Raw genomic sequence first — 55,678 nt, forward strand, 5'->3', positions numbered from 1 at the left:
TGGATTTCTTTTTCCTGTTCTCTGATACGTTTTCTAAGTTCGATTAGTTCCTCATTCAGTGATAAAGCATCATCAGGTGTATGAACTGCTGATGCAACATGTAAACGTCCTTCTTTAAATGCTTTTATCCAACAATAGATAGTACCGTCTGGAACACCTAATTCTTTCGCTGCTTTATGTCCACCTATTTCCTGTGCGAGTTTTACTGCCTGTGCTTTGTACTCCATGTCATATGTTCTTTGTTTTTTTGCCATATTGTCCTCCTGTTTTCTGATTGATTATCATTATATCAAAAACCTTGAGGATAGGGTGTCAAATTTTATTGTACAATACCATTCTTTAAGTTTGTGCATGATGATGTGGTATATTGCAAGTATTATGAAGTGATTTATATTCTCTTTCACACGGGAATGAGAATATCAGAATTTTATGGTCTTATCATGAAGGATGTTGACTTAACAAACAATGTCATCAATATAGACCATCAGCTTCAAAGGACTTCTGATATGAAATATATCATGGGTCATTCTGATATAGAAGTAACACTTAATGTTTATACTCACATCGGATTGGATGATGCAACGGAAGAACTAAGGAAACTGGAAGAAATGGAAAATGCCCGTAGGGAATTGGAAAAGGGGCAGGCGAAACCAGTAAGCCAGAAAATGTTTAAAGCAATTTAGAAGGAGGATATATGGCTGCAAGTAATATTTTGATATATAAATTTATTCTTCGTACGGATTTATCATGTGTTCAAATAATAGATAAATTAGAACAACAGATTTTGGATGAAACGCGGTTTGTAATAGATGATTATAGCGACACGGAAATATCTGGAACATATATATACTCGTCTATATATAAGAGCGTTGAGTATGATTTTGATACAAATTCTTTTCAAAATATAACAAGGAAAAAATATGTTACAACAGAGTTTCATATTAATTTAGAAAAGAATTATATGGATGTATGGGGCTCAAGTCAAAATGCAAGCAAGATTATAACTGCTTTATCAATTGCAATAGATAATAAGGCAATTATTGAACCATTAGAGTTGGATTTTTTGAAAATTATTGAGTACCTAAAAGAAACAGATAATGTGATTGTCGGAAAGACTACGGCTACACAAGTGGCATTTAATGATGGTATATTAGCTGATTGTACATTTGATCTTTCGAATTACGATAATCCTTTTGAAATCATTGAAAGGTACAAAAAGAACATTGATAAGATTTCAATAAAGTGGAAATGTGAAGATGTATATATTGGTATGCTTATATTTATTTCAGGTACAATTAGGATATATAGATTGAGACATTCTATTAACAATAAACAGTTAAACATGATTTATCGTATGCTGGAATGTTCGGGAAGGAGATAATAGTTATGGGTGAAAATGCGCAAAAAATTGGGAAAAAATTAGAATCAGTAGGTTTTGAACTGCTAAGCATGTTTAATTGGAAAAAGAAAATGGGAGACAAAGAAATAAAGTGTACAAGAAGTACCCATAAGAACTCGAAAGGGACTTCAAAAAGAACGCATGGTGTGGATTTATATATGGAGTATAAAGATCCATATTTAGGTGGTGTTCAAGGTGTATTTATTGAGTGTAAAAATAGAGAATGGGCAAGTATATCAAAATCAGAGATACAAAATTGGGTGAATGAAGAGATTAATCTAATTGATTGTGCAAGAAATAACTCTGAGTTGCAAGAATTTTATGCTGATGGGGCTGATAAGAATTGTGCTCTTCTTATTATTAACTGTAATGATGGAAAATATGATCATAAAAAATTTGAGCAGTATTTGTCAGAGTTGGAAATACCAAATAAAAAAATACCATATAAAATATTTATAGCAGGTAACAAAACATTGGAGAAATGGGATGCAATTGATCGCATGATAAAAACTGATTATTTAAATGGTATTAATGTATTGTATCCAAGTATTAATAACTCACAACCTATTTCAGAAAATTATTGGAGCTTGAATCATTTATTTGCTAAATATATATTCTGCGAAACAACAGAAAAGGAAGAACTTCGAAATGGTGATACACATACAAATAAAATATTGGTTGTATTTTGTCTTGATTGTATTACGTCAGAAAGTATTCAATATTTATGGAGTATGTGCAGGACATTTCAATATGAAAATAGATATGATGCATATGATTTCTGTTTTTGGGTAGAGAACCAAGATGATTGCAATTATATAAGAGAGAATTTTATTAATATAATCAGCAATTATGATAATGGTAGAGTTGATGAGAAAATAATAAAAGCTATAAAAACAAAGTTTCTATTAAACAGAAAAATAGGCGTGGTTGAAAATAGATAGGGGTGTTAAAATGGTAACCAATTATGTTGATAATAAAGAACTTAAAAGAGTTATAGAAGATGGAAAACTTAAAACCTTTCGAATTCGACAAATATTAAAAAAACAAGGGATAATTTTAACTTCTACAAATGCTGAGCAGATTGCAGAGCAGGTTTATCCTGTTTTATGGGGAACTGGTGATATAGAAAAGATGAGCCAATCGATTGAAGATGGTGGAAATTATTTAAAATCATCTGTGTTTGTGTTAACAAATTCAGATGTTAATAATATCATGGATGATACGGAGGATTTCTTTTCAAATTTTTCATTCCGAGAATCTAAATATAGTTTGATGGCAATAGTAAGAGATGGTGATAACATTTTAGTGAAATTGCGTTACGCATTATCAAGACCAGGAAGAAATGCGTTTATATCTACTCAGTATAAGGAAACAGAGATAAAGATTAATAAGATGTCAAAATGTGAAGTGTTAGTTGATGTTAGACAAGCATCTAGTAGTGAGATGAAGGATTTTAATAGGGTTTTGGAATCTCAAATTAAAAAATATTCTTCATTTTCTGCAAAACATATATCTTTACAGGTTTTGACTAATGAAAATCGCGTGGCTTTTTTTGATGAGTTTGTAAAAAAGAAATTTGCAGGATGGCGATTTGAAACTGTTACAAAAATAGAATTAAAGAAATATGAAGGTACCGATGATGAAGAAACAAGAGAATTGGATGGTGAGGAAGAAGGAACATTAAAAAATCTCCAAGGAATTACAAGTGCTATTCTTAATGGTACAAGCATTAGAAATAATTCTTTTGTTCAAGAATGTTTGGATAATAATTTTTATGTTTCAACAATGGGATATAAGTTTGAATCTATTGCAGATTTGCGTGCAGTTGTTGTTGAAATAAACTTTAAGTATGACGATTTGAAAATAGATATCTGCAAAACATATGAATATGATTCTGATGTGGAAGATTTAAGACTGCATCCGTCAGAATATTCGGTTCAGGAAGCTATTCTTTCAATGTTTCAGAAAGGGGCATATGAAAAGTATAGCGAAATTTTAGAACGTCAAAAAAAGGAAGCACTTGAAATAAAACTTTCATAATTACGGTAGTATGATCTACGAAGTTTTATTACGATTGATGTCTGTGTATTGTATAATTTTGCTACAATTTGCATTTTTACATACATATTCATTGAAAGCTGTAAATGCCCTGGAGATTTTGTAAAATCTAGCAAAACTAAGCTGTATTTATCAAATTATGAAGGAGAAATTTTATGATAAAGGTGTTATTCATCTGCCATGGCATGGTATTAACCAATGGATAGAAATCCTTTGTTTTCAAGCATTTGACGGAATAAAAAAATGAATTTACAACTAGTTTACAACTTTTAAAATTGCTACGATACGAATTATAAAAATGAACAATAAGTACACTTAACCTTAAGTGGCCTTGGCTATAAATAAACGAACCCGTCCTAGGGTGTCAAAAGCAGGAAAATGATTCTGTAGATTGACACTATGGGGCGGGTTTGTTATTTAAACTCGAATGAGAATAATAAAATTATAATGATAGGGTATTGACAAAAACCTATCATCGGTGTACTATAATGATAGAATAAATTAAAAATACTATCACATAAATTGGAGGATAAAATTTGACAGCAACTTATGATGACATTAAGAAGTATCTAGAAGAAGTAAAAGCTGCAATTAATGCTGGAAAATATAGAGTTGAGATGAATGATAAGAGACAGGATAATCAAGATTTGTTTATGGACTATGTAATTACTGAGGAACATAGAAAACAGATTCTACTGGGGCTTACACGAATGGATTTTTCAGAGATTCGTCCCAACGATCATAAAGGATTTGAACATGAGATGCTATATGTGTTTGGAAAGAATGTAAATTTATTACGTAGATTTGGTTCTGGAGTGGAACAGGTTTCGCTATATATTAAATTTAATAAGTTGGAATCAAGATATGTTATAGTAATTTCATTTCACAAGCAGAAATATCCGCTAAAATATTATTTTAAATAGAAAAGAAAACAAATCGAAACGCAAAATTAGGAGGAAAACAAAATGGCAAAGGAGAAACTGTACGATTTTTGTACGCATTGCAGGGATGACAGAGCATACACACTGCGGAAAAAGATTGTGAAAAAAGAAATAAAAAATAAAACTTATGATTTCGAAATAATGGTTGCTATATGTGAAGAATGTGGAGAGGAAATGGATATTCCTGGTCTCTTGGATTTAAACATGAAAGCTATTGACGAACAGTATAGACGTGCTGAGGGATTAGTTAGCATAGAAGATATCAATAGAATAATGGAAATTTATAATATTGGAAAGGCGCCGTTGTCAACGGCGTTAGGATTTGGAGAGATCACAATTACACGATATCTTTCAGGACAAATCCCTTCAAAAGAATATTCTGATGTAATTAAAAGGGTTTTATCTACACCAAATTATATGATTAAGTTATTAAATGATAATGCTGAAAAGATTGGAGAAACAGCTTATAAAAAGGCAATTAAAGCAGCTGAAGAGATTGCGGGAATGTTTTGTATGTCAGACGAAATGTTATTAACAATTTCTTACATTTTTGAACAGATGCAGGAAGTTACACCATTGGCACTACAGAAAATTTTATACTTTATTCAGGGTATATATATGGTAATGTTTGATAAGCCACTGTATAAAGAAGATTGTATGGCTTGGGTGCATGGGCCTGTATATGGAGAAGTATATGATTTATTTAAAGATTTCAAATTTAACCCAATTGAAGATAACAGGTTTGCAATATTAAAGGAACGATTTGCAGAATTAGATAATCAGGAAAAGATGGTAATTGATTTAGTAATCAATACATTTGGGAAATATAGTGGAAAGGTTCTTGAGAATATTACACATAATGAGGACCCTTGGAAGGATGCACGAAGCGATTATGAACCATTACAACCATCTAGAGAAATAATCAGTAAAGAAGAGATAAAGAAATATTTTAGTAATGTAGCTAATTCTTATGGAATTGATTCGGAAGAAAAATTAAATAATTACATTCAAAGTTATTTGTAAGGTATGTAAGAGAGAAATCCCTAAACATAGAAAAAGCCAGAGTTTTTGCTCTAGCTATTCCCTTGTCAAAGTGAACCCTTGACTTTTTATTCGCAAAATAATCATAACAGGGGGGTACCATTTTTTGCAAGGAGATTATGCAAAGGAGGTACACGAAATGGCTGTACATCATGGCGGAAAAGTCGGTAAAGCTGGAAAGACACTTGCTAGTAAATCTTCTAGCAAAAGTTCAAAAAGCAAAGCCGGAACCACATTAGCAAACCATAAAGCTAAATGTCATTGATAATGACAAAGACCTGGGCAAGTCTATAAAATGCCTATTTTTAATAGATTATGGTGGAGGTTAATATGTGTACTGGTCAACATTTTGGGTAACAAGTCGGACGGATAAATTAGCTAAACCTTAATTCCATTGGTGTTAAATTGTTATTATGAGTATGTGGTCTGACGTAGTTATACCAGTTAATATATTGCTTAGTCATCTTGTCTAACTAACATTTCAACGCTATCAAATGTAAACCTATAATAAAAACAATTTTTAAATGTATTATAATATGCATCTACTACTTCCTTTTTGAAATCTTCATTGTACTTTGCTGACATAATTGGTCCTCCTAGATAATATTATTTATAACATATTATCTGTCCAAGGTGTTACCAATTTAGTATACTAGTACAATGAGCCGAGTTTATAATTTGCGAAGGATGATGATGTATTCGTCCCTCTTAATTCATTCATCGGATTACTCAATTTAGTCATTGGCAGCAAAAATGACTAAATTAAATCTCTTGACACTAAATTGAAAAAAAGAGTAAGATTAAAGGAGCTTAATTAAGTCGTGAGAGATGAAAATGACTAAATTAAAATGATTATGAGGTAATTGGATGAGAGACTACAATTATAAGGAAAAATGGCAGAAACTGCTAATACCTGACATTGTCCAGAAGCTTACTCTTATTAATGAATTTAAGGGTGAGCAGCGCTTGTTTATCGAAGCACACAAGGATGAATTGAACGAGTTAGTAGAGATTGCCAAGATTCAAAGTACAGAGGCTTCAAACCGAATCGAGGGAATCTTTACTGCGGATGACAGACTTAAAAATCTGGTGCAGGAAAAGACAACTCCAAGAAATAGGGATGAATCTGAGATTGCCGGGTATCGTGATGTATTAAATATAATTCATGAGAGTTATGAGTACATACCGATTAATGCAAATTACTTTCTACAATTGCATCGAGATTTATATAAGTTTATTGGTGATGTCGATGGCGGTGTGTTTAAGACCGGTGACAACATTATCCGTGAGCGAGATGAAAAGGGCAATGAAAAGATAAGATTCAAACCGGTTCCGGCATGGGAAACACCGGAGTCTTTAGATGCACTATGCGTGGCATATAAAGAAGCAAAGAATGAGGCTGATCCATTAATACTTATGAGTATGTTTATTTTGGATTTCCTGTGTATTTATCCATTCAATGATGGCAATGGAAGAATGAGCAGATTGCTGACGCTTTTGCTTCTGTATCAGTCTGATTATATTGTTGGAAAGTATATCAGTATAGAGAAGATTATAGAAGAGTCTAAAGAAACGTACTATGAAGTTCTTCAGGATAGTTCGATAAACTGGCATGAAAATGAGAATGATTATAAGCCGTTTGTTAACTATATGCTTGGAGTTATAGTAAATGCTTATAAAGAGTTTGAGTCCAGAGTAGAGCTTGTTACAAATCCGAATCTGTCAAAGTCAGATCGAATTCGTGAGATTATAAAAAATCACATCGGAACGATTACAAAGTCAGAACTTTTGGAAATGAATCCTGATATAAGTGATACAACGGTTCAGAGAACACTGGCAGAACTTCTAAAGAATAATGAAATTAAGAAAATCGGCGGGGGCCGTTATACGAAATACACATGGAATGTGGAGGATTAATAAATGATTACAGGTGAATTAAAAAATAAAATCGATGGACTTTGGGATGTGTTTGCAGCAGGTGGATTGGTTAACCCACTGGAAGTAATCGAACAGATTACATATCTTATGTTTATCAGAGATTTGGATGATGTAGATAATAAGCGTGAAAAGGAAAGTGCCATGCTTGGGCTTCCTTATCACAGTATCTTTGAAGGTGAAGTGAAGATTGGAGATCGTTCTATTGAAGGAACACAGTTGAAGTGGTCTGTATTTCATGATTTCCCAGCTGGAAAAATGTATACTGTTATGCAGGAATGGGTTTTTCCATTTATTAAGAATCTTCATAGCGATAAGAATAGTGCATATTCCAAATATATGGATGATGCTATTTTCAAACTTCCAACACCGCTTCTCTTATCAAAGGTAGTAGATTCTTTGGATGAGATTTATGAAATTATGAACTCGACACAGTCATCTGATGTACGTGGTGATGTGTATGAGTATTTGCTTAATAAGATTGCATCAGCTGGAAGAAATGGTCAGTTTAGAACACCTCGTCACATTATCCGCATGATGGTTGAGATGGTAGATCCAAAGGCAGATGATGTAATCTGTGATCCGGCTTGCGGTACTTCGGGATTCCTTGTTTCAGCTGCAGAATATTTAAAGGAAACAAAGAAAGAAGAAATCTTCTTCGATAAAGATAAAAAAGAACATTATATGAACTCTATGTTCAATGGCTTTGATATGGATCGAACTATGCTTCGTATTGGTGCTATGAACATGATGACACATGGAATTGATAATCCGTTTATCGAGTATCGTGATAGCTTGTCAGATCAGAATGCAGATCATGATAAGTATTCATTGATTCTTGCAAATCCACCTTTTAAAGGAAGTTTAGATGCAGATGCTGTTTCAGGAGATTTGCGTAAGGTATGTAAGACAAAAAAGACAGAGCTTTTATTCTTGGCTCTCTTCCTTCGTATGTTAAAAGTTGGTGGAAGATGTGCATGTATCGTCCCAGATGGTGTCCTTTTTGGGTCATCTAAAGCGCATAAGGATATTAGAAAGCAGATAGTTGAAGAGAACCGATTAGAGGCCGTGATTTCTATGCCTTCCGGAGTGTTCAAACCATATGCCGGTGTATCTACTGCAATTCTCATCTTTACAAAGACAGGGCATGGCGGAACTGATAATGTCTGGTTCTATGATATGACTGCTGATGGTTACAGTTTGGATGATAAACGTACACCGATTAGCGAAAATGATATTCCAGATATCATTGAACGTTTCAAAAATCTGGATAAAGAGGCTGATAGAGAGCGTACGGATAAGTCATTTATGGTACCAAAAGAGGATATCGCAGACAATGATTATGATTTATCTATCAACAAATATAAAGAAGTGGTGTACGAAAAGGTAGAGTATCCACCAACATCTGAAATCATGGCTAATATTCGTGAGATTGAGATGGAAATTGGCAAAGAAATGGATGAGTTGGAGAAACTGCTGAATATCTAAAATGGGGGAATGTACATGGCCGATAAGATTCAATTATACGAGGATCAACCTATTCGAACAGCATGGGTTGAGGATGAAGAAGAATGGTATTTTTCGATTGTGGATGTGATTGGTGTTTTAACTGAGAGCAAAGATCCAGCAGCGTATTGGCGTAAGTTAAAACAAAGGATGAAAAATGAAGGAAATGAAACCGTGACAAATTGTCACGGTTTGAAAATGACAGCACAGGATGGAAAGAAAAGGCTTACTGATGTAGCTAATACAGAGCAGCTGTTACGTTTGATTCAGTCAATTCCTTCAAAGAAAGCGGAACCTTTTAAAATGTGGTTAGCACAGGTAGGACGCGAACGAATTGAGGAAACAATTGATCCAGAATTAACGATTGATAGAGCTTTGGAAACATATGCAAAACTAGGTTATGATGCAGATTGGATCAATCAGAGATTACAAACGATTCGAGCACGAAAAGAATTGACAGATCAGTGGAAATCTCATGGCGTTGAGCAAGGAAAAGAGTTTGCGATTCTTACAGATGAGGTCACAAGAGCGTGGTCCGGTATGTCGACGAGACAGTATAAGAATCTGAAAGGTCTAAAAAAAGAGAACTTGCGGGATAACATGAGTACGCTGGAGTTGGCGTTAAATATGTTAGCTGAGGCAACAACTACAGAGCTCACAAAAGCTTCGAATCCAATTGGTTTAAGCGAGAATCGGAAGGTGGCGCAAGAAGGTGGAACGATTGCCGGCAATGCCAGAAAAGAGATTGAAGAACGAACAGGTCAGCCGGTGATTACTTCTCAGAATGCAAAACAACTTCAGAATCTAGTGACAGGATTAATTGAAGGTGTAGTGGTTGAAGAGAACGATAAAGAATGAAAGGATAATCTCATCAAATTGAGATTTGTAGGGATGATAGATGGAAGCTTTTAATGATATATTTGAGGACTGCACAAGCCTTGGAACAAAGATTCCGAAAGACAATTATTTGTCTGAAGGGAAATATATTGTAGTGGATCAAGGACAGAACATTATTGCTGGGTATACGAATGAGGAAGATGGACTTTATGAAGATGTTCCTGCAATAGTATTTGGTGACCATACAAGAATTATAAAATATGTTGATGAACCGTTTTTCTTAGGAGCAGATGGTGTAAAGCTTTTGAAATCCAAGAAGAAGGATGCAAATTACAAATATTTGTATTATGCATTAAAAAACGCTCGAATACCTGATACTGGATACAATCGTCATTTTAAGTGGTTAAAGGAAGTAAATATCGAGTATCCAGAGCCGGATAAACAACAAAAAATAGTAGAAGTGCTCGATAAGATTTCAAGAGTAATTGAAGAACGAAAACTAGAACTACAGCAATTAGACGAACTCATCAAAGCCCGATTTGTCGAGCTCTTTTATGATAAAGGATATCCGGTATTAGGATGGAATGATGTCTTTAACACTACAACGGGCAAGCTTGATTCTAATGCAATGGTAGAAGGTGGGGAATATCCCTTTTTTACATGTGCAAAAGATATATTTAGGATTGATAAATATGCTTTTGATCAAGAAGCCCTTCTTTTGGCAGGAAATAATGCGGCTGGAAAATATGATGTTAAGTATTATAAAGGGAAGTTTAATGCATATCAGAGAACTTATGTATTAGGACTAAAGCAAGACTGGTCATATAGACTGTTTCAATATCAGTTGGAGGATAAACTCGTTTATCTTCAACAACAATCATTGGGGGGATTGACAAAGTATTTAACTATGAAAATCCTTGGCGATTTGTCATTTATTATTCCACCAATGGAAAAGCAAACTGAGTTTGAAAGCTTTGTCAAACAAGTCGACAAATCAAAAGTTGCAGTGCAGAAAGCTTTGGATGAGGCTCAATTATTATTTGATAGTTTGATGCAAGATTATTTTGGATAAATAAAGTGGTTGCAGGGATGCTGGTAAAGAAAGGATTACCAGTATGGAAGAAAAGATTGTAACTATTTTAAACGAGATGTCGGAGTATCTTTCAATTGCACAAATGAAGAAGCTTCAGGAAGTTATGTTGGATGTTTTTTCAGGAAAAATTGAAAAGCGAAAACAAATTTCAAATCAAGAATACTTGCGATTGTTCTTGGCAGCGAAAACAATTGAAGGTTGTTCGAAGCGAACAATTCAATATTATCGAGTAACGATTGAAAAAATGCTAACGGTTATGAATCAGCCAATTCGTAAGATTAGCACGGATGATATGAGAAGTTACTTGTCACAATATCAAGAATGGAATGGTTGTAGCAAGGTGACGGTTGATAATGTTCGTCGAAATATATCCAGTTTCTTTTCGTGGCTTGAAGAAGAAAATTATATTCTAAAAAGTCCAATGCGCCGAATTCATAAGATTAAAACTAATCAACAGGTGAAAGAAATAATTACGGATGAGGATATAGAGAGGCTTCGTGATAGTTGTAGCTGTAAGAGGGATCTTGCGATGATTGATTTGCTTTATTCTACTGGTATTCGTGTTGGAGAACTTGTGAATCTGAATATTTCTGATGTGGATTTTGAAGCCAGAGAGTGTGTTGTTTTTGGAAAGGGTGGAAAAGAGCGGAAGGTGTATTTTGATGCTAAAGCAAAGTTGCATTTGCAAGCATATCTATCTAGTCGTGTAGATGATAATGAGGCACTATTTGTAACGTTAGATGCTCCACATGATAGGTTGAAAATAAGCGGCGTAGAAATAAGAATCCGTTCCTTGGGGCGAAGTAATAATATGACGAGGATTCATCCACATAAGTTTAGACGTACAATGGCTACGAGAGCTATTGACAAAGGTATGCCGATTGAGCAGGTACAAAAGATTTTAGGACACTCACAAATAGATACAACGATGCAATATGCGATGGTAAATCAAAGTAATGTAAAGTTGTCGCATAGAAAATATATATCATAGTTTAGGAGAACTTTAGATGAAAAGAGTACAATGTCCAAATAGTGATGAATACTTAACTCGTGTTTTCACAGATGGTTTTCCAAATCCACATAGCATAAAGAAATAATAATACATCCTATAAATTGAGATTTGTAGGGATGATAGATGGAATATAAAGCGTTAAAGGATATAGCAAAAATTACGATGGGACAGTCTCCAGATTCATCTAGCTATAACGAAGAAAAAGAAGGATTGCCATTCTTTCAAGGTAATGCTGATTTTGGTGAGTTATATCCAAATGAAAGAGTCTGGTGCAATGAACCTAAAAAAGTAGCAGAACCGGGAGATATTTTAATTTCTGTAAGAGCACCTATCGGTGCGTTGAATTATGCTAAAGATAAATGTTGCATAGGACGAGGCTTAGCAGCAATAACTATAAAAGATGAGGCTGAGCGAAATTATGTATTTCATTTGTTAAAAGCCAGAAATAATGACCTAAATCAGAAGGGAACAGGAAGTACTTTTAAAGCTATTGGGAAAAATGTTTTAGAAGAGTTAGCCGTACCACAGATAAGCCGCGATGAACAACAAAAGTGTATGGATATGATGGATTTGTTAGAGTCCATTATAAGAGAAAGAAAGTCTCAGCTAGACAAGTTGGATGAGCTCATCAAAGCCCGATTTGTCGAGATGTTTGGTGACCCTATGTTAAATCCTAAAAATTTTGTTGTTAAAACAATAGACCAAGTAGCAGTGTTAAATAAAGGAATTACATATTCACCTAAAGATGTTGCAGATAATGGAATGATTGTTCTTAGGTCAAGTAATATTAAAGGAAACGTATTTGATTTAGAGGATTTGGTAAAAATAACGAAAAAAGTATCTTCTGATAAATATGTACAAGAGAATGATATTTTAATGTGCAATCGTAATGGTAGTGCAAGATTAGTAGGAAAAGTAGCAATGATACCAAAGCTAAAAGAAAATATGACATTTGGAACGTTTATGACAATTGTACGAAGTGATATTTACGAATATTTATTTGCTTTTTTTCAAACAAAAGCTTTTAGAGAGCAAATTAAATTTCAAACAGCAGTGGCAATTAATCAGATATCTTTACCGTTATTGGCTTCTGTTAAAGTACCAATACCTCCAAATGAGCTAATAGATGAGTTTGCAGATTTTGTTAAACAAGTCGACAAATCAAAAGTTGTCGCTTTAAAAGCAGCATAAATGGAGAGAGCATGGGTATTGTAGAAAAGGCTCCAAAGAAGATGAGCGAAGATATTCTGAAGATAAAGATTATCGCTGGCAAAAGGATATGAAAAGATTAAAAGCTTTTGCCAGAAAAAAGTTGAAAGAAGAATTGGTCGACGAACTGGCTGAATGTTGGTTAGAGCTGGAAGTATATCGTCGTAGAGATACATAGAACTCTAAAGGGGTGGTTATATGATAACAAATTTTGATTATTTAAAAAAAGAGCCAAAATTTAAGAGATTTGCTGATGTAGCGATTTCTGCAGAGAGAATTATTCTGATGGATCCGGAAGCAAGTATTATTAATAGCCGTCGTGCTATGGAGTTTGCTTTGAAATGGATGTATTCCGTTGACAAGGAACTTGAGATGCCATATCAGGATAATCTGCAGAGTTTAATGAACGCAGAAGAATATCGTCAGATTATTGGACCGGATTTGTGGAAGAGAATGGATTTTATCCGTAGATGCGGCAATAATGTGGCTCATAGCGGTAAGAAGCTGGGGCGAGACGAAGCGATGCTTTGTTTAGAGAATCTCTTTATTTATTTGGATTATATTGCATATTGTTATTCAGATTTATATGAAGAGCATGCTTTTGATCCAAATCTTATTACAGAAAGAGTAAAGAGAGTAAAGGAAAATCGTGAGCAGGCGGAAGCTACAAAAGCTGAACTTGAGAAGGAAATTGAAAGTTCTGCACAAAAGGATATTGATTTACAGAAGCTTCGTGATGAGAATGAGTCTCTTAAAGAGGCTTTATCCGCGCGTCGTGCAGAGAAGCAGCAGACTTATGTGCCAAAGCCTCTTGATTTATCAGAGTATAAGACCAGAAAAATCTATATAGACTCCATGCTGATTGATGCAGGGTGGACGGAAGGTAAGGATTGGATCAATGAGGTAGAACTACCTGGTATGCCAAATAAATCCGAAGTTGGTTTTGCGGATTATGTTCTTTATGACGATGCTCATAAGCCGCTTGCTGTTATTGAAGCGAAAAGAACCTGCGTGGATGTAGCGAAGGGGCGTCAGCAGGCAAAACTATATGCAGATATTTTAGAAAAAGAGTACGGCAGAAGACCGGTAGTTTTTCTTACAAATGGTTTTGAAACTCGTATTGTAGATAATCAGTATCCAGAGAGAAAAGTAGCTGAAATATATTCAAAACGTGATTTGGAGAAGCTATATAATCTCCAGTCTATGAGAACGAGCTTGAATCATATCTCTGTGGATAAAAACATAGCAGGTCGTTACTATCAGGAAGGTGCAATAAAGGCCGTTTGTGATGCTTTTGATAAGAAGAATCGTAGAAAAGCATTGTTGGTGATGGCTACCGGTTCAGGAAAGACCAGAACGGTTATTGCATTATGTAAAGTTCTCTTGGATGCTGGATGGGTAAAGAATATTCTTTTCTTGGCGGATCGAAATTCTTTGGTTACTCAGGCAAAGAGAAGTTTTGTAAATTTACTACCTGATTTGTCGTGCACGAATTTATGTGAGGAAAAGGATAATTATAATTCTCATTGTGTATTTTCTACTTATCAGACGATGATGGGATGTATTGATTCGGTAAAAGATGAGGCTGGCAAGCTTTTTACGAGTGGACATTTTGACCTTGTCATTTGCGATGAAGCACATAGATCCATCTACAACAAGTACAAGGATATTTTTACATATTTTGATGCGCCACTAGTTGGATTAACTGCGACACCAAAGGATGAAATCAATAAGAATACGTATTCTGTTTTTGAGTTGGAAAATGGTGTGCCTACATATGGATATGATTTAGCCCAGGCTGTAAAAGATGGATATTTAGTAGATTACATGTCTGTCGAAACAAAGTTGAAATTCATTGAGCAGGGGATTAGTTACGCAGAGCTTACGGAAGCAGAGAAGGAAATCTACGAAGATACATTTGAAGATGAAAATGGAGAACTTCCGGAAAAGATAAATTCTTCTGCCTTAAATACCTGGCTGTTTAATGAGGATACCATTCGTCAGGTGCTTCATATCGTAATGAGAGATGCGTTGAAGATTAATTATGGAGAAAAGATTGGTAAGACAATTATTTTTGCCAAGAACCATGCGCATGCAGAAAAGATTTTGGAAGTGTTTAATAAAGAATATCCAAATCTTGCCAGTGGAGCAAACGGTCAGGCTTTTGCTAAGGTCATTGATAATTATATGACCTATGCTCAGAGTGCAATAGACGAGTTTTCTGATGCGAAGAAGATGCCTCAGATTGCGATATCGGTAGATATGTTGGATACAGGTATTGATGTACCGGAAGTATTGAATCTTGTATTTTTCAAGAAAGTAATGAGTAAAGCAAAGTTTTGGCAGATGATTGGTCGTGGTACAAGACTTTGCCCGGGACTTGTAGATGGAGAAGATAAGAATAAGTTCTATATCTTTGATTTTTGCGGGAATTTCGAATTCTTCCGAATGGGAGAAGGACGTCCAACAGCTAATATGATTGCTTTACAAGGAGCAGTATTTAATTTGGAATTCCAGATTGCGTATAAGCTTCAGGATATTAATTATCAGGTGGAACGACTGATTACGTATCGTAATCAGCTGGTTCAAATGATGACGGGTAAAGTGAAAGAATTAAATCGCGAAAACTTTGCGGTTCGTCAGCATATTAAGTATGTGGATTTATATTCCTCTGAGAGTAATTATCAGACGCTTACATATGAGGATACATTATTGGTTCGAGAAGAATTGGCTCCGTTGATTTTGCCGGATAGTGATGAGGCTTCAGCGGTTCGTTTTGATGCATTGATGTATGGATTAGAATTAGCACAGCTTGCGGGGAAAAAGTATGGCCGGTTGAAATCTGATTTGTTTGATAAGGTTGGCGGAATAGCAACTGTTGCAAATATTCCGGAGATTCAGGCCCAGAAAGAGCTGATAGATAAAATCCTTAATACCGATTATGTAGAACGTGCAGGAATCGAAGATTTTGAACATATAAGAGATAGTCTGCGTAATCTGATGAAGTATTTACCTCATCGAAAGGTTCGTTATGACACAGATTTTTCGGATGATATATTGGATACACAGTGGAATGAATCTGAACTTGAAAATGATGAGTTGAAGAATTATAAGGCGAAAGCAGAATATTATATTCGTCAGCACCAGGATAATATTGTTATTGCGAAGTTGCGTACAAATCAGCCTCTTACACATTTGGACGTTGAATCTTTGGAAGAGATTCTTTGGAAAGAAGTGGGTACGAAAGAGGACTATGAGCAGGAGTACGGACAGAAACCTCTGGGTGAATTTGTTCGTAGCATAGTAGGTCTTGATATGAATGCAGCAAAGGAAGCTTTTTCTGAATTTCTCGACAATACAAACCTGGATAGCAGACAGATATATTTCGTAAACCAGATAGTAGAATACATTGTACATAATGGCATGATGACAGACCTTTCTGTGCTCCAGGAATCACCGTTTACAGATCAGGGAAGTGTAGTTGATATATTTACTGATTTAACGGTTTGGAGCACTATTAGAAAAGTAATAGAGAAGATAAACGCAAATGCGGTAGCGTAAAGAGTTAAGGGGGAAAGAATGAATATTGAACCAGGACGAATAATTGATGATTTTTTTGAAAAGAAAAAGTGCCAATATGCAATACCTGTGTTATACGAGGAGGAGTACATATGCAATTACCATATTCCGAAGAACTGAATATTGAATATCTTGGTCGTCTTTTTGATAATACCAGTGAATGCTATAAGTTCTTTTGGTTTAAGGCAATTGTTGCAAAGGTTACTGAAGGAAAACAAGAGATATCCTATGAGGAACTTGTGGATGAAATGATCGCAGATGCTTGGTATATGGTCACAGAATATCATCTTAATCTTGGACCGAAGGATACCTTGGAAGCTGTTGTAAATCTGATTAAACAGAAATATTCTGAGTTAAAATCATGTGAGAAAAAGACAGCTATTTTAGATCTGCTAAAAAACACTCAAGACAGAGAGATAAATAGCAAGAAGCGAACGCTTACTTATAATGTTCCATATCGCTTGCAATCACCATTTATGCCATCTATGAAGGGAAAAGAATGGAATGTGTCAGAAAGCAATTTGATTGCAAAGATAAATCAAGAGCAAAGACTAATGTATTATTTTACAGCTTTGAATGGTTTATCAACATCAATTATTGTAAACGACGATTGGGCTAGTTACATAAATAAGAATCAGGAAATTATCAGAGGTTGGTTAGAATACAATATGATTTTATATATTCAGAAGAGAAATCCAAGTGTTCCAGGGATAGCAGACAAACTGTATCCACCTCAGGAGCGTAAGCTTGAAAAGGTTAAGAAATATTGGAAGCTTATTATTGAGTTGCAACCTGTTCGTGAGATATATGGAAATGAGATTTTGACAAAAAAAGATATTTCTATCGATCACTTTGTTCCATGGTCTTATGTGGCACATGATGAGATGTGGAATCTCAATCCTACGACAAAGAGTATCAATAGTTCAAAAAGCAATAATCTTCCAGATTGGGAGATTTACTTTGAGCGATTAGCAAAGCAGGAATATCAATCTTATCAATTGATGTGGAAGTATGATCAGGTTCATAAGGAATTTGAAAAGTGTGCAAAGGAACATATTAATAGCGATGATATTAAATATCGCGTATACCGTAAGGGTCTAGAATATAACGAATTTGCTGGGCAACTGGCATCGATTATTTTGCCGGTATACCAATCAGCTCAAAACTGTGGATTTGGTAGCTGGCAGTATCAGAAGGAGGAGTAAATGAAGGTTTATAACAAATTGGTAAGAGATAAAATTCCAGAAATCATTGAAGCAGATGGGAAATATTGCAAAACAAGAATTCTTTCAGGAGAAGAATATATAGCAGCCCTTGAAGCAAAGCTTAACGAAGAGGTTGCAGAGTATCAGAAAGATAAGAATCTAGAAGAAATAGCAGATGTGTTTGAGGTATTACAAGCTATTTGCATAGCACGTGGATATTCATTAGAAGAATTGGAAGCACTTAGGGCAAAGAAAGCCAGTGAAAGAGGTGGATTTGCAGATAAAATATTCTTAGAATACGTGGAGTAAACTATGGAAAATTTTAAGGAATTCCAGGAGTTTTAAAAAGAAAATGACATAGACTACGAATTGTATGGATGTGAGGTTGATGGAAAAAAAACAAAATAGAAAACAAAACATCAAAAAATCAGGTCCTACTCTGCGCTTAAAGGTCAGCAAAGAGAGGACCTGATTACTTAATGCATATTAAAACTATATAGTGTATATTAAGATTTATAAAATCCAAACAAAAATCATAATAACAATCCTACTACAGTTTAAAAACATTAACAGATTCGTTTATTGTATCGGCACCTGAAGAAACGATAACAGCACTGTCTTTAACTTTCATACTTGACTCTGATACATTTTGTGCACTAACTGCAAGTTTTTCAAGAGTAGAAGTAACTTCTTGCGAACTTGCTGCCTGTTCTTCTGAAATTGAAGCTAAGTTCGTTGCAATGTCATTAATGTCGCTCATTGAAGTAATCATATCTTTTACAATAAGACCTGTTCCTTCAAGATTATTGAAAATCTTTTCAAAAGTTTTTTCAGCAGTTTCTACGGATTCAGTACTCTTTTTAATAGCTGAAACGTTTTCTGTAGATTTTTGAGATAAAGATGAAATCTGGTTTGCAATGTCTCCAATAATTGTTGCAATTTCAGTTGTGGCGTTAGCACTATCATTTGCAAGTTTACCTATTTCGTCAGCTACAACAGCAAATCCTTTTCCAGCCTCACCAGCACGAGCAGCTTCGATAGATGCATTAAGTGATAAAAGATTAGTCTGGCTGGCAATAGAATTAATCATTTCAATAATATTGTTTATCTGTTTTGCAGATTCATCTACATGTTCAACAGCACTATTAACATCAGACATAGATTTTGAAATTTCATCCATACTGTCTGTAACCAGTCTCATGTCATTTTGACCTTCACTTGCTATTGAAACAAGATCATCCATAACCTGATTAGTTTCAGTTCCTTGTTCAGTCAGGGTATTAATTTTTGATGCAAGTAAAATAGCATCACTTGAAAGGTTAGATACAGCTTGAGACATACCCTCCATTGTGATTTTTATGTTATTCATAGAATCCGATTGTTCACTGGCTTCGCTGTACATAATAGTAGACTCATCACGGCTGTTTTCGGCTTCGGCTGAAAGTTGGTTAGTGACGTCTTTCATAGTACTTAAAGTTGAATGCATATGTGAAATGAATTTTCGCATGTTGTGATTCATTACCCCTATTTCATCGTTGCTATGGTCAGGAATGTCTAGTGCAAAGTTTTTATTTGTTATTTCAATAATAATATCTGTAAGGTTTTTAACTGGTTTAGTAACTATAGTTTTCATTAATGCTATTATGACCACAACAATGACAATAACCATAATAATTGCAATAATCCCACAAACGACCATAAAGTGATTAAGTTCAGCAATTACATCTGCTTCATTTACATATGAAATCAAAGTCCAGTTAGTTTCTGGAACTTTAGCATAATATACGTAGTATGTTCTTCCTTTTCCTTGTAGTTTCTGAACTTCAGAAGGATTTTTCTTGTGGGTTTCATATATATGTGTTAAAAGTAAGTCATCAGAGTGTTCTGTAACTTTGGTGCCATTATATTTTTTATTTGAATAAGAAATAATCATGTCATCGTTCAAAAGTAAAGTAGAACCCGATCCCATAGGTTTTAGCTTTAACGTTTTTTCTGTAATAGAAGCAAGCGACATGTCTGATGCAGCTACACCTTTTCGGCCATCTTTTAATTCTATTTTTCGTGCAATTGGAACAACTAAGCTGTTTGTAACCGAATCAAGGTAAGGGCTACCTAGCGCAAACGTTTTATTTTTTAAACCATCTTGATACCAAGGTCTGTCTGCAAGTACATAATCAGGACCAGGTTTCCAACCAGATAAATCAAGAAAATCTCCGTTATCTAATCCAAGGTAAATACCATTTGTAGCGTCACTACTAAAAGTTTTAGAATTTTCAAGAAAAGCAAACAAATCATCATCATCTTTGAATGTACGGTTCTCTAAGGCAATGGTAAATGCATCAGATTTTCCAATAAATTTTGAAATATCCGAACCAAACGCATTAGAATTAGCCAAAGTTTCTTGCTTTAATGAATTTTCGGCGGAGTCGAGAATAATAGTACGAGCATTATAAATTAGAATAAAAATAATTATAGCTATAGAAAAAATAATTAGTGGGACAATGCATCGTATTAATTTACCACTAATAGTTTTATGCTTCTCGTTAAGAGAAGGGGTGTTTTTTGATTTGTTAGTTTTCAAGAAAAATACCTCCTTTATATGTAAATAGTCAGATTAACTGTTATGTGCATAAGGTTACACTATATTTATCGAATATTAATAAAACAGATTACAACAGTTTAATAAAAAAAATAAAAAACAGTTATTTTAACTAAAATATAAAGGAGATATAAAAAAATATAAATTTTTTAAAATATAAATTAAACAGCCAACTTAAGAGAAGGAGTAACTATTTGCTCTATAAAGTATCTATGAAGATAGTTTTTATCAGAAAGTTCTGGGTGAAAAGCCATAGCTATCTGATTATTGTATTGTACAGCAACCGGATTGCCATCATTTTCGATTAAAACTTCAACATCGTTATCAATTTTGCTTATGTAAGGCGCGCGAATAAAAATAAGTGGAAGTTCTCCAACATTTTTAAATTTTTTATTAATAACAAAGCTTCCAAGTTGGCGTCCATACGCATTTCGCTTTATTTTTACGGGAAGTGTGTCTAAATATGGTGAAGATTCACCTTCAATTACATGACTTAAAAGGATTAAGCCAGCACATGTAGCAAAAACAGGAAGACCGTTATTTATCTTATCTCTAAGAGGTTCTAGCATATCATATTCTTTTAATAAAAGGCCTTGGACGGTACTTTCTCCGCCAGGAAGAATAATGCCATCTATGTTTTCAAGATCTTCTTTTTGTTTTACTTCTATGCAATCAACGCCAAGAGATTCAATCATTTTTTCATGTTCAATAAAAGCACCTTGAAGTGCAAGTACACCTATTACCATAAATTACTGTCCCCTTTTTTCCATAATAATTTCGATTTCTTCAGCATTAATTCCAACCATTGCTTCACCTAGATTTTCTGAAAGTTTAGCAATTAATTTAGCATCAGTGTAATTTGTAACTGCTGAAACGATTGCACTTGCGCGTTTGTAAGGATCGCCGGATTTAAAAATACCAGATCCAACGAATACACCTTCAGCACCGAGTTGCATCATAAGAGCGGCATCAGCAGGAGTTGCAACACCACCAGCTGCAAAATTAACAACTGGTAATTTACCGTGTTTGTGAACGTATAGAACCAAATCATAAGGAACTTTTAATTCTTTAGCAACTTCAAAAAGTTCATCTTCTGCCATAGAATGGATTTTTCTGATATCAGCATTGATTTTTCTCATGTGTCTGACAGCCTGTACTACGTCACCAGTTCCAGGCTCACCTTTTGTTCTGATCATTGCAGCTCCTTCATTAATTCGACGAAGAGCTTCACCTAAATCTCTGGCACCACATACAAAAGGTACTTTGAATTTTGTTTTATCGATATGATAGATGTCATCAGCAGGTGTTAAAACTTCTGATTCATCGATGTAGTCAATTTCAATGGCTTCAAGAATTTGAGCTTCTACAAAGTGGCCAATTCGACATTTTGCCATAACAGGTATACTTACTGCATCCTGAATTTCCTTAATCATTTTAGGGTCGCTCATTCTTGAAACACCACCGGCAGCACGGATATCCGCTGGAATTCTTTCAAGAGCCATAACTGCACAGGCACCTGCTTTTTGAGCAATTCGAGCCTGTTCAGGAGTTGTAACATCCATAATAACTCCGCCTTTTAACATTTGTGCTAAACCTTTATTTAATTCATATCTTGATTCTTTCATTTTAATTACCTTCAATTGCACTTAATCTATTTTTCAGTTTGATGTCGAAAAAATTTATAGAAAAATAATTTCGTAAAAAGTTAAGTACAGTATATTCCTTTCTTATTAATTTCATTCATTATTTTTTTTACGTTGTTTTGAACTTGAAAAAATAATATAATATATCTGGATATAATAAAATATCCAAAAAGAAAATAAAAAAAAGTCCAGATTACATAATAAAAGAAGGAATAAAGAGGAGAATATGATTACATACGATTTTGAAAAAGCAAAGGGACCAATTTATTTATATGTTTATGAATGTCTGAAAAAAGACATTATTGAAGGAAAATTACAAGAAAATGAGAAACTTCCATCTAAAAGAACTTTTGCCAGAAACAATGGAATTAGTACCATTACGATTCAAAATGCATATGACCAATTGATAAGTGAAGGATATATATATACAATTCCTAAAAAAGGATATTATGTAGCACATATTGAGCATATTTCTAATGAACCCAAGGATATAGATGTTCAGTATAAGATTAAAACGATACCTAAATCTCGATATAATATAGACCTTTCAGATAATAGTATCAATTCAGACAATTTCCCGTTTTCAGTTTGGACAAGACTTTCTCGTGAAGTTATGTCAAATAAAAAAGATGAGCTTATGACTATTTCACCGGTGAATGGAGTTTATGAGTTGCGAGAGGCGATAGCCAAGTATCTTCAGTCATTTAGAGGGATGCTTGTTGATCCTAATCAAATTGTTGTAGGAGCGGGAACAGAGTTTTTGTATGGAATAATTATGGAACTTTTAGGGAAAAAAAAGATATTCGCAATCGAAAATCCGGGTTATAAAAAGTTGGAAATGATTTACAGACAAAAGGATATCTGTTGCCGTTATGTTCAGATAGATGATGAGGGAATGACTATAGAAAGTCTAAAAAAATCAAAGGCGGATGTTGCTCATATGTGTCCGAATCATCACTTTCCAACAGGCATAACAATGCCGGCGAGTCGTAGATATGAAATATTGGCATGGGCAAATGAAAAAGAAAAAAGATATATAATAGAAGACGATTATGACAGTGAGTTTCGTACGAAAGGTCGACCATTACCAACACTTTTTTCAATTGATGGATGTGAAAAAGTAATTTATATGAATACTTTTTCCAAATCACTATCACCTACAATAAGAATAAGTTACATGGTTTTGCCTATTCATTTAGCAAATATTTTTTATGAGAAAATGTTTTTTTATTCATGTACAGTATCTAATTTTGAACAGTATACATTAGCTGAATTTATAAAAAGAGGATATTTTGAAAAACATATTAATAGGATGAGACTATATTATGCCCGTCAAAGAAAAACAATGATTGATATTATCTGCAATTCCAGTTTGCACGATAGATGTATGGTCAAAGAAAATGATTCAGGATTACATTTTTTGCTACGTTTAGACACAAATATGGAAGATAGTGTTCTAAAAGAGGAACTGGCAAAACATAGTATAAAAATCCGTTCACTATCGGATTATTATTTTACCGAGGATGAAAAAAAGGAGCATTTATTCATTATTAACTACTCAAATATTGAAAAGAGTAAAATAAAAAAAGCACTAGAGGTAATTAATGATATAATATAAAAAAGAGAAAGATTTCGAAGAATTAAAAAATGGAGGGATAATATGGAATTTTCTAAAGTAGTAAAAGATCGTTATTCATGTAAAAAATATTCTGAAAAGAAGGTGGAAAAAGAAAAAGTAATAGCTATACTTGAGGCTGGACGTCTTGCTCCAACAGCTAAGAATCTTCAGGAACAAAAGATTTATGTACTTGAAAAACCGGAGTCACTTGCAAAGATTGATAAAGTGACACCATGTCGTTATGGCGCTCCAACATGTCTTGTCGTAGCCTTTAATAAAGATGATGTGTATACTTATCCAGGTACAGAAAGAACATCAGGAATTGAAGATGCAACAATTGTTGCTACGCATATGATTTTAGCTGCTGCAAACGAGGGTGTAGACAGCTGTTGGGTCAACAATTTTAATCCGATTGAGTTAGCAAAAGAACTAGATCTTCCAGCTAATGAAGAAATTCTTATGATAATGGATCTAGGTTATGCAGAAGAGGAATTTAAGCCATTACCTAACCATATGTCAAGAAAACCGTTGGACGAAACAGTTACATATATGTAAGTTAAAAGGGGGGGAATATTATGTTAGTTTTATGTTATCCAAGATGTACAACTTGTAAGAAAGCCTTGAAATGGCTTGATGAAAAAAACATAGAGTATACAACAAGACATATAGTAGAAGAAAACCCAGACTATGATGAACTAAAAAACTGGTACGAAAAAAGCGGATTACCACTAAAACGTTTTTTTAATACAAGTGGTAATGCATACAAAGAGATGCAATTAAAAGATAAGTTAAAAACAATGACTGAAGAAGAGCAACTAAAACTTCTAGCAACAAATGGGATGTTGGTCAAAAGACCATTGTTAATAGAAGATGATAAGGTTTTAGTAGGATTTAAAGAAGCTGAATGGGAAAAATTAATATAATAACTCCGCTAAGAACTAAGACATAATTTTTTAAAAAACTTAAATAAATTATACAAAAAAGTATCGTAAATGTTTATCAACTGGCAATTTGAACAATTTGAACCAGTTGATTTTGAACACATTTACGATACTTTTATTTCTTTTTAATGCTAAAATGTGAAATACATTTCATACAATTCACTCAAAAATCCATTAATTTTCGTCTAAATGAGAAGTATTATAATTTAAATGAAACTAGTTTCATTTGTTCTATAATTTCTGTTTATAAAACATTAATATTCCCCGATAAATCGTGTGCAAACGGTTTCATAAATATGCACAAAAAAAATGTTTTAATATTGGAACATATGTCAATTTACACCAAACGTAAACATGATATAATAAATGTATCAATTGAAAACGGTTTCACACGAGAAAACGTGAAATTAGGAAATAAAAAATAAATTATTATGAAGAGCAGGGAGGCTAGGAAGATGGATTATAAGAAATGTGCCAGTGAGATTTTACAAGCAGTTGGCGGAAGAACAAACCTAGTAAGTGCAGCACATTGTGCTACAAGATTAAGACTTGTTACTGTAGATAACAGTAATGTAAATGTTAAAGAATTAGAAAACATCGATGGCGTAAAGGGTGTTTTCGAAAGTAACGGACAGTTACAGATTATCATCGGAACAGGAACAGTTAACAAAGTATATGACGAGTTCCTCGCAGTGAGCGGAATGTCAGCAGCGACTAAAGATGATGTTAAAGCAGCAGCAGCAGCTAAACAGCCAATCATCAAGAGATTAATTAAAACATTAGGTGACGTATTCGTTCCAATTTTACCAGCAATCGTAGCATCAGGTCTTATGATGGGACTTGTAGAAGCATTAGGTAAGATTCCAGGACTTGGATTTGCAGGAACAGATTGGTATCAATTCCTTGATATGGTTGCAAATACAGCATTTGCTTACTTACCAGTTATCATCGCAGTTTCAGCAGCCAGAGTATTTGGCGGTAACATTTTCCTTGGTGCTGTAATGGGATTATTAATGATTCACTCTAACCTTACAAATGGTTGGGCAGCAGCAGATGGATATAAAGTTTGGTATTTACTTGGCCACTGGGGCAAAATCGGTAAGTACACATTTGGACAGATTAACCAGTTAGGTTATCAGGGACACGTTATACCAGTAGTTATTTCGGTATGGATTATGTGTCAGATCGAAAAGAAATTACACAAAATTGTACCAGAAATGTTAGATTTATTCTTGGTACCACTTGTTACAACACTTTCAACAGCATTAATTACTTTTATGTTTATTGGACCAGTATTCTCAACAGCAGAGACATACTTATTAAGAGGGGTACAGGAAATCGTTAAAATTCCATTTGGAATTGGAGCATTTGTTATCGGATTAATTTATCCAATAACAGTAGTTATGGGTCTTCACCATATGTACAACGTAGTTGAAGCAGGTATGCTTGCAAGTAAAGAATTCCATAATTTAAACATTTGGATGCCAATCGCATCAGCTGCTAACTTTGCACAGTTTGGTGCATGTCTTGCAGTAGGTGTTAAAACTATCAGCGCAAAAAGAAGAACAGTAGCAGTTCCTTCAGCAGCATCAGCTTCTTTAGGAATTACAGAACCAGCAATTTTCGGTGTTAACTTAAGACTTATGAAACCATTTATTTGTGCTATGGTCGGTGGTGCATGTGGTGCAGCATTCGGTTCAATTGCAGGACTTGGCGCTAAAGCTTATGGTGTAACAGGTATCCCAGGATATTTAACAATTAACAACATTCCGCTTTACACAATTGAATTACTTATCGCAGGTGGAGTAGCATTCGTAGCAACAATTCTTTTCTGGAACGAAGATAAATCTGAACTTTCAGCTGAAGAAGGAAATACAACAAGTTCTAATCAGCCAGCACCAGTAGCATGTGATGATGTTGCTGAAGCAGTAATCGAAGCACCAGTAACAGGTGAAGCAGTAGCTAGAGAAAATATTCCAGATCCAACATTCGCATCAGGAGTTATGGGCGACGGTGTTGGTATTGTTCCAACAGAAGGTGTATTAGTAGCACCATGTGACGGTACAGTTATTTCTGTACAGGATACAAAACATGCAGTAGCAATGGTTGGACCAAAAAATACAGAGATTTTAATGCACATCGGTGTTGATACAGTTCAAATGAACGGTGACGGATTTGAAGCATTAGTGGCTGATGGAGCTCAAGTTAAAAAAGGACAAGAATTAATTCGTTTTAATATCGAAAAAATTAAAGTAGCAGGATTTAATACAACAGTAGCAGTATTAGTTACAAATAGTGACCAGTATTCTAATTTTGAAGTTAAAAACTTAGGTTCAGTTGTAAAAGGTACAGAAGTTGTTGTTGCAAAATAATCTATTGATAAGCTTTGAATTACTATAAGGTTTATATAGCAAGTAAATAGAATAAATAAGATTTTATAGTATATGTAATGACTTAAACTTTTTCATAATATTCAAAAAAAATCGGATGGTGGTTGGACATCATCCGATTTTTGTTATAATATATAGAGGTTAAGGACAGGAGGAAATGAATGGATGAATATTAGAGAAATCGCAGAATTAGCTGGTGTTTCTAGAGCAGCGGTTTCACGCTATTTTAATAATGGATACTTATCAGTAGAAAAGAAGGAAGCAATAAAAAAAGTCGTAGAAGAAACAGGATATAAACCATTACTTCAGGCACAGACATTACGAACCAAAAAAACCAAAATGATTGGTATTATAATGCCAAAGCTAGCGTCTTCAGCTTTAAGTCATGTAATTAATGGTGTTTTAAGTGTGTTGAATGATAGTGGTTATAAATGTATTTTGGCAGATACCCAGAATGAAGTAGATAAAGAGTTAGAATATTTGAGATCGTTTAATAAAAATCAGGTTGATGGAGTTGTTTTTATTGCAACAATTGACACACCTAAACACCATGAACTTATAGAAAACAATGGTGTGCCTGTTGTAGTAGTTGGGCAGGATTTCAAAGGATTGTGCAGTATTTATCATGATGATTTTAATGCAACAAAGGAATTAACAAAATTGGTTTTGTCAAAAGGTCGTAGAAATATAGCATATATAGGTGTCACAGAACGAGATATTTCAGCTGGAAAAAACAGACATGATGGTTTTTGCGCAGCTATACAAGAAGAAAAAGATGCAAAAATGGAATATTACGTTGGAGATTTTAGTAGAAAAGCAGGAGAAGAAGGTGCAAGAGAACTTTTAGCTAAAAATCCGGCTATAGATGCTTTTATTTGTGCAACAGATACAATAGCTCTTGGTGTATATAAGTATTTAAAAGATTGTAAAAAAAGAATTCCAGATGATATTTTAGTAGCGGGTCATGGAGATTCTGATTTTTCAAATGTTATTACACCCGAGCTTACAACAGTACGATATTTCTTTGAAGAAAGTGGAGTAAAAGCAGCCAAGCAGTTATTATCATTGATGAAAAGGAAAGAAAATGATAAGAGTAAATTGTTAGAAATAAAAATGGGATACGAAATTGTTGAAAGAGATTCAACTAAAATGTCATAGGATAATAATTTTTTCACAATAATGATTTTACAAATGAATTTATATATTTTTATATTTACCCTATTCGATAGTGGTAGATTCTTTGTTGAAAAGGGTTTACTATATTGGAATAGGGTATTTTTTCTGTACAATAAAAGTCGTAAAGTATATAATAAGAAGAGTAATCTTAATTTTGGATTTAAATTTTTAAGGAGGAATGGAATGAAGGATATTAATGAAGTAAATTTAGACTTAGATATAGATAATTCAGATGAAAAAACAGATTCAAATAAAAAAACTGTTTTGAATAAAAAATCGAAAAATAAAGATAAGGCAGTTGAAGAAAAACCAACAGTAGCGCAAGAGGTTTGGTCATGGATTAAGACCATAGCTATAGTTATTTTTATTGCTGTTTTTATTAATAAATTTATAATAATTAATGCAACAATTCCATCGGGTTCAATGGAAAACACAATTATGACAGACAGTCGATTAATAGGATTTAGATTATCTTATATTTTTTCAAAGCCAAGTCGAGGAGATATAATTATATTTAAATATCCAGTAGATGAGAGTCAGCTATACATTAAGCGAGTTATTGGCTTACCTGGCGAGAAAATTACCATAAAAAAAGGAAAAATATATATAAATGATTCTAAAACACCGCTTAAAGAGAATTATCTTAAAGAAAAGTGGGTTTATAAAAATGATAATATTACGTTTAATGTTCCAAAAGATTCATATTTAATGTTAGGTGATAATAGAAATGGATCTAGTGATGCTAGGGAGTGGGCTGATTTGGCTCTTCAAGAAGGTAAGGCTGAAACAAAAAAACAAGCCAAAAAATATTCATATGTTCATAAGGACAAGATTATTGGACGTGCTATTATTAAATATTATAAAGGCGTTGAGGTTTTGCTAGATAAGTAAATATTTACTTAATAAGTAATTATAAGTGATTCAGGAAGGTTTTAAAGACAGTGAACTATCAGTCAGATTATGAAAAAGTAATCAAAACAATTGAAAATAGCCGTAGATTTGGAAACGACTATGGAGTTACAATAACAAAAAAGGTATTAGAACAATTGTCTAATCCTCAAAAAGATTTAAAATTTGTTCATATAGCAGGAACAAATGGAAAAGGCTCAACTGCATCTGTAGTTGCTAGTATTTTAAAAGAAAGTGGTTTAAAAGTTGGTCTTTTTACATCACCACATCTTATTGACTTTGAAGAAAGAATCAGAATAAATGGTGAATATATTTCAAAAGAAGATGTAACAAGACTTGGAAATTTTTTGATAGATACAGATTTTAACATAGGACTTACTATGTTTGATTATTGCCTTGTTATGGCGGTATTGTACTTTAAAGAACAAAATGTAGACATTGCTATTATTGAAACGGGATTAGGTGGCGAATATGATTCTACAAATGCATTAGGAACACCTTTAGTGTGTGGGATTACTAAAATTGGCTATGATCACATGCAGATTTTGGGAAATACTTTGGCAGCGATTGCTTCGTCTAAAGCAGGAATAATAAAAGAAGAGACAAACGTTATTACACAAATGCAGGAAGACGAGGCATTGTCAGTATTAATTAAGACTTCAAGAGATAAGAAGGCAAAGAGCTTTCAAGTAGTATCACAGGATGAAATAGATGAAATAAAAAAATACAACAGAGAAATGATAGGCGATTATCAGCTTGAAAATATTGCAACTGCTAAGAAAATTGCTCAAAAGGTATTTGAAGAAATTGATTTTCCTATAAAGGAAAATGAAAAATTAGAGAAAATATTAAAAAAGGGCATAGCTAACGCTAAATGGGAAGGCAGGATGGAAATTTTACAAAAAAAACCATTTTTTATGATAGATGGAGCACATAATTCTAATGGAGTTAAAGCTTTATGCAAAAGTTTAAATAATTTATATCCAGGTGAAAAATTCCATTTTATAATGGGAGTATTAGCTGACAAGGATTATGAAGAAATGGTCAAGATTTTAGCACCATTTGCAATAGATTTTAAGACAATAACCCCAGACAGCAGTAGGGCATTGCAGAATGATAATTTAAAAAAATATATTAATGAATTAGGAATTTGCGCAAGTACTTTAGATAATCTAAACGATATAAAAGATAATCTTTTAGATGATGCAAAAAATATTGCGTTAGGTTCACTTTATTTTATAGGAGATATAAAAAAACTATGGTAAGTATTACATTTTTTTATAGCGCTTATAAAATATTACTATAAGAAAATGTTCTAAAATCAGTAGACAAATATAAAATAAAGTAATAGAATAAATTTAAATTCAACGTATTTAGGAGGAAGAGCTAATGGAAAAAAAGAATCTAGATTGGCAAAATCTTGGATTTGGATACATGGTAACAGATTATCGTTATGTATCTAATTATAAAGATGGAAAATGGGATGAAGGAAAAATTACTTCTGACGCTAACATTACATTAAATGAGTGCGCAGGTATTTTTCAATATGCACAGTGTTGTTTTGAAGGATTAAAGGCATATACTACTGAAGATGGTAAGATAGTGTGCTTCAGACCTGATTTAAACGCACAAAGAATGGCTGACTCCGCAAGAAGACTTGAGATGCCAGTTTTTCCAGAAGATCGTTTTGTAAAGGCCGTTGAAGAAGTTGTTAAAGCAAATGAAGCATGGGTACCACCATTTGGTTCAGGTGCAACATTATATATTAGACCTTTTATGATAGCTACAAACCCTGTAATTGGTGTTAAACCAGCTGATGAATATCAGTTCCGTATTCTAGTAACACCAGTAGGACCATATTTCAAAGGTGGTGCTAAACCTATTACTATTAAAGTTTCTGATTTTGATAGAGCAGCTCCACATGGAACAGGTAACATTAAAGCAGGACTTAATTATGCAATGAGTTTACATCCAATAGTAAAAGCTCACGAAGAAGGATTTGCAGAAAATCTTTATTTAGACCCAGCTACTAGAACTAAAGTAGAAGAAACTGGTGGCGCTAATATGATTTTCATTACAAAAGATGGTACAGTTGTAACACCAAAATCAGACAGTATTTTACCATCAATTACAAGACGTTCAATTATGTATGTTTGTGAGCATATTCTTGGAATGAAAGTTGAACATAGAGAAGTATTATTTAGTGAAGTAAAAGATTTTGCAGAATGTGGATTATGCGGAACAGCAGCAGTTATTTCTCCAGTAGGTAAGATTTATGATCACGGTGAAGAAATCTGTTTCCCTTCAGGAATGGAAGAAATGGGACCACAGATGAAGAAAATCTATGAGACATTAACTGGAATTCAACAAGGAAAGTTAGAAGCTCCAGAAGGATGGATTAAAGTGATTTCAGAATAATATGATTCTGATTAGTAAAAAATATTTAAGGCAGATTTTGAATTTATTCAGAATCTGTCTTATTTTTGTGCTATAATATAAAAGTTATAAAATAGAGTAGTAAGTTTAATTTTATAGGAGCATGGAATGAATATTTTTGATATAATTGGACCTGTTATGGTAGGACCATCAAGTTCGCATACGGCTGGAGCGGCTAGAATCGGACTTATTTCAAGAAAGTTGTTTGGAAAAGAAATAAGAGAAGCTAAGATTTTTTTCTCTGGATCTTTTTTAGATACAGGAAAGGGTCATGGAACAGATAAGGCTCTTTTGGCAGGACTTTTAGGGATGAAGGTTGACGATGAGAACATACCTAATAGTTTTGAAATCGCAAAAGAAAGAGGAGTAAAGTTTTCTTTTGCAGGAATTGATTTAGGCGACGTACATCCTAATACAGTTAAGATAATTTTAATAGGTGATGAAGGGGTTAATCCACTTGAGATAGTTGCTTCATCGATAGGTGGAGGATGTATTCAAATTAATGAATTAGATGGAATACAGGTTAATTTTTGTGGTGATTATCCTACGCTTATTGTCCATAATGTTGACAAACCTGGACATGTTGCAGATGTCACATCTCTTTTGGCTCATGAGCAGGTTAATTTAGCAACTATGCAATTATATCGAAAAAGTAGAGGCGGCAATGCTGTAATGGTAATTGAATGTGATAGAGAAGTACCAGAACATATTATTTCATATTTACGATATATGAGTGGAATTTTAAAGGTAACTTACCTTAGTATGGAGGATTAATTAAGATGTTTGAATCAATTGCTAAGATAATAGAATATGAAAAAAAAGATAATATTCCATTTTGGAAATGTATACAAAATGACGATTGTAAAGAGAATAATATGTCAAAAGAAGAATCATTTACCAAAATGCTAAACATGTATAAAGTGATGAAAGAAGCTGATAAAAATTATAATGATAAGCTTTATTCACAAAGCGGATTGGTTGGAACAGATGGTAAAAAGCTTAAAGATGCTCGTGAAAGAGGCGATTTAATCTGTGGCAACTTCATTGGAAAAGTGATGGAAAGAGCAGTAAAGATGGCTGAATCTAATGCGTGCATGAAAAGAATAGTTGCCTCTCCAACTGCGGGTTCATGTGGAGTGATTCCAGCGGTTTTTATTACAGCACAAGAGACTTTTGGGTATTCTGATGAAGAAATGACAAAGGCTATGTATGTGGCAGCTGGAATTGGAGAAGTAATTGCAAGTAGAGCATTTTTAGCAGGTGCTGCAGGAGGCTGTCAAGCCGAAATAGGTTCTGCTTCATCGATGGCAGCGGGAGCTTTGTGTTACTTAAGAGGTGGAGATGGCGTTATGATTGCTAATGCAGCAGCGCTTGCAATGAAGAGCCTTTTAGGATTGGCATGTGATCCTGTTGCTGGTTTAGTAGAGGTTCCATGTGTAAAAAGAAATGTAATAGGTGCAGTTAATGCAATGACTGCATCTGATATGGCGTATGCTGGAATTGAAAGTAAGATTCCACCAGATGAAGTTTTTGATGCAATGAGGACAATAGGGAAAAGTCTTCCGGAGGATATCAAAGAAACTGGTAAAGGTGGTTTGGCGGCAACTCCGACAGGAATAGCTATTAAGAAAAAGATTTCTTTTTAAATTTAAGTATAATGATTTGATAAAAAGTTAGTTGTTGTATTATTAATAATAAAGTTAATCTTATTAGTAGTTTGCAATATTGAGGAGGCTTGAGAAAATGTTTTCTGATTTTAATGGGGAAAAAGAAGCAAAACATAATTCAAAAAAGAAACGAATAATAATAGGCATAATAGTTGCAGTATTATTAATCGGAATTGTATTGGGTGTATTTTTATTCAAGGTATTAAGAAAGAAAAACACACCGGATAAAAAGGTAAAAGATAGGCCAGATTTACAGGTTATGCTGTTAGAACCTAATCCATATTCGAGACCGCAGATACCTTTAGTCAAAGTTAATGGCATTGTTATTCATTATACAGCTAATCCGGGTGCAACAGCAAAACAAAATAGAGATTACTTTAATGGATTAAAAGATTCCAAGAAAACAAAAGCAAGTTCACATTTTATCGTTGGTCTAGATGGTGAAATTGTGCAATGTATCCCTTGTAAAGAAATCTCGTATGCATCTAACAGTAGAAATAAAGATACAATTTCTATTGAGTGTTGTATTGAAGATAACACAGGTAAATTTAATAAAAAAACATATGATTCGGTTGTAGAGCTTACGGCATGGTTGGTAGGAAGATACAATCTTTCATGTGATGATATTATTAGACATTATGATGTAACGGGCAAGTTATGTCCTAAATATTATGTTCAACATCCAAGCGCATGGAAACAATTTAAAAAGGATGTACAAGACTATATTGATAAGCATGGTGTGAAAAACACAAAATAATATGCCGATAAAAGAATTAGTATAGGATACATGTCAAGCCATTGGCATGTACCTGTATTAAGCAACACAAGAAAGGAGAGTCCATCTAAGCATAAAGATGGCGTAGAATATTGGAAAATACATATAAGAATTTATTAGAAAAAGAAAATATCAGAGAAAATCTTAGTCAATTAAGAAAATTCATTAAAGATGAAGAAAATAAAAATCGTTTGAGAGAATTAATAGTAAACGTAGAGGATATAACTCAATTTTTAGAGAATGAAGATCCTAAGAGTAGAAAAAATGCTGCATTATTATTAGGCGATTTAGAGCTTCAAGAAGCTAAAGATGCTATTTATAAAGCTTATGTTCAAGAAGATATTCTTTTTGTTAGATCACATTATTTGGCTGCGTTAAATCAATTAGATGTCCAGGATTTAGTTCCGGAGTTTATCGATATTTTGGATGAAAAACTACATGAAGAAGTTGAGCCTGATAATGAAAAGCATATAAATAGTGAGATTGCAGCTTTAAGAAAAATAATTATTAGATATCAAGGCATTACAAGACATAGATTTGTAGTAAAGGAAGATAAAACTAAAGTAGTTTTAACCTGCAATCGTGGAGTTAGACAAATCGTTAAGCAGACGCTTGGCAATGTTAGAACAGGATTGCATCCTTTAGGAGTTCTTACAGAAACTGCTGATTTACAAGGTTTACTTCAAAATAGAAATTATAGAGAAGTATTATTCCCATTAAGTCTTAAATCACTTTTGCCAAATGAACCAAGAGAGGCTGCAAGAATGCTTTATGAAGCAGGAATTTATGATTTTATCAGAAAATATCATGAAGGACCAGAAGATTTCTATTTTAGAGTTGAATTGAGAAATCACATGAATCTTGATGAAAGAAGTCAGTTTAATAGAAAATTCGGAACAGAGTTAGAAAAACTAACAAAAAACAGATTAGTAAACTCAGCATCTGACTATGAAGTTGAAATCCGATTAATTGGTACAGCTGAGGGTAAATTATATCCATCATGTAAGTTTTATACATTAAAAGATACAAGATTTAATTATAGAAAGAAAGCTCTTTCTTCCTCAATTCATCCATCAACAGCTGCTTTAATTATGAAAATTACGGAGAGATATCTTAAAGAAGGAGCACAGATTCTTGATCCATTCTGTGGAGTTGGAACTATGCTTATTGAAAGAAATAAATCTGTTTATGCTAGAGAAATGTACGGTATAGACACTTATGGTCAGGCTGTAGAATATGCAAGGGAAAATGCATATTGTGCTCAAGAAAGAATTAATTTTATAAATAGAAATTATTTTGATTTTAGACATGATTATTTATTTGATGAAATCATTACAGATATGCCAGTTAGATCACCAAGAGTTACAAGACGTGATTTAGACTTTATTTACGGTAAATTCTTTGAAAAATCGCGTGAAGTTCTTACACGTAATGGAATAATTGTAATGTATACAAATGAGATTGGATTAGTAAAGAAAAATCTTAGATTCCATCATGAATATAGAATGTTGCAAGATGTACCAATGCAAGATAGATCCGATTATCATGTGGTTGTATTAGCAGTCGTTATGTAGTATTATATATAGGCTGTTTATTATGAATAGCTTTTATGTTAGGCATAAAATATTAGAATAACAATTAAACGAAAACCCCTGCTAGGATGCAAAATGAGTGACCTCAAAAAGCATATTACCTAGTAGGGGGTTTTTGTTGTAGAGCGTAGCTCAGTTTAAATATCATTTATTAAAGTAATCCGTGTTTTAAATATATTTATCGTGTCAATACTTTTTTTAGAACTAGAGTTATTGTTGTTGCAACACATGTACAAACTACAGCTTCAATCAAACCTTGAATTCCAACGAATCCAATAACAAATAGAAATGGATTTGGGAAATTTCCTTTTTTAACAAAACTTTGAATGAAACTTGTATTATAGTAAAATGCTACAAGTGAGCTCATAAACAATAATGTATTAAGTAAAGGACAAGAAAGACTTGCAAGTATAACAGATAAATTTTTATTAGCTTTAACTTTACATAATAGTCTATAAAATAATCCTGTGAAAAGTCCAACCAATGCACGTGTTACAATAGTTGTTATAAAAAATCCAACAAAATTTATATTTAATAATGTTGCTGAAAAGGGATTAGTTCCCATCATACCGATAGAAAAACTGGTTATACCAAAAGTGATACCACATACAAACCCAGCTGTAGGTCCAATGACTATTGCTGCGATTGCAACAGGAACTGTTAAGAAAGTAATTGATAAACCAGGAAGATTAAGGTAGCCTAGTGGCGTAAAAGCCATAACAATAATTATACCCATCATTAGTGCTGTTTGAACTAGTTTTAATGTTGGTTTTGAGTTGACATTTTGTTGATTCCTAGAAAGAGAATCAGTTTTTAACATATTATCCATAAATTCCTCCCATATATCAGTTTTAACTGATTTTCTAATATAATATATGAGCGCAATATTGTGTAAGTTTATATAAAAAAATTTTATGATAAACGCTCAAGGCATATATTAGCATAAAAAAAATTAATTAACAAGACTTGAAATTGTTTAGCTTATACAAAAAACACTAAACGAATAAAAAAAACGAAAAAATCATATTATTTAATTGTGTAATGTGCTAAACTATATTGTAAATTTAATAATAAAAAAGGATTTTTTTAAATGAAGAATTTTAGATTAAAAATTAGATATGATGGAACTAGATATAATGGTTGGCAACATCAGAATAATACTCAAAACACAATTCAAGGGAAATTAGAAACCCTTCTAATGCGAATGACTAATAAGAATGAAGATGAACCAATAACAGTCATAGGTGCAGGAAGAACTGATGCAGGTGTATCTGCATTGGCGATGACAGCTAATGTTTATCTTGATACAGATTTTTCTGAAAAACAGGTCCAAGAATATATGAATAAATATTTACCAGATGATATTTCAGTTGACGAAGTAAGCGTGGTAAAAGAAAGATTTCATAGCAGATTTAACGCAATAGGAAAGACATATCGCTATACACTTTGGTGTGGCGATACTAAACCGGTTTTTGATAGGAAGTTTTTATATGTAATAGATAAGATGCCTGATATCAATAAAATGAGAGAGGCAGCTGAATATTTAATGGGGACAAATGATTATAAGAGTTTTTGTGGAAATAAAAAAATGAAAAAATCAACTATAAGAACTGTCGACAAAATAGAAATAGTGCAGAAAGGCTCATATATTTATTTAACTTTTCACGGAGATGGATTTTTACAAAATATGATAAGGATATTAGTAGGAACTATACTAGAAGTTGGATGGGGCAAAAGAAATCCAAAAGAGATGATTGAAATTTTAAAATCAAAAGATAGACAAAACGCGGGATTTACAGCACCTGCAAATGGTTTATGTTTAATGGAGGTTGACTACTAATGAAAAAAGAAAATGTTTATTGGTTAAAAAAGGGACTAAAAGATGCGGTCCCTATAGGATTAGGATATTTTGCGGTTGCTTTTAGTGTAGGTGTTATGGCAAAAACAGCACAGATGTCTTCCATGGAAGCGGCATTAATGTCGGCTGGTATGGTGGCATCTGCCGGTGAAGTTGCTGCATTGCAACTTATTATGACAAAAGCTGGTGCTATAGAGATGATAATGACAACACTAATAGTTAATCTAAGATATTTTTTGATGGGAGCATCTTTATCACAGAAGGTTTCAGAAAAAACAAAAATACGACATAGATTTTTCATGTCATATTGTATTACCGATGAAATCTTTGGAATATCAAGTGCTATAGAAGGTGAACTCAATCCATTTTATACATATGGAGCAGCATTAACTGCTGTTCCTTGTTGGACATTAGGTACTGTTTTAGGAAATGTGTTTGTTAATCTAGTTCCGGTATTGGTAGAAAAATCACTTACTGTAGCTATTTATGGTATGTTTATTGCTATTATTATTCCGGCTTCAAAGAAAAGTAAAGAAATTGGATTATGTGTTGCATTTGCAATGATTGTAAGTTTTCTTACAGAATATTTACCATTAGTTAATAAGATTTCACAGGGAACTAAGGTTATAATTATTACTATTGTAATTGCAGCAATTGCAGCAATTGTTAAACCAATCGAAAATGAAGAAGATTTAGATCAAGAGGCTAAGCTAAAACAAGAAAAGTTAGTCCAATAGGCTAAGTGAAAGTAGGAAAAATAAGGAGAATAAGATGAGTAAGTTAGTACCAATTTTAATTATGATAGCAACAATCTATTCTGTTAGATGTATACCAATGCTAGTATTTAGACATAATATAAAGAATAAATTTATTAAATCATTTTTGCATTATGTGCCATATGTTACACTTGCTGTCATGACATTTCCGGCAATAATATATGCTACAGACAACAAATTTGCTGGTGTTGCGGCACTGATTATAGGTGTGATTCTAAGCTATATAACAGAAAACCTGTTTGTTGTAGCAACAATGTGTTGCGTGACGGTTTTATGCATTAATCTTATTGGATAAATTGCCTCAATTGGCAAGAAAAATCCTTACTTTTTTTTAACATAAAGTGAAATTTTGTGCTAATATAGTACGTGGAGTCTAAATGGTTTTGAAAATTTCTATTTAGTTTAATTAATTTAAAGGAAAAGATATAGGTGAGGATATTATAATGTACAATATAGCTATTTGCGATGATGAAGAAAAATCTATAAAAGAAACAATGTCTTTATTATCTTCTTATAAGAATGACAATTCAGGCATAGATTGGGAGATTGATGTCTTTAAATCATCTTTAGATCTGCTAGATGCTATGGAAAAAAAGGCATATGATGTTTATGTTTTAGATATTTATATAGATGAGATTAATGGTATTGAATTAGCAAAAATGATTCGTAAAAAAGATGAGAACGGAGCTATTATTTTTGCAACGTCATCAGATGGATTTTATAAAGAAGCATTTCATTTGAATGCAATCCATTACCTTGAAAAACCAATTTTAAAAAGCGAATTCTACGATGCAATAAAACGTATTTTTGAGTCGAATGAAATGCATTATTTAGTCATTAAGGAATCGGGCATGATGGTTAAGATTCCGGTAGATGATATCATGTATATTACTTCAGAAGATCATTACAAGAGAATTACTGAAAAAAATGGTACCCATTTGATTAGAACAACGATGCAGGCGATAGTAGATGAACTTAACGAAGAATATTTTTATGTGCCAAATGGTAAAATGATAATTAACTTAAAATACATCTTAAAAATTTCTAAAAAAGAAATAGTAATGGAAGATGATAAAGTTTTTCCTATGCCTCGTGGCGCATATAGAATAGTAGGAGAAAAATTTGTTAAGTACTCTATGTAAACAATTTTATAATATTATGAGGAAAAATAAGAATGTTGTATAGTATTAAACAATTAAGAGAATTAGAAAAAGAATCTTTTGTAAGAGAAAAGAGAATAGAAAAAGCATTAGTTTTTTTGAGCTTGATTGATTTATTTTGTTTCTTTTTTATTTTTCTTAATTTGCTTCAGGATGATATTGTTTCAGCCTTGACAAATACAGCTCTTTTCCTTGTATTGTTAGTATTTATTTATTTCTACAAAAAAAGAAAAAATCATATTGTTCTAACGATTATATTGTCTTATATATTATGTTGTATAATTTTTGTTTATTTTTTTATAAAAAAATCTTTTGGTAACATAAGTATAAGTTCTTTTTGGATTTGGGTTCTGGTTATTCCCTATGTTTCAATTCATATTTCAGGTATTTTATATGGATTAATTGCTAGTAGTAGTGGCCTGATTATGTCTATTGCTTTTATGCTATGTAAAATATATATTGGACAAAATAACATAGCAGGCGCGTATCCGTCTTTATATATTTTTATTCAGATCCTTGCTACTATTATTGAAAATAATTTTACCAAATATTATATGGAAAAAATAAGAATAAAAAAAGAATCAGAATTTATAAAAAAACACGTTGAAGAAAACATAGAAGAGTATAGTGTCGACTATAATTTTCTCAGAAAATTCAACGAAATATATGAGCAGAAGATGAAGCGTTTTATGAATACTGTTGAAAATTATATTCAAAATGATGAGATCGATGTTGCGTATAATTTTTTGTGCGAGATATATAACGAGAAAAAAACTGATATTTCATTAGTTGAAAAATATGCTGATAACGAATATGTTAATTTTATTATAGAAAGCTATTTATATAGATTAAAAGGTTTATGCAATAAAATTAATATAAAATGTGAAACAATTAAAAATATAGAAAAACGTTGTAATATTAATAAATTAATCGAGTTTCTTTCTATTTCATTTGAAATGCTTGAAAATGAAATAAAGTATCTAAGTGATAATAAAAGTGGACTAGAGAGCGAGGAAAACTCCACTTTTAAAAAAGGATCAAATTGTAACCATGGTTTAAATGAAGTAATAGATGGATTGGATTCTCTCAAAGTTTGGTTAGATATTAAAATAGACAAAAACTATATCAAAATTAGAAAAGTCGGTATTAAATTTAAACTTGGATCAAATCATCCTTTTTCAAGTGTTAATTTTTGCGTTAATAAAAAAGGAAAGTTAGAAGCCTATAGAGATGGAGAAGATTTTATAAAAAATATAGTTTCCAATGAGGGTAAACTGAAATATTTGTATAAAAACGGGATAATTCCATTTGATAATTATGAAATCCTTCAAAAAATTTATAAATATTTTATAAAATATAACGGAAAGTATGACGTTATAAAAACAAAAAACTCATTTTATACAGAACTTGTAATGCCACTTAAATCATGTAAAGACTAGAAACGATTATTTGCTTAGTGTAAAAAAAAAAATAAACGTCATTTTTATATTTTTTATGAAAATGAAATAGAATAATAACAAAAAAGGATGACAACTCTAAAAAAATCGAAACAATCAGTTTAACGACAAAAACAATCAGTTTAACGACAAAAAAATTAATAATTCATTAACTATGATATATTAATTACAGATAACAAATTCTTGGTTATTAAATTTCGAAGCGAAATGGGGGTTTCATTTCGAAATTAATATACGGTCGAAAAAGTAAGGGGTGCTTTTTTCAGGGGAGTAGGACTGTATATCGAGGCTTTTTTAGGAGTTTTTTCTTTAAATTGGCTCAGGACAAGAAGGAAATATATCTTGTTAAGAGATATGTACAAAATAATGTCACTGGGGAGAGACGAAAATTTTGTGCAGGGTGCTAGAAAGGAGAGTCTAAATGAGAAAGAAAGGGTATAGCATTATAGTGAATTGGAGCGACGAGGAGAACTGTTTCGTTGCCCAATCACTTGGGAAAACAGGTTGCATATCAAAAGGGAAGTCAGTTTCAGCAGCAGTTATGGATGTGCAATCGCCAGTAATAAAAAAAGTGAGGTTAACAGCTGGATGGCAAAAATCGTAGGCTATAATAATGAGGGGTATAAAATAGTTAGTGAAGGTGATTTTTGCGAACACTGGGAGCCTGAACATGGAACTTTAGTTCCGATGAAGGAGTGTTGGTGTTGCAAATGGTCAGATTTTAGGAGCAATTTGAATAACTGCAAATCGGAGAGTGTTTGTCGTTATGAAGGAAATCGTTGCAATATCGCGCAAAATGATAGAGTGGAGAATAATAATTAATAACGGGTACAAGAAGTAAATTCTTTGACTTCCTCTTTTTTAGAAAGGTTGGCTTATGCTGGCCTTTCTTTTTTGTGTTCATTTTATGAAAAAAAATAAATAAGGGTGTTTTTCTATCTGGAAACTTGCTATAATGTAACTTGAGTGCTTTTATATTTTTAAGGCATAAGTAATATTGGAGGAATTTTATTGTGGCAGATAAAAGTATTAATACAGAAATAACAGTTGGTGGAAAAAAATATAATCTTTGTGGCTCTGAGAGTGCGGAATATATGCAGGAAGTAGCCACATATTTAAATAAAAAATTAGCAGAAATAGATGGAAGTTCAGCATATTGGCAGTTGCCAACTGATGCAAAAAATGTGATGCTTCAAATTAATATAGTGGATGATTTGTTTAAAGCATATACTAAAATTACAGATTTAGAAGATAGAGTTAAAGACAAGGAATCTAGTGCAAGTGCAGCAACTATCGAAAAGAAAAAACTAGAAGAAATGGTTGCAAATCTTGAAGGTCAGCTTGGACTTGTTAAAGAGAATTATAAAGAGTCAAAGGATAAGGAATTAAGTACGAGCGAACAACTTGATGTTACAAAAGTCAGATTACAGGAAACTCTTGAAAAATTAAAAATAATGACAGAAGAGGTAAAGGACTACCATAAAAAATTAGATGAGTCCAACCAAAAATCTAAGGAAGTTGTAAAAGATAAAAGAATTCTTGAAGATCAAATAGAACAAAGTAAGCAGGAAAATACTAGGAAATCTCAACAGATTCATTCTTTGCAGGAAGAATTATCTAAAAAAAGTAAAGAATTGTATGATAGCAATGCTAAATTAGTTAATAATGATAAGGAATTAGAAAAGAATAAAGCTGATATTTTGACTTTAAAAGGTGAAATACAAAGAGCTAAAGAGAATATAGAAGCATTGCATAATGAGTTATCTGGAGTTAAACATGATTTAGAAGTCTCAAATAAAACTCTTAAAGCAACAGAAGATTCTTTACAAAAAAAATCTTTGTCAGAAGAACAAAAGATTGAAAAAATTAAAGAATTAGAGCAGAATCTTGCAAATGTTAAGGCAAAACTTCATGATGCGGAGATTGATTTAAAAGCTAAAACTGATGAACTTTTATCAACAATAAACAGTTTAAAAGATAGTAATCAGGAATTAGAGAGCATTACATTGCAAAATAATGCTAACAAGACAGAATTAAATACAACTAAAGAGAGCTTAAATCAAGCAGTAAATGAGCTTAAATCCATAAAAGAGGATTATCGTTCACTATCAGAAACATACAATAAAACAAAGGCAGATTTAGAACAAAAAGTTTCTACGCTTAGCAAAAATTTAGAAACTATTAAAATTGATTTTGATAAAGCTAGTGCAGAACTTTCAGATATAAAAAACTATAAAGATGATAGTGATTATCATGTTTTACTTTTACAGGAAGAATTAAAAGATTTAAAAGAAAAACATCAGACAGTTGTTGTTGAAAGAAATAATTTATCAAAAAATTATGAGACATTGATAGAAGAATCAAGTGCAACATCGCTAGAGTTAAATAGTGTTAAAGAACAACTTAGTGCGGCTGAAACAAAACTTAGAAGTTCAAAAGTTACAACTGAATCGCAGGAAAAAACTATAAATGAGTTAACTGTTGCGTTAGATGAAGCAAAAGATGAAGCTAGAAGAGAGAGTGGCAAAATTAAAATTGTTAAAAATGAGTTAAATGAAAAAGGTAAAGAACTTGCATTCATGAAGGATCGTGTTATGTCTAGTGAAAAAGAGCTTAACTCAACAAAGAACTCTTTGGCTGCATTAAATCGTGAATTTAGCGAAGTAAGAGCACTTAAGGATAATCTCGAAATCAGAGTAAATAAACTTGAAAATTCATCAAAAGATGCTAAAACTGCAGCCAATTTAGCAGAGAAAAGATATGATGAAGTAAGTAAAGAATTAATTGCTGTAAAGAGAGATTTAACTAATGCTCAAAAAGAATATCAAGAACTGGAAAACACTAAGAAAGTTTTAATGTCACAGGTATCTGATAGTGATGAAAACGTTAAATCATTAGAGCAAAACTTAAAAGAAAAAGATATGCAGTATAAACAGCTTGCAGCTCAAAAAGATAGCGTTACTAATGAAAATACCAGACTAAATGATACAGTCAATGAACTTGCAAACAGATTAGAACAGGCAAAAAAATATTATAATGCGTTGCAGGATGAGAAAAAAGCTGTTCAAGTTAATTCTGATAAAATAAAGAGTGATTTAGAGAAAACTATGGGGCGTTTAGAAGATACAAAAACTAAAAAAGACGACTTAGAGCATGAACTAAATCAATTAAAAGAAAGCTTAAGAGTTTCAAATAATGATGTAAGAGCATTAAACGAGCTTTCTAACAATAAGGATCTTGCTATCAAACAAGAGCAAGAAAAATATAAAAAACTTCAAGATGAAAAAGATAACAGCGATTTTAAAATTCTTGAGTTAGAAGAACTTGTAAAAAATTGCGAGGATAAAAATAAAGCATATAATGATAAAAATCGCCAGTTAGAGCAAACGCTTGAGTTAACTCAAAATAGATTAAATGAAACTACTCAAAAGTTAGCTGATGCTTCAAAAGAAGTTAAAGCTATAAGTGATGCAAAAGATGATAGTGATTTAAGAATTATGGAATTAGAAGAAGAACTACATAATTTGAGAAAAGAAAATGAAACAGCTGTTGCTAAGGGAAATGAAGCATTAAGCCAACTTGAAAACGTAAAACTTGAGTTAAATGCTGCTAAAACAGCTTCGAGTGATTCTATTGAGAAGCATCAGGGACAGGAAAATGAATTTAATAGAATTATCAAAGAGTTACAAGAAAAGATTAATGCGCTCACTGTTGATAATGAAAAACTTAAAAGAAGTTATAGAAATTTAATGGCTTCAACAATGGAAGAAGAATTATATTAAAAAGAATTGAAGTGAAAGAGTTGTTTTAGAGTAAGTTATTAGCTGTCGCAGACCAAGGATGGGGGTATAATGGAGCTAGTATATTTTAAAAAAATAAACTTAAAAAAACTATTTTTAATAGGTTTTGCAATACTGTTATTGTTAGAAACTATTTTAATAGTAAAAATACCAACAGCTATACATGCTGAATCTTCTAAGAAGGTAATTAGGTTTACAACGCATAAATCTGTTGATTTTATGAAAGAATATGTAAAAGGTTTCGAAAGACAGCATCCAGATGTAGAGGTTGAAGTAAATTGTCTCGATGATTATAGTAATAAATTAAGGGATGAAATTTATAATAATACGGCACCGGATGTTATGTTTATTCCAGAGGGTCTTTCTTTGAATGATATACAACATTTTTTTATGAAAATAGGGAGACAGTCGAAATTAGAGGATAAATATAATTATTTAGATCAAGCGGTAAAAATTAATGATGATGTTTATGGCCTACCATCAAGTATGTATTTGGCTGGATTCGTTTATAATAAAAAAGTTTTTGAAAAAGCAGGTATTACTAAATTGCCTACTTCGATAAAAGACTTTTTAAAAGATATGTCGTATATTAAAAATAACACAGGTAAAATACCTTTTTATAGTGGTTATTCATCTATATGGGGGCTAAATATTTGGGAGTATTTTTCATTTATTGAGATGACAGGTGATGAAAAATACCGAAATAAAGATTTTACCAATATCATTAATCCTTTTGGAATAGGTTCCACGCATGAGAAGGTATATAGTTTTTATTATAATCTTATAAAAAATAATTATTGTGAAGATTCAATCAAAGATTACAGTTGGAATCAGGCTATAAGGGATTTGGGCAATGGTAATCTTGGCTGTATGGCAGTTGGTTCGTGGGCTGTTTCTACAGTTCAAGATGTTTCAACGAATCCAAATGATATAGGATATATGCCGTTTCCTAACAAAATAAATAAGCAACAATATGCCTCAATAATTGCTGATTATTGTATAGGAATTAGTAGAAATACTAAGTATCCTGAATTAGCAAAGGAATTTGTAGAATACTTTCTTGATGAATCAAATTATAATTCAGATATGCAATGTATTTCCATTGTAAAAGGACGTGAAATTCCTGAGATTTATAAAGCAATAAAGAATTTGCATATTTTACAAAATAGTACAGTATCAGATAATTTGCAACAACAGTTTAATATACTAGAAAAACGACTCAATATGTATAGCGGTATGGAGCAAAAACGTATAATTGAGTCTGCGGTAGGGTTATCATCTGAAAAATTATATGATATTTATAATGATTGGAACAGGCGTTGGGAAAAATCAAGAACAGAAGATATGAAAAAAAATTCTGGAAAAAGCATTTTTTCATTTCAATCAGACAATATTACGCAGCACTCCTTAGATTTGACGTATGAAGAGAAGAAGTTTCTAAAAAAACGTCCAATTATAAAGGTTGGACTTTTAAGGGAAAGCCCGCCTTTTTCGTACATTGAGAAAAACAAAATCAAAGGGATGTCAAAACTGGTTGCAGATGATATATTTAAGAAAATTAAAGTTAAATGTAAATTTGTTATTTTTGATGATGAAATGAAAATGACAAAGGCGCTTGATAATAATCAGATTGATTTAATTATGGGACTAGAAGATACTGAGGAAAATAAGGAAAAGTATCAGATGACTAAGCCATATATTGAGTATAATAATGTTGTTATTAGAAATAAAATGAGTGATAATATTAAAAAACTGAATCTTGCAAAGGCAAAAGCAGCGATTGTTGAGAATTCATCATGTGATTATTATCGTGGAGTAGACAAAAAATATAAATGCACTTCTGTTGAAAGTGCGATGAAGTCAGTTGATATGGGCTTATCGCAATACACGATTACTAATTATTACTTAGCCAATTATTATATAAAAAACGATCAATTTGATAATTTAGAAGTAGTTGCTACTTCATCTAAGAATTCCCTAAGAATTGCATTTAGAAGTGATGAAGACGCAAGAATGATATCGGTTTTTAATAAATGCTTATATGATATTTCAGATAATTCACTTGCTTCATATCTGGTAGAGGCAAACGAAAATGAGATAACTAAAGTAACTTTAAAAATGCTTTTAAAACAGTATCCTGTACATTTTATAATAGGAATTTTGTTTGTATATCTTATTGTTTTAGTAGAAATCTGGTTTAGCGGATACGAAAAACAAAAATATTTACATAAGCAAGAATTTTATGCCAAAAGATATGCTCTTTTAGCAGAAATGATGGATGAATATATTTTCGAATATGATGTTTCTGATGGAGTATTGACGATTGACGAGAAATTCAAAGATTTTTTTGGTTGTTTAAAAAATAAAATTGAATTAAATAATATTGAGGAAAAAAACGCTAAATTAAATCAGTTTATTGAAGTATTAAAACATATGGTTCAGAATGAAGAAAAAGAAAAACGTATGTATTTTGGCAATATGAGAGATCAAGATGTTACATGGGTTAGGATATTTTTATCTCCAATCGAGAATGAAGAAACTCATAAAATTTTATATATTGGGAAAATATCGAATGTTCAAAATGAAATGGAAGAACGCCAGGAATTCCTTAAAAAAACTGCGCTTGATACACTCACTAAAGTATATAATCGTTTAGGTTTTAATAAGATTTATGCTGATCAATTTAGTTCGAATTGCAAATATAGACAATCAGTTGTTGGTATTTTAGATTATGATAATTTTAAAAGTGTAAATGATACACTTGGTCATCTAGGTGGCGATAAAGCACTAAAAATGTTGGCAAATGAAATAAAAAAAACATTTGGTGATTTAGCCATCTTTGCAAGATATGGTGGAGATGAATTTATTTTTTACATTCCTGATGGTAGAAATGTAGAAAAAATAAAAAAAATGCTTTTGAATTTAGTTCATACAATGGATACAAATATAAACTATGAAGATAACACAGTTAAAGTGTCGATAAGCATAGGTGCAGTTATTGTTTCATCAAAAATGGACATAAATGAAGCATTTGATTTAGCTGATCAAGAATTGTATAAGGTAAAGGGCAGCAAAAAGAATTCATATAGTTTAAAAAATTACTATAAAAGAATATATGAGGTACAAAATGAAGTTTTATTTAGCACCAATGGAAGGTATAACCGGACATATTTATAGGAGACATTTTCATGAATTATACAAAGGAGTAGATAAGTATTTTACTCCTTTTATTGCAACTAATCAGACTTTTAAGTTGAAAAATCGTGAAAAAAGAGAAATCGATCCTAAAATTAACGAGGGAATGTATGTCGTTCCTCAGTTGTTAACTAACAATGCACAGCAGTTTATCTGGTATGCAAGAGAAATAAAAAAACTAGGATACAATGAAATTAATTTAAATGTTGGCTGCCCATCGGGAACAGTTGTTTCAAAACACAAGGGTGCTGGAATGTTGCTTGATTTAGAACAATTTGATTCTTTTTTGGATCAAATCTATACTGAACTTTCAGAAAAATTAACAATTTCAGTTAAGACGAGACTAGGAATAGAAAATTTTGATGACTTAGATAGAATAACAGAAATTTACAATAAATATCCATTAAATGAATTAATTGTACATCCTAGAACGAGAAAAGATTTTTATAAAAATAGTCCTGATTTTAACGCATTTAGAAATGTTTGTGAAAAGGCAAATATGGATATTGGTTATAATGGTGATATAAAAACTTCAGATGACATTATAAAAATAATTAATGATTATAACGATTATAATGTTAATAGCATTATGATTGGTCGAGGAATTTTAACTAATCCATTGATGCTTGAAAATTATTATGAAAATAAACCTCATAATAATATCGACTGTGATAGATTGAAGGAATTTGTCTCTCGACTATTTGCGGATTATGTCAGCGATTATACAGCTTGTTCAGATGCGATAAACAGGATGAAAGAATTATGGTTTTATATCTTAGAACCATTTGATAATTGCAAAGAAATTCATAAAGAAATGAAAAAAATAAAAAAAGCAAAAGATAAAGAGGTTTATGAAAGCGCGATTAATAATCTTTTTGAAATATTAAGGGAAATTGAAAAATAAAATGGATTTAGAATGAGGTGGTTTTATGGAACGTGATATGACACAGGGAAAGCCATTTGGTTTAATTGCTAAATTTGGAATACCATTATTTTTAGGAAATGTTTTTCAACAGCTTTATAATGCAGCAGATTCTATTATTGTAAGTAGATATGTTGGCAATGATGCCCTTGCAGCAGTAGGCTCGACAGGTACTATAATGTTTTTAATCATTGGTTTTGCGCAAGGAATAACAACAGGTTGCACGGTTTTAACGTCACAAAGGTATGGAGCCAAAAATGAAAAAGGTGTAAGAAGAAGTGTTGCAAATGCTATATTGTTGGCAATAATAATAATTGCGCTTACGACATTGGTGAGTATTTTGGCAATGAAAAATATACTTATTTTGATGCGTACCCCAAAGGAGATATTTGGTCAGGCATATACATATATAACAATAATTTGTGCAGGTTTGGTAGCGTTGGTTTTTTATAATTTATTTTCAGCATTTTTACGAGCCGTCGGAAATAGTGTGATTCCATTAGTGGCACTTATTTTTTCATCGGTGCTTAATGTTGTATTAGATTTAATCTTTATAAAAAACTTTCATATGGGAGTAGCTGGTGCTGCTATTGCAACAGTCAGTTCACAAGGTATATCTGCAATTTTGTGTTTGATATATATAATAAAAAATGAAAAACTGTTGTGGCCTAAAAAAAATGAATGGTTCTTAGATTCAAATGATTCGAAATTACAAATCGGTGTCGGCTTACCAATGGCGATACAGTTCGCAATTACAGCATCAGGTACAATGGTAATGCAGACAGCAATAAATAATTTTGGTGTTGTAACGGTGTCGGCTTTTGCAGCAGCATCCAAATTACATGGTCTGATGTCACAGGCTTTTCCGGCAATGGGACAGGCAATGGCGACATATAGTGGTCAAAACTACGGAAAAGGGAATATCAAACATTTGCGAGAAGGCGTAAGAGTTGCAACTATAATGTCAACAGTTATGGCTATTGTAACAGGAATTTTAGCAGTAGTCCTGGTAAGACCAACAATGATGATTTATTTCAGAACAGCTAAAGAAGTAGCAGATGCTTTTCCAGCAGCGCAGACTTATATTGTATTAAGTGCATTATTTTATGTGCCTTTGTCATATATTTTCATTTATAGAAATACAATGCAAGGTTGTGGCTATGCATTTTTACCATTAATGGGAGGCGTAGTAGAGTTGGTTTCAAGAACAGTTTGTGGAATAATATCAGTTTGTTTGCATAATTCGACACTGGCATTTTTCTGCGATTCATCTGCATGGATTACAACGGGAATATACGTTTTGATAGCGTATAATTTTGTAATAAAGGATATTCTAAAAAAATGTGATGAAAATCAACAGCTACAAGTTAAGAGATTATAACAAGATATTGAATTCAATTATGCATAAAGGAGATAAAATGCAAGAACTATTTCAAAATGAAGCAGAGTCAAATAAAAAAAGGTTATTTCAAGATAAAGCAAGTTCTGATAAAAATGCTATCTTTCAGGACGAAATAGAGATAAGCGATGATTTTGACTTAAAAAAAATAGAAAATAGTGGTGAAGTATTTAGGTTCAATGAGATAGGCAATGGTATTTTTTGTACCATTGCCTTTGGTCGTATATTATATATTAGAAAAAAACAAGATAATTCAAATCCTTTGTTATATGAGATTTCGTGCTCAAAAAAAGAATTTGAAGAGGTGTGGTATAATTACTTTGATTTAGGTACAAATTATGAGAAAATTCGTGGTATGATACCTAAAGAAGATGATTTTTTGTATAAGGCAGCTAAATATTCTAAAGGTGTAAGAATTCTGAGTCAGGATCCGTGGGAAATGATAGTATCATTTGTTATTTCTCAAAGGAAGAATATTCCAGCCATAAAAAAAGCTGTAGAAACACTCTGCGAGTGTGCAGGAACATTAATCGATGACCATAAAAGAATATATGCTTTTCCGACACCGGAACAAATGTATAAAATGTCGGATGAAGATTGGAATAAATGTGCTTTAGGTTACCGTACAAAGTATTTAAAATCTATAGTAGAGCAGTTTTACCATAAAGAAATAACAATTAAAAGTCTTCAAAATCTAGAGGATGAACAGTTATATAATCGTTTGTTAGAATTATATGGAGTTGGTCCAAAAGTTGCATCATGTATTATGCTATTTGGTTTTCATAGACTTAATTCGTTTCCAAAGGATGTATGGATTTTGCGAATATTAGAAGAAAAATATAATAATAAGTTCGATTTGAATACATATGCGCCGTATAACGGTGTCATTCAACAATTTATGTTTTACGGCTCTATAGAATTAGGACGTAAAGTATAATTTTATAAAACACTACAAAGTACAAATAACAAAGTGCAATGATGTTTTATACAGAAAGCTATAGGAATAAAATCCTATAAGATAGAAAGGAATTTTTAAAATGCAACAAAACAGTAACAATCATATTTTTACAAACAGCGTAGATAAATCAAATAATTTAATTGACAAACATTGGGCAAGTATTTGGGGAAATGCTGTATCGATTGGCGAAAACAGACCAGAAAGTTATGGAAAGAATATTACTTTTAGATACCCAATTTATTCACAATTTTCCGGAGAAGGAATGAAATTGACTTTTGATAACTACTGTGGAACGGAACCTATAACAATATCGGAATGTAGTGTTTATGTAAATGGAGAATTCTATGATGTCACATTCGAAAACGGAAGTAAGTCGGTTACAATTCCTGCAAAAAAGAATATTGTATCTGATCCATTAATGTGTAAGATAGAGGCAAAATCACAGTTTGATGTTAATTTCTATTTAAAAGATTTTACGCAAATGCGTTCAACAGTTTATGTAAGCGGACCATTATCTAACAGCGCAATCTATGCTATTGGAAATCAAACTCATAACAGAGATATTTCAATTGATATAAAAAGAGGAACAAATTTATATTATTTTTTAAGTAATATTTCAATTTTAACAGATAAAGAAAATAGAACAGTACTTTGCTATGGTGACTCAATTACTGCTCAGGATTGGCCAGATTATTTGCAACTTAGATGTAAAGAAAATAATTTTAATAATACAGCAGTTATTAGAAGAGCAACAAGTGGTTCTCGAATTTTAAGAGAGTATAGTTGTATAAGATATGAGTCGTATGGATTAAAGGGAACAAATAGATTTGCTCATGAAGTGCCAACAGAAGGTGTTGATACAGTAATAATTCAGCAAGGAATAAATGACATAATTCATCCGGTTGGAACAGACGTAAACCCATATCGTCCAATGAGTGATTTACCAACAGTTGATGAAATGATAGATGGTATGAAGTATTATATTGATTTAGCTAAAAGCTATAATTATAAAGTTTATGTTGGAACATTATTACCAATTGAAAACTGGAGAACTTATGCTGATTTTAGAGAGCAAATGAAAAATGAATTAAACGATTGGATTAGAAAAGCAGAGTGTTTTGATGGATGTATTGATTTTGAAAAAGCAGTAAGGGATTCAAAAAATCCAAAAGCTTTTGCAGAGGGAATGGATAGTGGTGATCATTTACATCCAAGTGGCTTAGGTTACAAAACTATGGCAGAATGTGTACCAGATATTATTTTAAAATAGGGTCATAGTTATAAAATGGATAATGTTTTTAAATAAAGTAAAAATGAATTAAAAGTAGAGCTTATAATTGTCTATAAGTTTTAATTAGTTGTAAAAATCGTACAAAAGATGTATACTCTTTTTGTGTATTATACATCAAAGGAGAAATTAAAGTGAAAAATGTTATTCAAATGTCAGAGTCAATCGAATTGGGAGTTGTTCTTGCAATGTCTGGTGGTTTCATGGATGCATATTCTTTCGTATGCAGAGGTGGAGTTTTCGCAAATGCGCAAACAGGAAATATTCTTTTGTTCGGGGTACATTTGTCAGAAGGAGATTGGGGAATGGCATTAAGATACTTTTTGCCAATAATATCCTTCGCAATTGGAATCGCTTTGGCAGAGATTTTTAGAATTTTATTTAAGGAAAAAAATACACTTCATTGGAGACAGTTTTCAGTTTTTGTTGAAGCGTTAATTTTATTTGGAGTATGTTTTTTCCCACAAAGATATAATCTTATTGCCAATTCATTGATATCTTTTGCATGCGGAATACAAGTGGAAAGTTTTAGAAAGATTTTAGGAAACAATGCAGCAACAACTATGTGCATTGGTAATTTAAGAAGTGCAACACAAAACATGGTTTCATATTTTGAAACTAAGAAGATTCTGTTTTTAAAGAAAAGTTTATTATATTTTGGAATAATAACATCATTTGGAATGGGTGCTATTATTGGAAATTTTTTCGTTAAAATGTTTCAGGAAAAATCAATTTGTATGTGTACATTATTTCTAGGAATTGCACTTGTGATGATGTTTGTAGATAGAGAATTACAGGCTCAAATGAAAGAGCAATAATTTTAAAATGTTTTTTTAGGAGGAATATTATGGAAAAAAATGTTAAATCATTGAGTACTTATGCTTTGTCAATAGCTATTGTTATGGTAGCTACTTTGTTTTTAAAAGTGCCTACACCAACAGGATATGATAATCTTGGAGGATGTTTTATTTTAGTTATAGCGACGTTTGTTAATCCTATAGGCGCTTTATTAGCAGGTGGAATTGGATCAATGTTAGCAGATATTATGAGCGGTTACGCAGTATGGGCAATTCCAACATTGATAATAAAAGGAAGCATGGGATTTTTAGCCGCAATACTATTACGAAAAGAATGTTGTAAAAAGAAACTTCAGATTAAATCAGTTAGAGTATATTTGTTTGCAATACTAATGTCTTTATATGTAGTAGCAGGTTATTTAATAGCGGGAATTTATGTAATAGGTACTATTCCAGGAAGTTTAGCTCAGACACCAGGATTATTAGTTGAGGCTGTAGTAACAGTGATTACTTATATTGTTGCGGCATCAGCTCTTGAACAGGTTAAATTTAGAAAATTGGTTGATTTATAGAAAAAAACGACTTAGGATTGGTGATATCATCAATTCCTGAGTCGTTTTTTGAGTCTTAAATAATAAAATGTTTAATATTCTATGATAAATGTGAATCACCGGTCTTATAATCTATTATAACATTAGGTTGAACGTTATAACAAAAAACATTAAACATAATTCCTTTACCATTATCTTCAACAGATTTAGCTTCTATAAGTACGCCTTGTGCAACAAGGTCATCACCATTAAATATTGGAGTAACACGATATAAAATGTGATTATTTGTTTCTTTAACATAATCTGCAACCATGTTTTCAAAAGGCAACATTCCGTCAACATTTAAGTATCGTGTGCCGGTAATTAGATTTTGTTTGTTTGCATTTTCTGCAGTTAACTGATATCCAATCAAATGACATCTATTATATAAGTATTTACCATCCACGTGATTATATTTAACAGTATGCCATCCAGAAGGCTTAACACTTCCAATAGGACCACGTTTTTCAGTAGGCATTAAATCTTGCCCTATAGAAGCAACGGCAAATCCACAACGCCCTTTTGAATCTAATGGACTATAGTATTCAAAAGAATTTTTAGTAAGCAATTTATCATCAAAAAAAGGTTTGTTATCATTTATAGCGACATAAGGAGAATCTGAATATGCAGGTATCTGTGATGCGTTAAAAGTAACACTATAATTTTTCGCAATCTCAGCCTGTTGTGCATTGCTTAATTTTGAATTACCATCAGATTTTCCGTTTGCTCTTCAATGCCTTCTTGATCTATGTCTGAAAAAGCTATGTCTTGATGAACTATGAGAGCTAGAACTACTATAGCTTTTATTCTTTTTTGAAGATGATTTACCAAATCCACCCCAAAAAGATGATTTCTTTTTTGAACTGCTACTACTTGAAGAGTAGTGTTTATATTTGTTATAGTTATATCCTTTATTGTAGCGATTAGAACTACTATATCTAGTATTGTATCTGTGATTATGGTAAGCTCTATGGCTTTTATTACTAATAAATACAGTACAAAAAACAATAATACATGCTGCAACAGCAAATATTAGTAGACGCGCAGCAAATCTGCCACGTAAAAAATTAAGAATTTTTTTCATTTTTATAAATTTCCTCCAGTATAGTTGAGTGAGAATGGCCAATATGTTCAGTCATTGTTTGTAAAACAAAATTTTGCGCAAAATCAATCGGCAAAGATAAATAATAATCACATGGGTATGTTTTGTCCCATTTATAAAATATAGTTCCGGTAACGTTATTATTATCAAAAAAAGACAAAACATCATTATTTTCTACAAAACAAAAATCATATTGTTCAGCTTCAAGAAGAAACGAATCAGATACTATTATTGATTTTATGAAAATGTTGTATTCACAATACTTTAAATTTGACTCTAGGTTATTCAGATAGAATAAAAATAGAGAATAAGAATAATCATTCATATAAAATTTTATATTTGAATGTTCTTTCTTAAAATTGATAAATTGATTATATATTAATTTTAAAATAGCTCGATCTTGTGATATTCTCCTATTATTAAAAAGTAACCCATAAGTCTGAGTAATACAAGAAACTATAATCATAAGGCCCTCCCGTGTTCAAATAACATTTTCACATAGATTGTTAAAAAAATCAAGTTATGATAAAGATCTTTTATTATTGAAATGAATAAATTACATACGATTTATCCTTAGGTTTTGGCATTATATAAAGAAAATAAACATTCGATAAAAAAAATAAAAATTTTTTCAAAAAAGTTGTTGACAAAAGGAAACAAAGATTGTATTATATTACATGTGCCACGGATGAGGGCAACAAATTAAAAAAGAAATGCGACAGTGGCGTAGTTGGTAACGCGCGACCTTGCCAAGGTCGAGACCGCGGGTTCGAGCCCCGTCTGTCGCTCTTATCGGAAATTTCATTTTTGATAAA

The 55,678-nt window shown here is 32.2% G+C and carries 51 protein-coding genes, 1 tRNA gene and 2 pseudogenes; 44 read left to right on the forward strand and 10 right to left on the reverse strand.

The window, feature by feature from the left end; genetic code table 11:
* A partial coding sequence (locus BLV79_RS09475) for a transposase (RefSeq protein ID WP_143470247.1) occupies positions 1 to 254 on the reverse strand: 254 nt, incomplete at its 3' end.
* Between the two features lie 81 nt (positions 255 to 335).
* On the opposite strand from BLV79_RS09475, the pseudogene BLV79_RS09480 reads away from it, so the two are divergent.
* The 7 genes and pseudogenes from BLV79_RS09480 to BLV79_RS13190 all read left to right on the forward strand — a co-directional run.
* Positions 336 to 683, forward strand: a pseudogene (locus BLV79_RS09480) (tyrosine-type recombinase/integrase); the annotation flags it as partial.
* A gap of 11 nt (positions 684 to 694) precedes the next feature.
* Positions 695 to 1,381 carry a hypothetical protein gene (locus tag BLV79_RS09485; RefSeq protein WP_074718440.1) on the forward strand — a complete coding sequence of 229 codons (687 nt, stop codon included), beginning with the start codon at positions 695 to 697 and terminating at the stop codon, positions 1,379 to 1,381.
* Positions 1,382 to 1,386: 5 nt separating this feature from the next.
* A complete protein-coding gene (locus BLV79_RS09490) occupies positions 1,387 to 2,340 on the forward strand; it encodes a PD-(D/E)XK nuclease domain-containing protein (RefSeq protein ID WP_074718442.1) in 954 nt (317 codons plus the stop codon).
* Between the two features lie 10 nt (positions 2,341 to 2,350).
* A complete protein-coding gene (locus BLV79_RS09495) occupies positions 2,351 to 3,439 on the forward strand; it encodes a hypothetical protein (protein ID WP_074718444.1) in 1,089 nt (362 codons plus the stop codon).
* Between the two features lie 554 nt (positions 3,440 to 3,993).
* On the forward strand, positions 3,994 to 4,380 hold the full coding sequence (locus tag BLV79_RS09500; protein ID WP_074718446.1) for a hypothetical protein: 387 nt from the start codon (positions 3,994 to 3,996) through the stop codon (positions 4,378 to 4,380).
* Between the two features lie 42 nt (positions 4,381 to 4,422).
* Positions 4,423 to 5,421, forward strand: a complete 999-nt coding sequence (locus BLV79_RS09505) for a type II toxin-antitoxin system antitoxin SocA domain-containing protein (protein ID WP_074718448.1) — start codon at positions 4,423 to 4,425, stop codon at positions 5,419 to 5,421.
* A gap of 157 nt (positions 5,422 to 5,578) precedes the next feature.
* Positions 5,579 to 5,704 carry a hypothetical protein gene (locus tag BLV79_RS13190; RefSeq protein WP_278320472.1) on the forward strand — a complete coding sequence of 42 codons (126 nt, stop codon included), beginning with the start codon at positions 5,579 to 5,581 and terminating at the stop codon, positions 5,702 to 5,704.
* A gap of 109 nt (positions 5,705 to 5,813) precedes the next feature.
* Here BLV79_RS13190 and BLV79_RS13360 read toward each other — a convergent pair whose 3' ends face one another.
* Both BLV79_RS13360 and BLV79_RS13195 read right to left on the reverse strand, forming a co-directional pair.
* A complete protein-coding gene (locus BLV79_RS13360; RefSeq protein ID WP_143470248.1) occupies positions 5,814 to 5,903 on the reverse strand; it encodes an IS3 family transposase in 90 nt (29 codons plus the stop codon).
* The gene (locus BLV79_RS13195; protein WP_278320473.1) at positions 5,896 to 6,024 is read right to left on the reverse strand and encodes a hypothetical protein; all 129 of its coding nucleotides are present in this window, start codon (positions 6,022 to 6,024) and stop codon (positions 5,896 to 5,898) included. The genes BLV79_RS13360 and BLV79_RS13195 overlap by 8 nt, the downstream gene beginning before the upstream one ends.
* 282 nt (positions 6,025 to 6,306) lie before the next feature.
* Here BLV79_RS13195 and BLV79_RS09515 point away from each other — a divergent pair, with 282 nt between their 5' ends.
* From BLV79_RS09515 to BLV79_RS09555, 9 genes are all read left to right on the forward strand, one after another.
* Positions 6,307 to 7,356, forward strand: coding sequence for a Fic family protein (locus tag BLV79_RS09515; RefSeq protein WP_074718450.1), 1,050 nt, complete (start codon positions 6,307 to 6,309; stop codon positions 7,354 to 7,356).
* A 3-nt stretch (positions 7,357 to 7,359) separates the two neighbouring features.
* Positions 7,360 to 8,862 (forward strand): type I restriction-modification system subunit M, encoded by a 1,503-nt coding sequence (locus tag BLV79_RS09520; protein ID WP_074718452.1) that lies wholly within the window; start codon positions 7,360 to 7,362, stop codon positions 8,860 to 8,862.
* Between the two features lie 15 nt (positions 8,863 to 8,877).
* Positions 8,878 to 9,738 carry a BRO family protein gene (locus BLV79_RS09525; RefSeq protein WP_022750474.1) on the forward strand — a complete coding sequence of 287 codons (861 nt, stop codon included), beginning with the start codon at positions 8,878 to 8,880 and terminating at the stop codon, positions 9,736 to 9,738.
* Positions 9,739 to 9,778: 40 nt separating this feature from the next.
* Positions 9,779 to 10,789, forward strand: a complete 1,011-nt coding sequence (locus BLV79_RS09530; protein WP_074718454.1) for a restriction endonuclease subunit S — start codon at positions 9,779 to 9,781, stop codon at positions 10,787 to 10,789.
* A 43-nt stretch (positions 10,790 to 10,832) separates the two neighbouring features.
* The gene (xerA, locus tag BLV79_RS09535) at positions 10,833 to 11,801 is read left to right on the forward strand and encodes a site-specific tyrosine recombinase/integron integrase (RefSeq protein WP_074718456.1); all 969 of its coding nucleotides are present in this window, start codon (positions 10,833 to 10,835) and stop codon (positions 11,799 to 11,801) included.
* Between the two features lie 144 nt (positions 11,802 to 11,945).
* Positions 11,946 to 13,013, forward strand: a complete 1,068-nt coding sequence (locus BLV79_RS09540) for a restriction endonuclease subunit S (protein ID WP_074718458.1) — start codon at positions 11,946 to 11,948, stop codon at positions 13,011 to 13,013.
* 216 nt (positions 13,014 to 13,229) lie between these two features.
* Positions 13,230 to 16,592 carry a DEAD/DEAH box helicase family protein gene (locus BLV79_RS09545; protein ID WP_074718460.1) on the forward strand — a complete coding sequence of 1,121 codons (3,363 nt, stop codon included), beginning with the start codon at positions 13,230 to 13,232 and terminating at the stop codon, positions 16,590 to 16,592.
* 110 nt (positions 16,593 to 16,702) lie between these two features.
* Complete coding sequence (locus BLV79_RS09550) at positions 16,703 to 17,815, forward strand: HNH endonuclease domain-containing protein (RefSeq protein WP_200795894.1); 1,113 nt, start codon at positions 16,703 to 16,705, stop codon at positions 17,813 to 17,815.
* Positions 17,816 to 18,124 carry a nucleoside triphosphate pyrophosphohydrolase gene (locus BLV79_RS09555; protein ID WP_074718462.1) on the forward strand — a complete coding sequence of 103 codons (309 nt, stop codon included), beginning with the start codon at positions 17,816 to 17,818 and terminating at the stop codon, positions 18,122 to 18,124. It abuts the gene before it with no gap.
* A 241-nt stretch (positions 18,125 to 18,365) separates the two neighbouring features.
* On the opposite strand, the gene BLV79_RS09560 is transcribed toward BLV79_RS09555, so the two are convergent.
* From BLV79_RS09560 to pdxS, 3 genes are all read right to left on the reverse strand, one after another.
* Positions 18,366 to 20,396 (reverse strand): methyl-accepting chemotaxis protein, encoded by a 2,031-nt coding sequence (locus BLV79_RS09560; protein ID WP_074718464.1) that lies wholly within the window; start codon positions 20,394 to 20,396, stop codon positions 18,366 to 18,368.
* A 179-nt stretch (positions 20,397 to 20,575) separates the two neighbouring features.
* The gene (gene pdxT / locus BLV79_RS09565) at positions 20,576 to 21,160 is read right to left on the reverse strand and encodes a pyridoxal 5'-phosphate synthase glutaminase subunit PdxT (RefSeq protein WP_074718466.1); all 585 of its coding nucleotides are present in this window, start codon (positions 21,158 to 21,160) and stop codon (positions 20,576 to 20,578) included.
* A gap of 3 nt (positions 21,161 to 21,163) precedes the next feature.
* On the reverse strand, positions 21,164 to 22,039 hold the full coding sequence (gene pdxS, locus BLV79_RS09570) for a pyridoxal 5'-phosphate synthase lyase subunit PdxS (protein ID WP_074718468.1): 876 nt from the start codon (positions 22,037 to 22,039) through the stop codon (positions 21,164 to 21,166).
* A gap of 244 nt (positions 22,040 to 22,283) precedes the next feature.
* Here pdxS and pdxR point away from each other — a divergent pair, with 244 nt between their 5' ends.
* The 12 genes from pdxR (at position 22,284) to BLV79_RS09630 (ending at position 35,543) form a co-directional block, all read left to right on the forward strand.
* Complete coding sequence (gene pdxR / locus BLV79_RS09575) at positions 22,284 to 23,675, forward strand: MocR-like pyridoxine biosynthesis transcription factor PdxR (RefSeq protein ID WP_074718470.1); 1,392 nt, start codon at positions 22,284 to 22,286, stop codon at positions 23,673 to 23,675.
* 42 nt (positions 23,676 to 23,717) lie between these two features.
* Entirely contained in the window at positions 23,718 to 24,230 is a 513-nt protein-coding gene (locus tag BLV79_RS09580) for a nitroreductase family protein (RefSeq protein ID WP_074718472.1), read from the forward strand.
* A 20-nt stretch (positions 24,231 to 24,250) separates the two neighbouring features.
* Entirely contained in the window at positions 24,251 to 24,598 is a 348-nt protein-coding gene (locus BLV79_RS09585) for an arsenate reductase family protein (protein ID WP_074718474.1), read from the forward strand.
* A 473-nt stretch (positions 24,599 to 25,071) separates the two neighbouring features.
* Complete coding sequence (locus BLV79_RS09590; protein WP_074718475.1) at positions 25,072 to 26,988, forward strand: PTS sucrose transporter subunit IIABC; 1,917 nt, start codon at positions 25,072 to 25,074, stop codon at positions 26,986 to 26,988.
* 183 nt (positions 26,989 to 27,171) lie between these two features.
* Positions 27,172 to 28,164 (forward strand): LacI family DNA-binding transcriptional regulator, encoded by a 993-nt coding sequence (locus tag BLV79_RS09595; protein ID WP_074718477.1) that lies wholly within the window; start codon positions 27,172 to 27,174, stop codon positions 28,162 to 28,164.
* A 201-nt stretch (positions 28,165 to 28,365) separates the two neighbouring features.
* Positions 28,366 to 29,073 carry a signal peptidase I gene (lepB, locus tag BLV79_RS09600; RefSeq protein ID WP_083354537.1) on the forward strand — a complete coding sequence of 236 codons (708 nt, stop codon included), beginning with the start codon at positions 28,366 to 28,368 and terminating at the stop codon, positions 29,071 to 29,073.
* Between the two features lie 50 nt (positions 29,074 to 29,123).
* Positions 29,124 to 30,356 carry a bifunctional folylpolyglutamate synthase/dihydrofolate synthase gene (locus BLV79_RS09605; RefSeq protein ID WP_074718479.1) on the forward strand — a complete coding sequence of 411 codons (1,233 nt, stop codon included), beginning with the start codon at positions 29,124 to 29,126 and terminating at the stop codon, positions 30,354 to 30,356.
* 124 nt (positions 30,357 to 30,480) lie between these two features.
* A complete protein-coding gene (locus BLV79_RS09610; RefSeq protein ID WP_074718481.1) occupies positions 30,481 to 31,509 on the forward strand; it encodes a branched-chain amino acid aminotransferase in 1,029 nt (342 codons plus the stop codon).
* 126 nt (positions 31,510 to 31,635) lie between these two features.
* Positions 31,636 to 32,301 carry an L-serine ammonia-lyase, iron-sulfur-dependent subunit beta gene (gene sdaAB, locus BLV79_RS09615; RefSeq protein WP_074718483.1) on the forward strand — a complete coding sequence of 222 codons (666 nt, stop codon included), beginning with the start codon at positions 31,636 to 31,638 and terminating at the stop codon, positions 32,299 to 32,301.
* Between the two features lie 5 nt (positions 32,302 to 32,306).
* Positions 32,307 to 33,173 carry an L-serine ammonia-lyase, iron-sulfur-dependent, subunit alpha gene (gene sdaAA, locus BLV79_RS09620; protein ID WP_074718485.1) on the forward strand — a complete coding sequence of 289 codons (867 nt, stop codon included), beginning with the start codon at positions 32,307 to 32,309 and terminating at the stop codon, positions 33,171 to 33,173.
* 97 nt (positions 33,174 to 33,270) lie between these two features.
* Positions 33,271 to 33,951, forward strand: coding sequence for a peptidoglycan recognition protein family protein (locus tag BLV79_RS09625; RefSeq protein WP_074718487.1), 681 nt, complete (start codon positions 33,271 to 33,273; stop codon positions 33,949 to 33,951).
* Between the two features lie 110 nt (positions 33,952 to 34,061).
* Positions 34,062 to 35,543, forward strand: coding sequence for a methyltransferase (locus BLV79_RS09630; protein ID WP_083354538.1), 1,482 nt, complete (start codon positions 34,062 to 34,064; stop codon positions 35,541 to 35,543).
* Between the two features lie 196 nt (positions 35,544 to 35,739).
* Here BLV79_RS09630 and BLV79_RS09635 read toward each other — a convergent pair whose 3' ends face one another.
* Positions 35,740 to 36,390: an ECF transporter S component gene (locus BLV79_RS09635; RefSeq protein WP_242871458.1), complete on the reverse strand. Its 651-nt coding sequence runs from the start codon at positions 36,388 to 36,390 to the stop codon at positions 35,740 to 35,742.
* A gap of 261 nt (positions 36,391 to 36,651) precedes the next feature.
* Between BLV79_RS09635 and truA the strand changes: the two genes are divergently transcribed.
* The 15 genes from truA to BLV79_RS09710 all read left to right on the forward strand — a co-directional run bounded on the left by truA (position 36,652) and on the right by BLV79_RS09710 (position 53,743).
* Complete coding sequence (gene truA / locus BLV79_RS09640; RefSeq protein ID WP_074718491.1) at positions 36,652 to 37,401, forward strand: tRNA pseudouridine(38-40) synthase TruA; 750 nt, start codon at positions 36,652 to 36,654, stop codon at positions 37,399 to 37,401.
* Positions 37,401 to 38,156: an AzlC family ABC transporter permease gene (locus BLV79_RS09645; protein ID WP_074718493.1), complete on the forward strand. Its 756-nt coding sequence runs from the start codon at positions 37,401 to 37,403 to the stop codon at positions 38,154 to 38,156. The genes truA and BLV79_RS09645 overlap by 1 nt, the downstream gene beginning before the upstream one ends.
* Positions 38,157 to 38,190: 34 nt before the next feature.
* Complete coding sequence (locus BLV79_RS09650; RefSeq protein ID WP_074718495.1) at positions 38,191 to 38,490, forward strand: AzlD domain-containing protein; 300 nt, start codon at positions 38,191 to 38,193, stop codon at positions 38,488 to 38,490.
* Between the two features lie 148 nt (positions 38,491 to 38,638).
* A complete protein-coding gene (locus BLV79_RS09655) occupies positions 38,639 to 39,337 on the forward strand; it encodes a LytR/AlgR family response regulator transcription factor (RefSeq protein WP_074718497.1) in 699 nt (232 codons plus the stop codon).
* 32 nt (positions 39,338 to 39,369) lie between these two features.
* A complete protein-coding gene (locus tag BLV79_RS09660; protein ID WP_074718499.1) occupies positions 39,370 to 40,794 on the forward strand; it encodes an energy-coupling factor transporter transmembrane component T family protein in 1,425 nt (474 codons plus the stop codon).
* 439 nt (positions 40,795 to 41,233) lie between these two features.
* The gene (locus BLV79_RS09665) at positions 41,234 to 41,416 is read left to right on the forward strand and encodes a hypothetical protein (RefSeq protein ID WP_074718501.1); all 183 of its coding nucleotides are present in this window, start codon (positions 41,234 to 41,236) and stop codon (positions 41,414 to 41,416) included.
* The gene (locus BLV79_RS09670; RefSeq protein WP_074718503.1) at positions 41,401 to 41,634 is read left to right on the forward strand and encodes a hypothetical protein; all 234 of its coding nucleotides are present in this window, start codon (positions 41,401 to 41,403) and stop codon (positions 41,632 to 41,634) included. Before BLV79_RS09665 ends, BLV79_RS09670 begins: the two co-directional genes overlap by 16 nt.
* Before the next feature lie 191 nt (positions 41,635 to 41,825).
* Positions 41,826 to 44,594, forward strand: coding sequence for a cell division protein ZapA (zapA, locus tag BLV79_RS09675; protein ID WP_074718505.1), 2,769 nt, complete (start codon positions 41,826 to 41,828; stop codon positions 44,592 to 44,594).
* Between the two features lie 69 nt (positions 44,595 to 44,663).
* Positions 44,664 to 47,789, forward strand: coding sequence for a GGDEF domain-containing protein (locus BLV79_RS09680; protein ID WP_074718507.1), 3,126 nt, complete (start codon positions 44,664 to 44,666; stop codon positions 47,787 to 47,789).
* A complete protein-coding gene (locus BLV79_RS09685; protein ID WP_074718509.1) occupies positions 47,740 to 48,711 on the forward strand; it encodes a tRNA dihydrouridine synthase in 972 nt (323 codons plus the stop codon). Before BLV79_RS09680 ends, BLV79_RS09685 begins: the two co-directional genes overlap by 50 nt.
* A gap of 25 nt (positions 48,712 to 48,736) precedes the next feature.
* The gene (locus BLV79_RS09690) at positions 48,737 to 50,110 is read left to right on the forward strand and encodes an MATE family efflux transporter (RefSeq protein ID WP_074718511.1); all 1,374 of its coding nucleotides are present in this window, start codon (positions 48,737 to 48,739) and stop codon (positions 50,108 to 50,110) included.
* 37 nt (positions 50,111 to 50,147) lie between these two features.
* Positions 50,148 to 51,065, forward strand: a complete 918-nt coding sequence (locus BLV79_RS09695) for a DNA-3-methyladenine glycosylase family protein (RefSeq protein ID WP_159429347.1) — start codon at positions 50,148 to 50,150, stop codon at positions 51,063 to 51,065.
* Between the two features lie 100 nt (positions 51,066 to 51,165).
* A complete protein-coding gene (locus BLV79_RS09700; RefSeq protein ID WP_074718513.1) occupies positions 51,166 to 52,356 on the forward strand; it encodes a GDSL-type esterase/lipase family protein in 1,191 nt (396 codons plus the stop codon).
* 152 nt (positions 52,357 to 52,508) lie between these two features.
* Positions 52,509 to 53,192: a YoaK family protein gene (locus tag BLV79_RS09705; protein WP_242871459.1), complete on the forward strand. Its 684-nt coding sequence runs from the start codon at positions 52,509 to 52,511 to the stop codon at positions 53,190 to 53,192.
* Positions 53,193 to 53,221: 29 nt separating this feature from the next.
* Positions 53,222 to 53,743, forward strand: coding sequence for an ECF transporter S component (locus tag BLV79_RS09710; RefSeq protein ID WP_074718515.1), 522 nt, complete (start codon positions 53,222 to 53,224; stop codon positions 53,741 to 53,743).
* 88 nt (positions 53,744 to 53,831) lie between these two features.
* On the opposite strand, the pseudogene BLV79_RS09715 reads toward BLV79_RS09710, so the two are convergent.
* The 3 genes and pseudogenes from BLV79_RS09715 to BLV79_RS09725 form a co-directional block, all read right to left on the reverse strand.
* A pseudogene (locus BLV79_RS09715) lies at positions 53,832 to 54,395 on the reverse strand (DNA/RNA non-specific endonuclease); the annotation flags it as partial.
* A 59-nt stretch (positions 54,396 to 54,454) separates the two neighbouring features.
* A complete protein-coding gene (locus BLV79_RS09720; protein ID WP_074718519.1) occupies positions 54,455 to 54,784 on the reverse strand; it encodes a hypothetical protein in 330 nt (109 codons plus the stop codon).
* 44 nt (positions 54,785 to 54,828) lie between these two features.
* Entirely contained in the window at positions 54,829 to 55,329 is a 501-nt protein-coding gene (locus BLV79_RS09725; RefSeq protein ID WP_074718521.1) for a hypothetical protein, read from the reverse strand.
* 249 nt (positions 55,330 to 55,578) lie between these two features.
* Here BLV79_RS09725 and BLV79_RS09730 point away from each other — a divergent pair.
* Positions 55,579 to 55,651 (forward strand) — tRNA-Gly (locus BLV79_RS09730).
* Positions 55,652 to 55,678 lie beyond the last annotated feature (27 nt).

Source organism: Lachnobacterium bovis DSM 14045, assembly GCF_900107245.1.
Taxonomy (GTDB): domain Bacteria; phylum Bacillota; class Clostridia; order Lachnospirales; family Lachnospiraceae; genus Roseburia; species Roseburia bovis.

What these genes read in the sequence shown, in the direction of transcription:
- BLV79_RS09485 (WP_074718440.1), top strand. Translation starts at nt 695, where the DNA reads ATGGCTGCAAGTAATATTTTGATATATAAATTTATTCTTCGTACGGAT.
- BLV79_RS09490 (WP_074718442.1), top strand. Translation starts at nt 1,387, where the DNA reads ATGGGTGAAAATGCGCAAAAAATTGGGAAAAAATTAGAATCAGTAGGT.
- BLV79_RS09495 (WP_074718444.1), top strand. Translation starts at nt 2,351, where the DNA reads ATGGTAACCAATTATGTTGATAATAAAGAACTTAAAAGAGTTATAGAA.
- BLV79_RS09505 (WP_074718448.1), top strand. Translation starts at nt 4,423, where the DNA reads ATGGCAAAGGAGAAACTGTACGATTTTTGTACGCATTGCAGGGATGAC.
- BLV79_RS13190 (WP_278320472.1), top strand. Translation starts at nt 5,579, where the DNA reads ATGGCTGTACATCATGGCGGAAAAGTCGGTAAAGCTGGAAAGACACTT.
- BLV79_RS13360 (WP_143470248.1), bottom strand. Translation starts at nt 5,903, where the DNA reads ATGACTAAGCAATATATTAACTGGTATAACTACGTCAGACCACATACT.
- BLV79_RS13195 (WP_278320473.1), bottom strand. Translation starts at nt 6,024, where the DNA reads ATGTCAGCAAAGTACAATGAAGATTTCAAAAAGGAAGTAGTAGATGCA.
- BLV79_RS09515 (WP_074718450.1), top strand. Translation starts at nt 6,307, where the DNA reads ATGAGAGACTACAATTATAAGGAAAAATGGCAGAAACTGCTAATACCT.
- BLV79_RS09520 (WP_074718452.1), top strand. Translation starts at nt 7,360, where the DNA reads ATGATTACAGGTGAATTAAAAAATAAAATCGATGGACTTTGGGATGTG.
- BLV79_RS09525 (WP_022750474.1), top strand. Translation starts at nt 8,878, where the DNA reads ATGGCCGATAAGATTCAATTATACGAGGATCAACCTATTCGAACAGCA.
- BLV79_RS09530 (WP_074718454.1), top strand. Translation starts at nt 9,779, where the DNA reads ATGGAAGCTTTTAATGATATATTTGAGGACTGCACAAGCCTTGGAACA.
- xerA (WP_074718456.1), top strand. Translation starts at nt 10,833, where the DNA reads ATGGAAGAAAAGATTGTAACTATTTTAAACGAGATGTCGGAGTATCTT.
- BLV79_RS09540 (WP_074718458.1), top strand. Translation starts at nt 11,946, where the DNA reads ATGGAATATAAAGCGTTAAAGGATATAGCAAAAATTACGATGGGACAG.
- BLV79_RS09545 (WP_074718460.1), top strand. Translation starts at nt 13,230, where the DNA reads ATGATAACAAATTTTGATTATTTAAAAAAAGAGCCAAAATTTAAGAGA.
- BLV79_RS09550 (WP_200795894.1), top strand. Translation starts at nt 16,703, where the DNA reads ATGCAATTACCATATTCCGAAGAACTGAATATTGAATATCTTGGTCGT.
- BLV79_RS09555 (WP_074718462.1), top strand. Translation starts at nt 17,816, where the DNA reads ATGAAGGTTTATAACAAATTGGTAAGAGATAAAATTCCAGAAATCATT.
- pdxT (WP_074718466.1), bottom strand. Translation starts at nt 21,160, where the DNA reads ATGGTAATAGGTGTACTTGCACTTCAAGGTGCTTTTATTGAACATGAA.
- pdxS (WP_074718468.1), bottom strand. Translation starts at nt 22,039, where the DNA reads ATGAAAGAATCAAGATATGAATTAAATAAAGGTTTAGCACAAATGTTA.
- pdxR (WP_074718470.1), top strand. Translation starts at nt 22,284, where the DNA reads ATGATTACATACGATTTTGAAAAAGCAAAGGGACCAATTTATTTATAT.
- BLV79_RS09580 (WP_074718472.1), top strand. Translation starts at nt 23,718, where the DNA reads ATGGAATTTTCTAAAGTAGTAAAAGATCGTTATTCATGTAAAAAATAT.
- BLV79_RS09585 (WP_074718474.1), top strand. Translation starts at nt 24,251, where the DNA reads ATGTTAGTTTTATGTTATCCAAGATGTACAACTTGTAAGAAAGCCTTG.
- BLV79_RS09590 (WP_074718475.1), top strand. Translation starts at nt 25,072, where the DNA reads ATGGATTATAAGAAATGTGCCAGTGAGATTTTACAAGCAGTTGGCGGA.
- BLV79_RS09595 (WP_074718477.1), top strand. Translation starts at nt 27,172, where the DNA reads ATGAATATTAGAGAAATCGCAGAATTAGCTGGTGTTTCTAGAGCAGCG.
- lepB (WP_083354537.1), top strand. Translation starts at nt 28,366, where the DNA reads ATGAAGGATATTAATGAAGTAAATTTAGACTTAGATATAGATAATTCA.
- BLV79_RS09610 (WP_074718481.1), top strand. Translation starts at nt 30,481, where the DNA reads ATGGAAAAAAAGAATCTAGATTGGCAAAATCTTGGATTTGGATACATG.
- sdaAB (WP_074718483.1), top strand. Translation starts at nt 31,636, where the DNA reads ATGAATATTTTTGATATAATTGGACCTGTTATGGTAGGACCATCAAGT.
- sdaAA (WP_074718485.1), top strand. Translation starts at nt 32,307, where the DNA reads ATGTTTGAATCAATTGCTAAGATAATAGAATATGAAAAAAAAGATAAT.
- BLV79_RS09625 (WP_074718487.1), top strand. Translation starts at nt 33,271, where the DNA reads ATGTTTTCTGATTTTAATGGGGAAAAAGAAGCAAAACATAATTCAAAA.
- BLV79_RS09635 (WP_242871458.1), bottom strand. Translation starts at nt 36,390, where the DNA reads ATGGATAATATGTTAAAAACTGATTCTCTTTCTAGGAATCAACAAAAT.
- truA (WP_074718491.1), top strand. Translation starts at nt 36,652, where the DNA reads ATGAAGAATTTTAGATTAAAAATTAGATATGATGGAACTAGATATAAT.
- BLV79_RS09645 (WP_074718493.1), top strand. Translation starts at nt 37,401, where the DNA reads ATGAAAAAAGAAAATGTTTATTGGTTAAAAAAGGGACTAAAAGATGCG.
- BLV79_RS09650 (WP_074718495.1), top strand. Translation starts at nt 38,191, where the DNA reads ATGAGTAAGTTAGTACCAATTTTAATTATGATAGCAACAATCTATTCT.
- BLV79_RS09655 (WP_074718497.1), top strand. Translation starts at nt 38,639, where the DNA reads ATGTACAATATAGCTATTTGCGATGATGAAGAAAAATCTATAAAAGAA.
- BLV79_RS09660 (WP_074718499.1), top strand. Translation starts at nt 39,370, where the DNA reads ATGTTGTATAGTATTAAACAATTAAGAGAATTAGAAAAAGAATCTTTT.
- BLV79_RS09665 (WP_074718501.1), top strand. Translation starts at nt 41,234, where the DNA reads ATGAGAAAGAAAGGGTATAGCATTATAGTGAATTGGAGCGACGAGGAG.
- BLV79_RS09670 (WP_074718503.1), top strand. Translation starts at nt 41,401, where the DNA reads ATGGCAAAAATCGTAGGCTATAATAATGAGGGGTATAAAATAGTTAGT.
- BLV79_RS09680 (WP_074718507.1), top strand. Translation starts at nt 44,664, where the DNA reads ATGGAGCTAGTATATTTTAAAAAAATAAACTTAAAAAAACTATTTTTA.
- BLV79_RS09685 (WP_074718509.1), top strand. Translation starts at nt 47,740, where the DNA reads ATGAAGTTTTATTTAGCACCAATGGAAGGTATAACCGGACATATTTAT.
- BLV79_RS09690 (WP_074718511.1), top strand. Translation starts at nt 48,737, where the DNA reads ATGGAACGTGATATGACACAGGGAAAGCCATTTGGTTTAATTGCTAAA.
- BLV79_RS09695 (WP_159429347.1), top strand. Translation starts at nt 50,148, where the DNA reads ATGCAAGAACTATTTCAAAATGAAGCAGAGTCAAATAAAAAAAGGTTA.
- BLV79_RS09700 (WP_074718513.1), top strand. Translation starts at nt 51,166, where the DNA reads ATGCAACAAAACAGTAACAATCATATTTTTACAAACAGCGTAGATAAA.
- BLV79_RS09710 (WP_074718515.1), top strand. Translation starts at nt 53,222, where the DNA reads ATGGAAAAAAATGTTAAATCATTGAGTACTTATGCTTTGTCAATAGCT.
- BLV79_RS09725 (WP_074718521.1), bottom strand. Translation starts at nt 55,329, where the DNA reads ATGATTATAGTTTCTTGTATTACTCAGACTTATGGGTTACTTTTTAAT.